Annotated in this window: 51 protein-coding genes and 1 other RNA gene (1 of these 52 running past the window's edge); 12 read left to right on the top strand and 40 right to left on the bottom strand. The window is 63.1% G+C overall.

Translation table 11 applies throughout. From position 1 onward, the window contains the following. Positions 1–81 precede the first annotated feature (81 nt). From NKJ46_RS16020 to mraZ, 21 genes are all read right to left on the bottom strand, one after another. Complete coding sequence (locus tag NKJ46_RS16020; protein ID WP_352665939.1) at positions 82–774, bottom strand: DUF2461 domain-containing protein; 693 nt, start codon at positions 772–774, stop codon at positions 82–84. Then, entirely contained in the window at positions 774–2981 is a 2208-nt protein-coding gene (gene ligA, locus NKJ46_RS16025) for an NAD-dependent DNA ligase LigA (protein WP_352665940.1), read from the bottom strand. The genes NKJ46_RS16020 and ligA overlap by 1 nt, the downstream gene beginning before the upstream one ends. 216 nt (positions 2982–3197) lie before the next feature. Then, entirely contained in the window at positions 3198–4871 is a 1674-nt protein-coding gene (gene recN, locus NKJ46_RS16030) for a DNA repair protein RecN (protein ID WP_352665941.1), read from the bottom strand. A gap of 13 nt (positions 4872–4884) precedes the next feature. Beyond that, on the bottom strand, positions 4885–5754 hold the full coding sequence (locus NKJ46_RS16035; RefSeq protein WP_254818981.1) for an outer membrane protein assembly factor BamD: 870 nt from the start codon (positions 5752–5754) through the stop codon (positions 4885–4887). 204 nt (positions 5755–5958) lie between these two features. Beyond that, on the bottom strand, positions 5959–6906 hold the full coding sequence (gene lpxC, locus NKJ46_RS16040; protein ID WP_352492693.1) for a UDP-3-O-acyl-N-acetylglucosamine deacetylase: 948 nt from the start codon (positions 6904–6906) through the stop codon (positions 5959–5961). Positions 6907–7185: 279 nt separating this feature from the next. After that, positions 7186–8856: a cell division protein FtsZ gene (gene ftsZ / locus NKJ46_RS16045; protein ID WP_352564490.1), complete on the bottom strand. Its 1671-nt coding sequence runs from the start codon at positions 8854–8856 to the stop codon at positions 7186–7188. A 67-nt stretch (positions 8857–8923) separates the two neighbouring features. Continuing rightward, positions 8924–10231 (bottom strand): cell division protein FtsA, encoded by a 1308-nt coding sequence (gene ftsA, locus NKJ46_RS16050; RefSeq protein WP_352564489.1) that lies wholly within the window; start codon positions 10229–10231, stop codon positions 8924–8926. Beyond that, positions 10228–11169 (bottom strand): cell division protein FtsQ/DivIB, encoded by a 942-nt coding sequence (locus NKJ46_RS16055; protein WP_352665942.1) that lies wholly within the window; start codon positions 11167–11169, stop codon positions 10228–10230. The genes ftsA and NKJ46_RS16055 overlap by 4 nt, the downstream gene beginning before the upstream one ends. Then, a complete protein-coding gene (locus NKJ46_RS16060; protein WP_352564487.1) occupies positions 11157–12083 on the bottom strand; it encodes a D-alanine--D-alanine ligase in 927 nt (308 codons plus the stop codon). The genes NKJ46_RS16055 and NKJ46_RS16060 overlap by 13 nt, the downstream gene beginning before the upstream one ends. A 314-nt stretch (positions 12084–12397) precedes the next feature. Then, the gene (gene murB, locus NKJ46_RS16065) at positions 12398–13363 is read right to left on the bottom strand and encodes a UDP-N-acetylmuramate dehydrogenase (protein ID WP_352564486.1); all 966 of its coding nucleotides are present in this window, start codon (positions 13361–13363) and stop codon (positions 12398–12400) included. Then, positions 13360–14766, bottom strand: coding sequence for a UDP-N-acetylmuramate--L-alanine ligase (murC, locus tag NKJ46_RS16070; protein WP_352564485.1), 1407 nt, complete (start codon positions 14764–14766; stop codon positions 13360–13362). Before murC ends, murB begins: the two co-directional genes overlap by 4 nt. After that, positions 14763–15890, bottom strand: a complete 1128-nt coding sequence (gene murG, locus NKJ46_RS16075; protein ID WP_352665943.1) for an undecaprenyldiphospho-muramoylpentapeptide beta-N-acetylglucosaminyltransferase — start codon at positions 15888–15890, stop codon at positions 14763–14765. The genes murC and murG overlap by 4 nt, the downstream gene beginning before the upstream one ends. 1 nt (position 15891) lies before the next feature. Beyond that, positions 15892–17043: a putative lipid II flippase FtsW gene (ftsW, locus tag NKJ46_RS16080; RefSeq protein WP_352456168.1), complete on the bottom strand. Its 1152-nt coding sequence runs from the start codon at positions 17041–17043 to the stop codon at positions 15892–15894. Continuing rightward, positions 17043–18443, bottom strand: a complete 1401-nt coding sequence (murD, locus tag NKJ46_RS16085) for a UDP-N-acetylmuramoyl-L-alanine--D-glutamate ligase (RefSeq protein WP_352564481.1) — start codon at positions 18441–18443, stop codon at positions 17043–17045. Before murD ends, ftsW begins: the two co-directional genes overlap by 1 nt. Before the next feature lie 8 nt (positions 18444–18451). Further along, positions 18452–19534, bottom strand: a complete 1083-nt coding sequence (gene mraY / locus NKJ46_RS16090; RefSeq protein WP_023676767.1) for a phospho-N-acetylmuramoyl-pentapeptide-transferase — start codon at positions 19532–19534, stop codon at positions 18452–18454. A 24-nt stretch (positions 19535–19558) separates the two neighbouring features. Then, positions 19559–20992 carry a UDP-N-acetylmuramoylalanyl-D-glutamyl-2,6-diaminopimelate--D-alanyl-D-alanine ligase gene (locus tag NKJ46_RS16095; protein WP_352564480.1) on the bottom strand — a complete coding sequence of 478 codons (1434 nt, stop codon included), beginning with the start codon at positions 20990–20992 and terminating at the stop codon, positions 19559–19561. Further along, a complete protein-coding gene (locus NKJ46_RS16100; protein ID WP_352665944.1) occupies positions 20989–22443 on the bottom strand; it encodes a UDP-N-acetylmuramoyl-L-alanyl-D-glutamate--2,6-diaminopimelate ligase in 1455 nt (484 codons plus the stop codon). The genes NKJ46_RS16095 and NKJ46_RS16100 overlap by 4 nt, the downstream gene beginning before the upstream one ends. 54 nt (positions 22444–22497) lie before the next feature. Then, entirely contained in the window at positions 22498–24243 is a 1746-nt protein-coding gene (locus tag NKJ46_RS16105; RefSeq protein ID WP_352564476.1) for a peptidoglycan D,D-transpeptidase FtsI family protein, read from the bottom strand. Next, positions 24240–24617, bottom strand: coding sequence for a cell division protein FtsL (ftsL, locus tag NKJ46_RS16110; RefSeq protein ID WP_292662860.1), 378 nt, complete (start codon positions 24615–24617; stop codon positions 24240–24242). The genes NKJ46_RS16105 and ftsL overlap by 4 nt, the downstream gene beginning before the upstream one ends. 4 nt (positions 24618–24621) lie before the next feature. Next, positions 24622–25653: a 16S rRNA (cytosine(1402)-N(4))-methyltransferase RsmH gene (gene rsmH, locus NKJ46_RS16115; protein WP_352564474.1), complete on the bottom strand. Its 1032-nt coding sequence runs from the start codon at positions 25651–25653 to the stop codon at positions 24622–24624. Next, a complete protein-coding gene (gene mraZ, locus NKJ46_RS16120) occupies positions 25650–26108 on the bottom strand; it encodes a division/cell wall cluster transcriptional repressor MraZ (protein ID WP_254818997.1) in 459 nt (152 codons plus the stop codon). Before mraZ ends, rsmH begins: the two co-directional genes overlap by 4 nt. Positions 26109–26515: 407 nt before the next feature. On the opposite strand from mraZ, the gene NKJ46_RS16125 reads away from it, so the two are divergent. Then, entirely contained in the window at positions 26516–27631 is a 1116-nt protein-coding gene (locus NKJ46_RS16125) for a cystathionine gamma-lyase (protein WP_352665945.1), read from the top strand. 8 nt (positions 27632–27639) lie between these two features. On the opposite strand, the gene NKJ46_RS16130 is transcribed toward NKJ46_RS16125, so the two are convergent. The 7 genes from NKJ46_RS16130 to NKJ46_RS16160 all read right to left on the bottom strand — a co-directional run bounded on the left by NKJ46_RS16130 (position 27640) and on the right by NKJ46_RS16160 (position 31699). Next, complete coding sequence (locus tag NKJ46_RS16130; protein ID WP_352665946.1) at positions 27640–27942, bottom strand: type II toxin-antitoxin system RelE/ParE family toxin; 303 nt, start codon at positions 27940–27942, stop codon at positions 27640–27642. Beyond that, the gene (locus NKJ46_RS16135) at positions 27939–28214 is read right to left on the bottom strand and encodes a type II toxin-antitoxin system ParD family antitoxin (RefSeq protein WP_352492709.1); all 276 of its coding nucleotides are present in this window, start codon (positions 28212–28214) and stop codon (positions 27939–27941) included. The genes NKJ46_RS16130 and NKJ46_RS16135 overlap by 4 nt, the downstream gene beginning before the upstream one ends. Positions 28215–28366: 152 nt before the next feature. Then, positions 28367–28765: RNase P RNA component class A (gene rnpB, locus NKJ46_RS16140), an RNA gene on the bottom strand. A 59-nt stretch (positions 28766–28824) separates the two neighbouring features. Further along, complete coding sequence (locus tag NKJ46_RS16145) at positions 28825–29568, bottom strand: lytic transglycosylase domain-containing protein (protein ID WP_352665947.1); 744 nt, start codon at positions 29566–29568, stop codon at positions 28825–28827. A gap of 185 nt (positions 29569–29753) precedes the next feature. After that, positions 29754–30521 (bottom strand): N-acetylmuramoyl-L-alanine amidase, encoded by a 768-nt coding sequence (locus tag NKJ46_RS16150; RefSeq protein WP_352665948.1) that lies wholly within the window; start codon positions 30519–30521, stop codon positions 29754–29756. Then, positions 30518–31237, bottom strand: a complete 720-nt coding sequence (locus tag NKJ46_RS16155) for a TerB family tellurite resistance protein (RefSeq protein ID WP_352453144.1) — start codon at positions 31235–31237, stop codon at positions 30518–30520. Before NKJ46_RS16155 ends, NKJ46_RS16150 begins: the two co-directional genes overlap by 4 nt. 255 nt (positions 31238–31492) lie before the next feature. Next, a complete protein-coding gene (locus tag NKJ46_RS16160; protein ID WP_023676780.1) occupies positions 31493–31699 on the bottom strand; it encodes a hypothetical protein in 207 nt (68 codons plus the stop codon). Positions 31700–31880: 181 nt separating this feature from the next. Here NKJ46_RS16160 and NKJ46_RS16165 point away from each other — a divergent pair, with 181 nt between their 5' ends. The 3 genes from NKJ46_RS16165 to NKJ46_RS16175 all read left to right on the top strand — a co-directional run bounded on the left by NKJ46_RS16165 (position 31881) and on the right by NKJ46_RS16175 (position 37883). Continuing rightward, entirely contained in the window at positions 31881–35762 is a 3882-nt protein-coding gene (locus NKJ46_RS16165) for a hydantoinase B/oxoprolinase family protein (RefSeq protein ID WP_352665949.1), read from the top strand. A gap of 160 nt (positions 35763–35922) precedes the next feature. Continuing rightward, positions 35923–37221, top strand: coding sequence for a BtaA family protein (locus NKJ46_RS16170; RefSeq protein WP_352564469.1), 1299 nt, complete (start codon positions 35923–35925; stop codon positions 37219–37221). Continuing rightward, positions 37218–37883, top strand: coding sequence for a class I SAM-dependent methyltransferase (locus NKJ46_RS16175; RefSeq protein WP_352564467.1), 666 nt, complete (start codon positions 37218–37220; stop codon positions 37881–37883). The genes NKJ46_RS16170 and NKJ46_RS16175 overlap by 4 nt, the downstream gene beginning before the upstream one ends. A gap of 209 nt (positions 37884–38092) precedes the next feature. Here the strand turns inward: NKJ46_RS16175 and NKJ46_RS16180 are convergent, their stop codons facing one another. Beyond that, positions 38093–39472, bottom strand: coding sequence for a serine hydrolase domain-containing protein (locus NKJ46_RS16180; protein WP_352564465.1), 1380 nt, complete (start codon positions 39470–39472; stop codon positions 38093–38095). Between the two features lie 431 nt (positions 39473–39903). On the opposite strand from NKJ46_RS16180, the gene NKJ46_RS16185 reads away from it, so the two are divergent. Together NKJ46_RS16185 and NKJ46_RS16190 are read left to right on the top strand one after the other, a co-directional pair. Further along, complete coding sequence (locus NKJ46_RS16185) at positions 39904–40701, top strand: glycoside hydrolase family 25 protein (protein ID WP_352564463.1); 798 nt, start codon at positions 39904–39906, stop codon at positions 40699–40701. Positions 40702–40781: 80 nt separating this feature from the next. Further along, a complete protein-coding gene (locus NKJ46_RS16190) occupies positions 40782–41954 on the top strand; it encodes a lytic murein transglycosylase (protein ID WP_352564461.1) in 1173 nt (390 codons plus the stop codon). 76 nt (positions 41955–42030) lie between these two features. Here NKJ46_RS16190 and NKJ46_RS16195 read toward each other — a convergent pair whose 3' ends face one another. Beyond that, entirely contained in the window at positions 42031–42924 is an 894-nt protein-coding gene (locus NKJ46_RS16195; protein ID WP_352564460.1) for a LysR family transcriptional regulator, read from the bottom strand. Between the two features lie 123 nt (positions 42925–43047). On the opposite strand from NKJ46_RS16195, the gene NKJ46_RS16200 reads away from it, so the two are divergent. Then, positions 43048–43779, top strand: coding sequence for an SDR family oxidoreductase (locus NKJ46_RS16200; protein WP_352564456.1), 732 nt, complete (start codon positions 43048–43050; stop codon positions 43777–43779). A 140-nt stretch (positions 43780–43919) separates the two neighbouring features. On the opposite strand, the gene NKJ46_RS16205 is transcribed toward NKJ46_RS16200, so the two are convergent. Next, positions 43920–45140, bottom strand: coding sequence for an alanine racemase (locus NKJ46_RS16205; protein ID WP_023721223.1), 1221 nt, complete (start codon positions 45138–45140; stop codon positions 43920–43922). 225 nt (positions 45141–45365) lie between these two features. Here NKJ46_RS16205 and NKJ46_RS16210 point away from each other — a divergent pair, with 225 nt between their 5' ends. Then, entirely contained in the window at positions 45366–46283 is a 918-nt protein-coding gene (locus NKJ46_RS16210; RefSeq protein ID WP_352564454.1) for a DMT family transporter, read from the top strand. 36 nt (positions 46284–46319) lie between these two features. Here NKJ46_RS16210 and NKJ46_RS16215 read toward each other — a convergent pair whose 3' ends face one another. From NKJ46_RS16215 to NKJ46_RS16230, 4 genes are all read right to left on the bottom strand, one after another. Continuing rightward, entirely contained in the window at positions 46320–47009 is a 690-nt protein-coding gene (locus tag NKJ46_RS16215) for an RES family NAD+ phosphorylase (RefSeq protein ID WP_352665950.1), read from the bottom strand. Beyond that, entirely contained in the window at positions 47010–47447 is a 438-nt protein-coding gene (locus NKJ46_RS16220) for an antitoxin Xre/MbcA/ParS toxin-binding domain-containing protein (RefSeq protein WP_352564452.1), read from the bottom strand. Between the two features lie 593 nt (positions 47448–48040). Next, positions 48041–48958 (bottom strand): methylenetetrahydrofolate reductase [NAD(P)H], encoded by a 918-nt coding sequence (metF, locus tag NKJ46_RS16225; RefSeq protein WP_352665951.1) that lies wholly within the window; start codon positions 48956–48958, stop codon positions 48041–48043. Beyond that, on the bottom strand, positions 48958–49980 hold the full coding sequence (locus NKJ46_RS16230; protein WP_352564449.1) for an ArsR/SmtB family transcription factor: 1023 nt from the start codon (positions 49978–49980) through the stop codon (positions 48958–48960). Before NKJ46_RS16230 ends, metF begins: the two co-directional genes overlap by 1 nt. A 142-nt stretch (positions 49981–50122) precedes the next feature. Here NKJ46_RS16230 and tsaA point away from each other — a divergent pair, with 142 nt between their 5' ends. Together tsaA and NKJ46_RS16240 are read left to right on the top strand one after the other, a co-directional pair. Continuing rightward, entirely contained in the window at positions 50123–50647 is a 525-nt protein-coding gene (gene tsaA / locus NKJ46_RS16235) for a tRNA (N6-threonylcarbamoyladenosine(37)-N6)-methyltransferase TrmO (RefSeq protein ID WP_352564447.1), read from the top strand. After that, positions 50644–50955, top strand: coding sequence for a DUF2293 domain-containing protein (locus NKJ46_RS16240; RefSeq protein ID WP_352564446.1), 312 nt, complete (start codon positions 50644–50646; stop codon positions 50953–50955). The genes tsaA and NKJ46_RS16240 overlap by 4 nt, the downstream gene beginning before the upstream one ends. A 301-nt stretch (positions 50956–51256) precedes the next feature. On the opposite strand, the gene NKJ46_RS16245 is transcribed toward NKJ46_RS16240, so the two are convergent. Further along, entirely contained in the window at positions 51257–51874 is a 618-nt protein-coding gene (locus tag NKJ46_RS16245; protein ID WP_352564444.1) for an MOSC domain-containing protein, read from the bottom strand. A gap of 207 nt (positions 51875–52081) precedes the next feature. On the opposite strand from NKJ46_RS16245, the gene NKJ46_RS16250 reads away from it, so the two are divergent. Beyond that, complete coding sequence (locus tag NKJ46_RS16250) at positions 52082–52648, top strand: methyltransferase family protein (RefSeq protein ID WP_352564443.1); 567 nt, start codon at positions 52082–52084, stop codon at positions 52646–52648. A gap of 68 nt (positions 52649–52716) precedes the next feature. On the opposite strand, the gene NKJ46_RS16255 is transcribed toward NKJ46_RS16250, so the two are convergent. From NKJ46_RS16255 to ettA, 4 genes are all read right to left on the bottom strand, one after another. Further along, on the bottom strand, positions 52717–53838 hold the full coding sequence (locus NKJ46_RS16255) for a beta-ketoacyl-ACP synthase III (protein ID WP_352564441.1): 1122 nt from the start codon (positions 53836–53838) through the stop codon (positions 52717–52719). A gap of 121 nt (positions 53839–53959) precedes the next feature. Beyond that, complete coding sequence (locus NKJ46_RS16260) at positions 53960–54295, bottom strand: hypothetical protein (RefSeq protein ID WP_352665952.1); 336 nt, start codon at positions 54293–54295, stop codon at positions 53960–53962. Between the two features lie 109 nt (positions 54296–54404). Next, positions 54405–55175, bottom strand: coding sequence for a trans-aconitate 2-methyltransferase (tam, locus tag NKJ46_RS16265; protein WP_352564437.1), 771 nt, complete (start codon positions 55173–55175; stop codon positions 54405–54407). A gap of 45 nt (positions 55176–55220) precedes the next feature. Beyond that, the gene (gene ettA / locus NKJ46_RS16270; protein WP_352453385.1) at positions 55221–56870 is read right to left on the bottom strand and encodes an energy-dependent translational throttle protein EttA; all 1650 of its coding nucleotides are present in this window, start codon (positions 56868–56870) and stop codon (positions 55221–55223) included. Positions 56871–57217: 347 nt separating this feature from the next. Between ettA and NKJ46_RS16275 the strand changes: the two genes are divergently transcribed. Next, positions 57218–57671, top strand: the 5' end (the start) of a protein-coding gene (locus tag NKJ46_RS16275) for a GGDEF domain-containing protein (protein ID WP_352665953.1). The gene runs 842 nt beyond the window's last position; the window shows 454 of its 1296 coding nt (coding positions 1–454); the start codon lies at positions 57218–57220; the stop codon falls past the right edge of the window.

Below are 57671 nucleotides of genomic sequence, written 5' to 3' on the forward strand. Positions count from 1 at the left end.
GAAACCGCCGGGCCTTGCCCGCGCAAAGTCACGATTTAGGCAATAAAATCAACAGTTTGACGTTTGTGGACGGAAACTAGACTAGCGCGGCGAAGCCTTGCCTTCGATCGCCCTGCCCCAGTCGAGCAGCGGTTTTGCCCGCATGACGAAGTCGACGAGTTCGTCGACCAATCCAGCTCCGTAGATATCCGCGAGCTCGATTGCGTGCCGGACGGCAAAATGCCGGTTGCGGATCGCGGCAGCGAGATCGGGCTCGGCGATATGCTCGAAGCCGCGCGGCGTGCGCTTCATGCAGCCGTCCGGATCAAGCTCGAGGCCGTTCTTCTTCAGCGCCGCGACGAGGCTGCGGAATTCAGCGGGCCGCTTCGCGATCGCGTTGCGCAGCGCCAGCAATAGCTCCGGTCCGGGCTGCCACCAGGCAATGGCGGCAAAGCAGCGCTCGAGCCCGATATGGACGTAAAACACGCCCTGTTCCATCTTGGTGCCGTCAGGCGAAAGGATCGCCGACAAATGCCGGTTATAAGGCCGTTTGTCCTTGGCGAAACGCACATCGCGATTAATCCGGAACAGCGACTTCTTGCGGTCGCCGCGCAGGCCGAGCCCCAATGCCGTGAAGCGCTCGGAGAGCGTCTCGACCAGATCGCCGAAGGGATCGCGCAGGTCGCGTTCGAAAAGGTCGCGGTTTTCCAAAAACCACTCCCGGCTCTGATGAAAATCGAGCGCCTTGAGGAAGGGAATGGCCTTTTGCCCAAAACCGTTGAACGCAGCCGCCATCACCCGCCCTTGCCGATCCGCTGCAGCCAGGTGTCCTCGTCGATCACCTCGATACCGAATTTGGTCGCGTCCTTCAGCTTGGAACCGGCGCCCGGCCCTGCCACCAGGAGATCGGTCTTCGCAGAAACCGAGCCGGCGACCTTCGCGCCGAGACGTTCGGCCATCGCCTTGGCCTCGGGGCGCGTCATCCTTTCCAGCGTGCCTGTAAACACGATGGTCTTGCCGGCGACCGCGCTATCGGCTGAGACGTTCACGATGTACGGCTTCGGGTGGACCTGTGTGAGCAGCGCTTCAAGCACGGCGTCGTTGCGTTCATTGCCGAAGAAATCACGAAGAGCGCCTATCACGGTATCGCCGATGCCGTTGATGGAAGGAAAAACGGTGTGTGGATCGGCTGCCGCTGCTGTCTCCTTGCCAATGCGGATCAACTCCTCGATGGTCGAGAAGGTTCGGGCCAGCACAGCGGCCGTCGTTTCGCCGATATGGCGGATGCCCAGCGCAAAGATGAAGCGATCGAGTTCCGGTTCGCGACGAGCGTCGATGGCAGCGAAGAGCTTGTCGAGGCCGTCGTAGTTGCGTTCCTCGACACTGCGTACATTCTTGCGCGTCTTGCCCGATGCGGCCTCACGCTGCCTGGCCTGCTCCTCCCGCCGCTCCGCCAGCGCCTTGGTGACGGCGGGACGGCGGTCCCGGAGAGTGAAGATATCGGCGGCTGTCTTGACCAACCCGGCATTGAAGAACAGGTCTATGTTTTCGGCGCCCAGGCCTTCGATATCCATGGCGCCGCGCGACACAAAGTGGCGCAATCCTTCCACGGCCTGCGCAGGGCAGATCAGTTCGCCGGTGCAACGTCGGCGGGAATCTTCCTTGCCGGTCTTTTCGTTGATTTCGCGCGTCGCGGGTGAACCGCAGATCGGACATTTGTGCGGGAATTCGTAGGGCATGGCATCTGGCGGACGCTTGTCGGCTACGACGCTCACGATCTGCGGAATGACGTCCCCTGCCCGCTGGATGACCACTGTGTCGCCGATACGCACGTCATAGCCGTCGCGGATCGGCTGGCCGTTGCTGTCCAGACCCTTGATGTAATCTTCGTTATGAAGCGTGACATTTTCGACCACGACGCCGCCGACCGTGACGGGCGCAAGCCGGGCAACGGGCGCCAGCGTACCGGTACGGCCGACCTGAATGTCGATCCTCAGCACGGTCGTCATCGCCTGTTCGGCCGGAAATTTGTGGGCGATGGCCCAGCGTGGTTCGCCGGTGACGAAGCCCCATCTGCGCTGCAATTCCAACTGGTCCACCTTGTAGACGACGCCGTCGATGTCGTAGCCCAGCGATGAACGCTGGGTCTCGATTAGGTGATAATGCGCGACCAGTTCCTCGACCGACTTTGCCCGGACCATCAGCGGACTGACCTTGAATCCCCACTCCGCGAATTTCTGCACGGAATCGTATTGGGTCGGAGCCGGATCCTTTGTGGTATAGCCCCAGGCGTAGGCAAAGAATTTGAGGTTGCGGCTGGCGGTAACGGACGGGTCCTTCTGACGGAGCGACCCGGCCGCCGTATTGCGCGGATTGACGTAATCCTGGCCGCCGATCGCCGCCGAACGTTGCTTCAGCGCCTCGAATTCCGCGTAGGTCATATAGACCTCACCGCGTATTTCGATGACCTCGGGCCAGTCCGATCCCTTCAAGGTTTTGGGAATATCGGCGATGGTCTTGAGATTGGCAGTGATGTCCTCGCCGACGGCGCCGTCGCCGCGCGTTGCCCCCTGTACGAACACACCGCCTTCATACCGTAGGGAGGCCGATAGCCCATCGATCTTCGGCTCAGCCGTGAAGGCAATGTTCAGACCCTTGTCGCGGTCAAAGAATCGCCGGCCCCGTTCTATGAAGTCCGCGACGTCCTGGTCGGTATAGGCCTTGGCGAGGCTGAGCATCGGCACCGCGTGGCGCACCTTGGCAAAACCTTCCGCCGGCGGCGCGCCGACCCTGCGTGAGGGCGAATCCTCGCGCACAAGATGCGGAAACCGCTGCTCGATGGCGAGATTGCGCCGGGTCAGCGCGTCATATTCCGCATCCGTGATTATCGGCGCGTCCTCGCCATGGTAGCGCCGGTCGTGCTCGGCGATCTCCTGCGCCAACCGCTTCAACTCGCTTGCCGCCTCGCTTTCGCTGAGCGAATCCACTGGTTTTTCGTCCATGCACTGCTCCCTCCACGGTGGCGCGACACAATAGAACAGGATTCTTTCACGAGGGAGAGACCAAACACGGAAAATCATTCCTGAACAGCAGGATGGCGCCAGACCCTGACTCAGGTCGCGAGCGCCGGAAACGAACTCGTCTAGAGCAATTCCAGGAAACCTGTGAAACGGTTTTCCGTCCGGAATTGCGCAGAAACGAAGAAAAGATGAACCGCTCTAGGCTGCCGCGGTGTTCTCCCGCAGCAGTCGCTCGGCCGCCGCGCGCGCCTCGTCGGTGATGGTGGCGCCGGCGAGCATGCGTGCGATCTCTTCCTGCCGCGCCGCCCGGTCCATCTCGGCGATGCCGGTCGAGACCCGGTCGGCCCCGCCCGACTTGGAGATCAGGAAATGCGTCGCCGCGCGCGCTGCCACTTGCGGCGCATGCGTGACCGAAAGCACCTGCACGCGTTTTGCCAGCCGTGCCAGCCGCTGGCCGATGGCATCGGCAACGGCACCGCCGACGCCGGTGTCGATTTCGTCGAAGACCAAAGTCGGCGCCGACCCGCGATCGGCCAGCGCGACCTTGAGCGCCAGCAGGAAGCGCGAAAGCTCGCCGCCGGAAGCGACCTTCATCATCGGGCCCGGCCTGGTGCCAGGATTGGTGCGCACCCAGAACTCGACCTGGTCGATGCCTTCTTCCATGCGGCTCTCGGCATCGCTTGCGATCTCGACGATGAACTCGGCCCGTTCGAGCTTCAGCGCCGGCAGTTCGGCCATTACCGCCTTGGTCAGCCCGACGGCCGCCGCATGGCGGAGCGACGACAGCTGGGCCGCCGTAATGTCATAGGCCTGACGCGCCGCTGCAGCCTGTTTCTCCAGCGCATGCAGGCGCTCCTCGCCGGCGTCGAGATCGGCAAGGTCGGCAGCCATGGTGTCACGCAATTGCGCCAGGTCATCGACGGCGACGCTGTGCTTGCGCGAGGCGGCACGCAGCGAAAACAGCCGCTCCTCGGTCTTCTCCAACCGCTGCGGATCATATTCTGTGGCGCGAAGTGCTGCTTCCACGCCCGACTGCGCTGCGTCGAGCGACAGCATCGCCTCGTCGAGCGATTTGACGACATCCTCGAGCAGCCCGGGCGCTTCGGTCACCTTGCGCTGCAGCCGCCTGAGCAGGCTGGCCAATTGCGGCAAGGGCGAGGACGGACCCGAGAGCACATCCTGCGCATCGTGGATTTCCGAGGCGATCTTTTCGGCTCGCATCATCGCGACGCGCAGTTCGGCCAGCTCCGTCTCTTCGCCCGGTTGCGGATCGAGCCTGGTCAATTCGGCGACCGCTGCACGCAGATAATCGGCCTCGCGGGCAGCTGCCTCGACTTTGGCCCGGTGTCGTGAAAATTCCTGCTCGCAGGTACGCCAACGCCGCCACGCCTCGCCGGTTGCCCGAGCAGGGCCGAGATGGCCGCCGAAACTGTCGAGCAACTCGCGATGGGCGCCGGGATCGACCAAAGCGCGCTCGTCATGCTGGCCGTGGATCTCGACCAGCGCACGGCCGATGTCGCGCATCAGCGTCACGCTGGACGGCTGGTCGTTGACGAACACACGCGTGCGGCCGTCCGCCGTCTGGACGCGGCGCAGGATGATGTCGCCGTCGTCCTCGATGGCATTATCGGCAAGCAGCATGCGAGCCGCGTGGTTGCGCGGCACGTCGAAGACGGCGATGATCTGGCCTTGTGCCGCGCCATGCCGCACCAGCGAAGCGTCGCCGCGGGCGCCAAGCGCCAGCGACAAAGCGTCGAGCAGGATGGATTTTCCGGCGCCGGTTTCGCCGGTAAGGACCGAAAGGCCGGACGAGAAGTCGATGTCCAGCTTCTCGATCAGAACGATATCGCGGATCGACAGCCTGGAGAGCATGGTGACGCGCCGCTCAGGCGCCGGTGATCAGCTTCCCGGCCTTGGAGATCCACGATCCGGCATTCTCGCGCGGCTCGAGCCCACCACTCTGCAGGAGCTTGTAGGAGTCCTTGTACCACTGGCTGTCGGGATAGTTGGTGCCGAGCACGGCCGCAGCGGTCTGCGCTTCCGACGTCAGCCCCATCGCATAGTAGCTCTCGGTAAGACGCGCCAGCGCCTCCTCGACATGGCGTGTGTTGGAATAGTTCTCCACGACGTTGCGGAACCGTTTGACGGCCGCGATGTATTCGCGGCGCTCGAGATAGTAGCGGCCGATCTGCATCTCCTTGCCGGCGAGCTGATCGTTGGCGAAGCGGATCTTCTCCTTGGCATCGTCGACATATTCGGAAGTCGGCCAGCGCGTCACCAGATCCTGCATCGTCTGCGCGGTAAGACGCGCTTCCTTCTGGTCCTGGGTGACGTCCTTGATCTGACGGTAGTAGCTCAGCCCGATAATATACTGGGCATAGGCTGCATCGTCGGTCGACGGGTAGAGGGTCAGGTAGCGCTTGGCCGAACCGATCGCCTCGTCGTAATTGCCCTGACGGTAGTCGGCAAAGGCACCCATCACCATCGATTTGCGGGCGAATTCGGAATATGGATGCTGGCGGTCGACGGCATCGAACTTGCGGCTTGCCTCCTGCAGGCGCCCGGCATTCAGATTGGCGAGACCCTGATTGTAGAGCACGTCGGCCGGCTCGGTCTGATCGACATAGGTCGACAGATCGACGTCCTTCTCGGACGACATGCAGGCCGACAGAAACAGCGATGGAACGACCACCGAAAGCGCCAGGAAAACAGCCCGCCGCAGCGCCTTCGATTGACCAACTCGCTTGAAAAACATGTTTGGATTCCGCCCTTTCGGCGTCATTTCAGTCGACGGCAGCAGCCATAAACCATAATTGCCTTGCCCGGCAACGCTATCCCCGGCCAATCGCACATTTTTGTGGCGGTTTGGCGCTACCTGGAAAGCTATGTAATTTGGCCGGCCGGTGATGCATCCATGCAACACAGCTTGACCGCAACGGGAGCCGTAAGACCTTAAGAATCAGATCATCCAGGGCGCATAGAGGGGTGCGTTGACGGCGCTCATCTCGGCGGTCCGGCCGCGCTCGCGGCGCGTCGTCTCGACGATTTCGAAAGCCGAACGGTCCGACAAGAGACGGCGCAGCGCAGCGGCGTTCAGCCTGTGGCCACCACGATAGGAGCGGAAGCAGCCGATGAACCGGGCACCGGCGAGCGCCAGGTCGCCCATCGCGTCCATCGTCTTGTGGCGCGCGAACTCGTTGGGATAGCGCACGCCTCCCATGTTGATCACGCGGTTGTCGTCGCCGATCACCAGGGAGTTTTCCAACGACGAGCCGAGCGCATAGCCGGCCGCCCACAGCCGCTCGACGTCCTTCATGAAACCGAAAGTGCGGGCACGCGCGACGTCGCGGCGGAAAATGTCGGCATTCATGTCGGATGCAAAAAGCTGGCGCCCGATCGCTGGGCTTTCGAAATCGATCTCGATCTCGAAGCGCGTGCCGTCATAGGGCCTGAACTCCGCCCAGCAAGCGCCGTTCTCGATGCGAACCGGCTTTACCACCCTGATGTAGCGACGCTTGACCGGCAGCGTTTCGATGCCTGCCTGGTCAATGGCCTCGACGAACATCACCGCGCTGCCGTCGAGAATAGGCACCTCATGGCCGTCGATTTCGATGACGAGATTGTCGATCCCAAGCCCGAAAAGCGTCGCCATCAGATGCTCCACCGTAGCAATGTGCTCACCTTGCGGATCGCCGAGCATGGTGGAGAGATCGGTGGCGCCGACCTCGGAAACGAGCGCGCGAAATTCGTGGCTTCCGCTCGCATTCGAAAGCTGGAAGACAACACCCGTATCGGCATCTGCCGGCAGGAAATGGACGGTGACCGGATTGCCACTGTGGACGCCGATGCCGGTCAGCGTCGCACGCGATTTAAGTGTCGTCTGATAGTCGTGCAAAACAATCCCCATAGCCCGTACTGCCTAGGTCCGCTTCATCTGCCCTGAGGGCGCGGCTCTTGATTGATCGGCAGGCAGGGCCACTTCCCCGAGACTCCCAGCAAACCGACTTTGGCCGGTGGCGAAGATAATGGTCCCGCAGGGAGACTCCAAATCACGGTTTCTTACTCGTTGTAACCGCGGCCCAGCGGAGGATTGCCCCATAAGTCCTTGTTTTAAAAGTGCTTTTAATATTAACAGGCGAACAGTTTCCTGCTCGCCTGTTAACAACTGTTACGAACCGTTAACAGATCAATTGGCCTGTCGGCGCAGGAAGGCGGGAATCTCCAACTGATCGTCTTCCTGGACAGCCCGGCTCTGCGGCGTCAGGCGGCCCTGCTCGTCCAGCTGGCCGCGGCGCGGCGCGTAAAGCTGCGGATCCTGGCTGGCAAGGCGGCGCACCTCCGCCGGCGCCTGGCGCAGTTTCGGTTCGCGCGGCTGCGCCGGCTGCAACCGTGCAGGCTCCTCTTCGCGGCGGGTCAACCCGTTGGTCAGGCGCTTGAGCAAGCCCATCGGGCCGCTGTTCTCGTGGTCAGCCGGCCGGGCCTTGGCTTCCACCTCAGCCTTCACCTGCGGTGGGAAATCCTCGACCCGCGGCATGCGCTGGGGTGCCGCGGCAACCGGCTGCGGCATTTCACGATGCGGAGCGGGCTGCATCGCTTGCTGAGCCACCGGCTGCATCATCGGCTGCGGCTGAGCGGGAGGCGCCTGGAAGATCTTGCTCTGCGGACGGAAGTCTTCCGCATGCGCGACCGGTGCCGGGCGGGCCTGTGCCATCGCTGCCGCATTCGCCTCGGCGAGTTGAATGGCCTCGGCGACCGGATCGGCAGCACGTGGTTCATAGATCGGTTGCTGGACAGGCGCCGGGCGCATTTCCGTGACCTGGGCCGCCGGGCGGCTGACCGGCTTCGGCGGAGCCGCGCGGATGGCGATCGGCGCGGCAGCGATTTCGGCCGCCGATTTGTCGATGCCGGTGGCGACCACCGATACGCGGATAACGCCTTCGAGTTCCTCGTCGAAGGTGGCGCCCAGAATGATGTTGGCGTCCTGGTCGACCTCTTCGCGAATGCGGGTTGCGGCCTCATCGACTTCGAACAGGGTCAGGTCGCGGCCGCCGGTGATCGAGATCAGCAGGCCCTTGGCGCCCTTCATCGAGGTCTCGTCGAGCAGCGGGTTGGCGATGGCGGCTTCAGCCGCGGCCATTGCGCGGCCCTCGCCCGAAGCCTCGCCGGTTCCCATCATCGCCTTGCCCATTTCGCGCATGACCGAGCGGACGTCGGCGAAGTCGAGATTGATCAGGCCTTCCTTGACCATCAGGTCGGTGATGCAGGCAACGCCCGAATAGAGCACCTGGTCGGCCATAGCGAAGGCATCGGCGAAGGTGGTCTTGTCATTGGCCAGCCGGAACAGGTTCTGGTTGGGAATGACGATCAGGGTATCGACGCATTTCTGCAGTTCCTCGATACCCATGTCGGCCGTCTTCATGCGGCGCTGGCCTTCGAAGTGGAACGGCTTGGTGACGACGCCGACGGTGAGGATGCCCTTTTCGCGGGCAGCGCGGGCAACGACGGGGGCCGCCCCGGTACCGGTGCCGCCGCCCATGCCGGCAGTGACGAAGCACATATGCGTGTTGGAGAGATGATCGATGATCTCGTCGATGCACTCTTCCGCCGCCGCGCGCCCGACTTCAGGCTGCGATCCGGCGCCGAGACCCTCGGTGACATGCGCGCCGAGCTGGATCAGCCGCTCGGCCTTCGACATCGTCAATGCCTGCGCGTCGGTGTTGGCCACCACGAACTCGACGCCGCGCAAGCCGGCGGTGATCATGTTGTTGACGGCATTGCCGCCGCCGCCGCCGACACCGAACACGGTGATGCGCGGCTTGAGCTCGGTAATGTCCGGCTTCTGCAGATTGATGGTCATTGTCTTGGTCCTTTGCCTTTCCCGCCGCTTCGCCGCCGCGGCCGCCTATGGGGCTGTCCCCGTCAAATTAAAAACTGTCTCTCAACCACTGACTCATTCGATGCAGTTTTCCGCCCGTTCCGGTCATCCGAAGACCGGAAATTCCCTTCGCCGGGCGGCTCTCGAAGCTCGCCATCTGCGGGTAGATCAGAAGCCCTACGGGCGTCGAAAAAGCCGGCCCCTTGGCCGCCTCGGGCAGGCCTGCCACGCCAAGCGGGCGTCCGATGCGCACATTGCGGCCGAGGATGCGGCGTGCTGCTTCGGGCAGGCCGGCAAGCTGGCTGGCGCCGCCGGTCAGCACCACACGCTTGCCAACCGCGTTGCCGTAGCCGGATTTGTTCAGCCGGTCGCGCAGCAATTCCAGCGTCTCGTCGATGCGGGCGCGGATGATGCGCGTCATCACCGAGCGCGGGATCTGCAACGGCACCTCGCCGTCCTCGCCGATCGGATGGATGGAAACCAGGTCGCGGTCGTCGGCACTGCCAGGCAGCGCCGAGCCATGCATCACCTTCAGCCTTTCGGCGGCATCGAGCGAGGTCGACAGGCCCTTGGCCATGTCCAGCGTGACGTGGTTGCCGCCGATCGCGATGGCGTCGCCATGGACGAACTTGCCTTCCGAAAACACCGAGATCGTCGTCGTGCCGCCGCCCATGTCGATGCAGGCCGCACCCATTTCGAGCTCGTCATCGACCAGCGCGGCTAGCCCGCTGGCATAGGGCGTCGCCACCATGCGCTCGACCGACAGGTGCGAGCGGTTGATGCAGAGCTCCAGATTGCGCAAGGGCGCTGCGTCGCCTGTCAGCACGTGCATGTCGACGCCAAGCTGGTCGCCAACCATGCCACGCGGATCCCGCACACCGCGCTCAGCATCCAGCGAAAAGGCAACGGGAAGCGAATGGATCACCTCGCGCTCGGCCCGCAGCGCCTGCTTGGCACCGGCGGCAAGCACGCGCTTGATGTCGGCCTCGTCGGCCTCATGGCCGCCGAGATTGATGGTGGCCGAAAAAGCCTCGCTCTTCAGCCGACCGGCAGTCATGTTGACGATCAGCGAATCGACCGTCAGTCCCGCCATGCGTTCGGCGGCGTCGACGGCCAGACGGATGGCGTGCTCGGCGCGGTCGAGATCGATGACGACGCCCGATTTCACGCCTTGCGATTTCTGGTGGCCGATGCCGATCACCTGGACGCGATGCGAGCGTCCGCGCAGCAGCTTGCCATCGTCGCGCGGCTTGAGTTTGGCCACCACGCAGCAGACCTTGCTGGAGCCGACATCCAGCACCGTCAGGATGCCGGACCGGCGCGACGAGGTATCGCTATTGCCGCCAAGCCAGCTCATATCTTCGTCTCCGGCTTGCGCTTCAGCATCTTGGGGTTTTCGTCGAGCGCGGCTTGGCGCTGCGTCGCCGCTTCCGGCGTCAACTGGACGACCAGACGATCGGACAGGCGCATGTCGACGGCGGCGATGTCGCGCGTCAAAAGCCCGTTCTCGTGGTCCATCCTGACCAGGTCGGCAATCGCCTGATCCTCACCGTCTTCGGGAAGCTTGATCGTGATGCCGTTTTCAAGCTTGAGATCCCAGCGCCGTTCGCCGATGCGGATATAGCCCTTGATCCGCGCGGCGAGCTCCGGATAATTCTTGATCTTGGCCAGGAAATCCGGCGCTTTGGCAGGTGCGCCGGTGCCGATGATCAGCGGCAGCAACATCTGCTTGCCGCCGGAGAACGGCGCAATGACGGTGCCGGATTTCTCGATGACCGAAAGCGCGCTGCCTTGCTGCCACAGCGCGAACGGCTCGCGCTCCTCGACGCGCACTTCCAGCGTATGCGGGTAGACCTTGCGCACCGCCGCGGCTTCGACCCAGGGCAGCGTGGTGATGCGTTCGCGCGCGGCTTCGGCATCGAAGCCGATCAGCGAGGTCCAGCCGTCGAGTTCCAGCCTGTCGAGAATATCGATCTCGGACGTTTCGCGGTTGCCGACGACCTTGACCTGGTCGACGGCAAAGCCGGTGCGGGCGGTGACACTCTGGACGATGGCGTCGGAATATCCGCCGAGATAGGCGCCATAGGCACTGCTCGAAACAAGCAGTGCCGCCGACAGCATGGCAGCGCAATAGGGCGGCGCTTCGAAGTCGCCTTCGCCGAGGCGCGCCAGCACGCGCACCGGCCGGCGGAGCAGGCGCGGCAGCACGAAATGGTCGAACGACAACGGCATGCCGAACAGCGCCGGCCCGGCCGCGCCCTTCCCCTTGCCCTGTCCCCACTTCAACGCAGACACGAAGCGTCCTCCACCATCCAACTCAACAAATCGCCGAACGAGTGTCCCGCTTGCGCGGCGATTTCCGGCACCAAAGACGTCGGCGTCATGCCCGGCTGGGTGTTGACCTCGAGCCAGACAATTTCGCCGTTTTCGGAGTGACGATCGTCATAACGGAAGTCCGACCGGGAAACGCCCCGACAGCCGATAGCTTGGTGAGCCTTGAGCGTCAGTGTCTGTATTTTTTGGTAAATATTCGGTGAAAGTTTTGCCGGGCATTCGTGTTTTGATCCTCCCGCGACGTATTTTGAATCGTAGTCGTAGAAGGAATGGCCGGTCGGGATGATCTCGCAGACACCGAGCGCCACATCGCCCATCACCGCGCAGGTCAATTCCCGTCCGTGCACATAACGCTCGACCATCACCGTATCGCCATATCTCCACTCGGACGAGCCGATGATCTGCGGTGGATGCGACTGGCCTTCATGGACGATGACGACACCGAAGCTCGACCCTTCGTTGACCGGCTTGACGACATAGGGCGGCTTCATCGGGTGCTTGTTCTGGATGGCGAAGCGATTGGCCACCTTCGATTCGGCCACCGGAATGCCGGCCGCCTTGGCGACCTTCTTGGCCTGCTCCTTGTTCATCGCGAGCGCCGAGGCAAGCACGCCGGAATGGGTGTACGGAATGGCGAGGTACTCAAGGATGCCCTGGATGGTGCCGTCCTCGCCGAAGGGGCCGTGCAGCGCATTGAAGACGACGTCAGGCTTGAGCGCGCCCAGCACCGAGCCGATGTCGCGCGAGACGTCGACGCGGGTGACCTGGTAGCCCTCTCCCTCGAGCGCATCGGCACAGGCTTTACCCGACGACAGGGACACGGGCCGCTCGGACGAGAATCCCCCCAGAAGGACGGCCACATGCTTGCTTGTCATTCCCCGTCATTTCCTCTCACAGCAGGCCTGCACCATCGTGCATGCCCCGAAAAGCATCGCGCGCACTCAAATGCGCCCGAGCAACTTCGCTCCCTTGTTTCCGCAACATTGAGTCCGAGTCTCCCGGCAGGTTGCCCCCCAGACGGAAACGCAAGTAACGCGTCGAAACGACTCAAATCAGGAAACGCTTCAGGGCAGAGAATCAGAGAGTTGATTCGCTGGCAAGTGCTTACGATTCCGATGGATTCACTTTCCGCAAAAACGGCAGCAAAATGTGAATTCATGAGCCCGAAAGGCAACGGCGGTCGGCTTGCCTAAAGCAACTGCCCGAGAAATTCCTGGACAGCATGGCCCGGCCGAAAATTGCCGATGCGCTTGATCTCCCACTGCAGCCGGATGCCCGATTTTTCGAGCACACGCGCGCGCACCGTCTCACCGAGATATTCAAGCTCGTAGCCTGTGGCCGTTCCGGTGTTGATCATGAAGTTGCAATGCATCGGCGACATCTGCGCCCCACCGACCATCAGGCCGCGGCAGCCGGCCTTGTCGATTTCCTTCCAGGCCGAGGTGCCCTCGGGATTCTTGAAGGTCGAGCCACCGGTCTTTTCGCGGATCGGCTGCACCGTCTCGCGATGGTTCTGGACAGCATCCATCGCGGCCTTGATCGCCGCCTTGTCCTCGGGAACGCCTTCGAGCAGCGCCGACGTGAAGATCAGCCCGGACGGCGCCGATGAATGGCGATAGGCATAGCCCATATCGGCATTGCTCAGCGTATGAACATTGCCCTTGCGGTCGAGTGCCCGCACCTCGACCACACGCTCGCGCGTCTCGACGCCATTGGCGCCGGCGTTCATCCTCAGCGCTCCGCCAACGGCGCCGGGAATGCCGTGGTAGAAATGAAAGCCACCGATGCCGGCCTCATAGGCGACGGCCGCAAGGCGCTTGTCGGGTGTCGCAGCGCCCGCCTTGATCGTGGTCGGCGCAATAACTTCGGTCTCACCAAAGCCTTTGGCCGAAAGCCGGATGACAAAGCCCGCAATGCCGCCGTCACGGACAAGCAGGTTCGAGCCGACGCCGACGACGGTCAGCGGAATTTCCTCCGGCACCGCCTTCAGGAACGTGGCAAGATCGTCCTCGTCGGCCGGCTGGAACAATGCGTCCGCGAGCCCGCCGGCTCGAAACCAGGTGATCTTGTCCATCTCGGCATTGGGCGTGATGCGGCCGCGCAGTCCGGCAAGCCGGTCGCCAAGCTTCTCGATCAACGCCTGGCCGCGCGTCATGTGATGGTCCCGCCGAGTTCCTTGGGCAGCGCATAGGCCCATTGGGTGATGTTGCCGGCGCCGAGGAAGACCACAAAATCGCCCGGCTTCGCCACCTCGCGCACGATCGGCGCAATCGCCGCCGGACCTTCGATGTAGCGTGCGTCGCGATGGCCGCCGGAGCGGATGCGCGACACCAGTGCGTCGGACGTAACGCCGTCGATCGGTTCCTCGCCGGCCGCATAGACAGGTGCCACCATTACCGTATCGGCGTCGTTGAAGCAGACGGAAAACTCGTCGAACAGATCGCGCAGCCGGGTGAAGCGATGCGGTTGGGTAACGGCGATGATGCGGCCCTTGGTAGCGCTGCGCGCAGCCTTCAGTACTGCCGTGATCTCGACCGGATGATGACCGTAATCATCGAACACATCGACACCGTTCCACGAACCGGTATGGGTGAAGCGCCGCTTGACGCCGGCGAAGGACGACAGACCCTTCTTGATTGCCTCAGCCGAAAGGCCGAGCTCGTGCGCGACGGCAATCGCCGCCGTCGCATTGGAGACATTGTGGCGCCCGGGCATCGGTAGCCGCAGACCTGATATCGTTATCTGGCCGTGCGTCTTGCGGTCGCGGATCACCACGTCGAATTCCGAAGTCGGGCCATCCATGCGATGATTGGTGAAGCGCACGTCGGCCTGCGCATTTTCGCCATAGGTGATGACGCGCCGGTCCTCGATGCGGCCGACCAGCGCCTGCACCTCAGGATGGTCGGTGCACATCACGCCAAAGCCGTAGAACGGCACATTCTCGACGAACTGGCGAAACGCCTCGCGCACTTTGTCGAAGGAGCCGTAATGGTCGAGATGCTCGGGGTCGATATTGGTGACGACGGCAATCTCGGCCGGCAGCTTGAGGAAGGTGCCGTCGCTCTCGTCGGCCTCGACCACCATCCATTCGCCGTCGCCCATGCGGGCATTGGTGCCATAGGCATTGATGATGCCGCCATTGATCACCGTCGGGTCGAGCCCGCCGGCATCGAGTAGCGTCGCCACCATCGAAGTCGTCGTCGTCTTGCCATGCGTGCCGCCGATCGCGACCGCCTGCCGGAAGCGCATCAGCTCGGCCAGCATTTCGGCGCGCCGCACGATCGGCAGCAACTTCTCTCTCGCCGCCTTCAGCTCCGGGTTTGATTTCTTGATTGCGGTGGAGACGACGACCACTTCGGCCTCGCCGAGGTTCTCGGCCTGGTGGCCGACGAAGCATTCGATGCCCTTGTCGCGCAGCCGCTGCACATTGGCGCTGTCGGCCTGATCGGATCCCTGCACCTTGTAGCCGAGATTGTGCAGCACCTCGGCGATGCCGCTCATGCCGATGCCGCCAATGCCGATGAAATGCACGAGGCCGATCGTCTGTGGCATCTTCATGCGTGCGTCTCCTTCCTGAATTCCGAAACGGATTTCCTGGACGCAATAGCCTCTGTCAGATCGGCGAGCAACCGCGCGGCATCCGGTTTACCGGACGATTTCGCCGCCGCAGCCATTGTCGCCGCCCTGCCTGGATCATCCATCAGCCCGCCGACAAGCGCAGCGATCCGCTCCACCGAAAGCGTGGATTGCGGATGCACCTCGGCGCCACCCGCTGCGGCAAGGGCCGCCGCATTCGCCGCCTGGTCGTGGTCGAGCGCGTGGGGATAAGGCACCAGCAGCGCCGGCCTGCCGATCACCGCGATTTCCGATACGGTCGACGCGCCGGAGCGCGACATCACCAGATGCGCCGCCGCGAGCCGCGCCGCCATGTCGGTGAAGAAGGGCGACACCTCGGCCTCGATGCCAAGCGCGGCATAGGCGGCTCTCACCCGCCCCACATCGTCGGCGCGGGCCTGCTGCGTGATCGCCAGTCGCCTACGCTGTGCATCGGAAAACCGGGCGATCGCCGCCGGCACCGCGTCGGAAAAGAACTGCGCGCCCTGGCTGCCTCCAAATACCAGAAACCGGAACGGCTCTTCGCCGGCCGAAGCAGCATAGGGTGTATTCGCGGCCTCCAATACTTGCGGCCTGACCGGATTGCCGGTGGTCACCGTCTTTGCGCCAGTGGCACTGATGTCTTCCGGCAGGAATCCGCCGGCAACGGCGTCGACGCGGCCGGCGAGCGCCCGGTTGGCGCGGCCCATGACCGCATTCTGCTCGTGGATCAGCGTCGGTACCTTGCGCCGGGTCGCCGCGTAAAGCGGCGGCAGTGTCGGATAGCCGCCGAAGCCGACCACGATGGCGGGCTTGATGCTGGCGATGACGGCGGATGCCTGCCTAACCCCACGCCAGATTTTCCAAAACGCGGCGAGCATAGCAAAGGGATTCTTCGAGCCCATCGTCGCCGACTGGATCGGATGGATGGCGGCCGCCGGGAACTGCCCGGCAAAGCGCTCGGCGCGGTCGTCCGTCGCCAGATGCACCGTCCAGCCGCGACTGGTCAGTTCATGTGCCAGCGCCTCGGCCGGGAACAGATGTCCGCCCGTTCCGCCTGCCGCCAGAAGGATAACCCCCTTCGCCATCTCACTCCGCCGGCATCGCACGCGGCGACGGCATGAAGCCCAGCTGCTTGCGCTTTTCCGGGCGCTTGCGCGTCAGCGCCAGCACCATGCCCATCGAGATGGCGATCGCGATCTGCGAAGAGCCGCCGTAGGAGATGAACGGCAGCGTCATGCCCTTGGCCGGCATCAGCTGCAGATTGACGGCCATGTTGATGACCGACTGCAGGCCGAAGACCGTAACCAGGCCGCCCACCGCGTAGCGGGTGAAATCGTCCTGCTCCCTGAGTGCCGTGTTGAGACCGCGCAGCACGATGAAGCCGAAGATGGACATGATGAAGAAACACATGATCAGCCCGAATTCCTCGCCGGCGACGGAGAAGACAAAATCGGCGTGGCTGTCGGGGATGACCCGCTTGACGGTACCCTCGCCCGGCCCGACGCCGAACCAGCCGCCATTGATCAGCGCCTCGCGGCCCATGTCGACCTGGAACGTGTCGCCCTCGCCGGTCATGAAGCGGTCGATGCGGCCGGCAACGTGCGGGAACACCGCATAGGCGGCGAACACGCCGCCGACCCCTGCAGCACCCAGCGCGACGATCCACAGCCACGGCAACCCGGCCATGAAGAACATCACCCCCCAGGTGCCGAGCACCAGCATGGTCTGCCCAAGGTCAGGCTGCGCCACCAGCAGCGAGATGACCAGCGCAAGCAGCAACATGGCGAACAGATTGCCCGGAATGTCGGGCTGGCGCTTGTGCTCGGCGAACAGCCAGGCGCAGATGATGACGAAGGCCGGTTTCAGGAACTCGGACGGCTGGATCGACAGGCCGGCAAGCGACACCCAGCGCCGCGCGCCCTTCACCTCGACGCCGATATAGAGCACCGCCACCATCAGAAACAGCATGATGCACAACATGACCAGCGCCATGCGCCGGATCTGCCTGGATTCAAGGAACGAGACGGCCAGCATTACCCCAAGCGCCGGAATGGTGAAGATGATCTGGCGTGTCGCGAAGTGGAAACTGTCTAGCCCGATGCGCTCGGCCACCGCCGGGCTTGCGGCGAAAGACAAAACGATGCCGAGCCCCATCAGCGACAGGAACGCCGCCAGGAACCAGCGATCGATCGTCCACCACCAGGTCGCCACAGGGCTTTTGTCGAGACGGCTTTGCATTATCGTGTCCCTCCGATGGGCTTCATGCCATCAATGGCGGTTGCGGCTTGCCTGAACGCCTCGCCGCGGACTTCGAAATTCTTGAACTGGTCGAAACTGGCGCAGGCCGGCGACAGCAGCACCACTGCCTCGCCGCTATTATCCCTGGCCGCATCGAGGGCGGCGTGTTCGACTGCCGCCGCCAACGTGCCTGATATCTCGTAGGGCACCGCTTCGCCCAGCGTCGCCGAAAAGGCCGGTGCGGCTTCGCCGATCAGATAGGCCTTGGCGATGCGCGGGAAGAAGCCGCGTAACGGCTCGATGCCGCCCTCTTTCGGCAGGCCGCCGGCAATCCAGTAGATACGCGCAAAGCTCGACAGCGCCGGTGCAGCGGCATCGGCATTGGTCGCCTTGGAATCGTTGACGAACAGCACATGCCCTTTGCGGCCGACCTGCTCCATGCGGTGCGCCAGCCCCGGGAAACTCTCCAGTCCGGATTGGATCTCGCCGAGTTCGAGCCCGACCTTGAGACAGGCGGCGGCGGCAGCCAGTGCATTCTGCGCATTGTGCTGGCCGCGCAACGAGCCGATGCCTTCGAGGAAGGCGACCCTGCTGTAGCGGCCGTGCACGGCTTCCATTAAATTCGTGCCGTCGGCGAAATAACCGTCGGTCAGCGGCAGGCGCTTGGAAATCCGAATGACCTGCCGGCCCGCACGCTCCAGCCGGTCGGCGATCTGGGCGCACCAGGAATCGTCGACACCGATGATTGCCGTCTCGCTGCCGGCCACCAGCCGCTCCTTGATCGAGGCGTAGTGCTGCATCGTGCCGTGGCGGTCGAGATGGTCCGGCGTCAGATTGAGCAGGACGCCGGCCGTCGGATTGATCGAAGGGGCAAGATCGATCTGGTAGGACGAGCACTCAACCACATAGTGCCGCTCGGGCTGCGGCGGATCCAGCGTCATCACTGCGCGGCCGATATTGCCGCCCATCTGCGTGTCGCGCCCAGCCGATTTGAGGATGTGCGCCGTCAGTGCCGTGGTCGTCGACTTGCCGTTGGTGCCGGTGATGGCAATGAAGGGTGCTGCCGGCGCCCGCGCCGTCCGCTCGCGGCAGAAAAGCTCGATGTCGCCGATGATCTCGACGCCCGAGCCCCGCGCGAGCTCGACGGTCCAGTGCGGCTTGGGATGCGTCAGCGGCACGCCGGGCGACAGCACGAAGGCGGAAAACCTTGCCCAGTCCGCGCCGCGCAGGTCCGCTGTCATGATGCCGACCGCACCGGCCTTGGCGACGCTGTCGGGATTGTCGTCCCAGGCCAGCACATCCGCGCCGCCCTCGATCAGTGCGCGCGCCGTGGCGATCCCCGAGCCACCGAGCCCGAAGAGCGAAACGCGCTTGCCTGAAAAGGATGCGGCGGGGATCAAGCGGCCTCCTATCTGAGCTTCAGGGTCGACAGGCCGACCAGCGCCAGGATGACGGCGATGATCCAGAAGCGGATCACCACCTGGCTTTCGGTCCAGCCGAGCTTTTCGAAATGATGGTGGATCGGCGCCATCAGGAAGACGCGCTTGCCGGTCATCTTGAAGTAGCCGACCTGGATGATGACCGAGAATATCTCGACGACGAACAGGCCGCCGACGATGACCAGCACGATCTCGTGCTTGGTCGCCACCGCGACCGTGCCGATCAGCCCGCCCAGCGCCAGCGAGCCGGTATCGCCCATGAAGATGGCCGCCGGCGGCGCATTGAACCAGAGGAAGCCAAGCCCGGCGCCGATCACCGCTCCAAGGACCACTGCAAGTTCACCGGTGCCGGGCACGAAATGGATCTGCAGATATTCGGCGAACACCGCATTGCCGGAGAGATAGGCGATGACGCCGAAGGACGCCGCCGCGATCATGATCGGCACGATCGCCAGTCCGTCGAGGCCGTCGGTCAGGTTCACCGCATTGCCGGCGCCGACGATGACGAAGCACGAGAACGGGATGAAGAACCAGCCGAGATTGACGAGAAACTCCTTGGCGAAAGGGAATGTCAACGATGACGAGAACGGCGCCTGGCCGTTGTGCATGATCACCCAGGCGGCGATGCCGGCGATGACGAATTCGAGCCCCAGCCGCGCCTTGCCGGAAAAGCCGAGATGCGACTGCTTGGTCACTTTGAGATAATCGTCGTAGAAGCCGATCGAGCCGAATCCCAGCGTCACCAGCAGCACCACCCAGACGTAGATGCTCGACAGGTTCGCCCACAGCAGCGACGAACCGACGATGCCGGACAGGATCATCAATCCGCCCATTGTCGGCGTTCCCGCCTTCTTGAAATGCGTCTGCGGCCCGTCGGCGCGGATCGGCTGGCCCTTGCCTTGCCGCAGCCTCAGCGAATTGATGATGGTCGGTCCGAAGATGAACACGATCAGCGCCGCTGTGATCAGCGCTCCGCCGGTGCGGAAAGTTATGTAGCGGAAGACGTTGAAGACCGAGATCTTGTCCGCAAATTCGACGAGCAGTGTTAGCATGCGCTTGCGTCCCCCGGACCGATCCTAGGTCTGTCTGCTGTTTGTGGCTTCCGCCGGAAACTTGCCGAGCAACGCCTCGACCAGCTTTGAAAAGCCTATGCCCTTCGACGATTTGATCATGACCACGTCGCCGGGCTTCAATTCCGATAGAAGAACCGGTTTCAGATCTTCCGCGCCGGCGCGGTACTCCGTCCTGATCTCGTCGGGCAAAACGTCGGCCAGCGCCCGCATTTCCGGGCCGCCGAGAAAAACCGTGCGCGTGTCGGTGCCGACGATCAGACCGGCAAGCGCGGCATGCAATTTCGCCGAATGGCTGCCGAGCTCGAGCATATCGCCGAGCACGGCAATGCGCCTGCCTTCGCCCGACACCGGCGTCGTGTTGAGCAGTGCCATTGCAGCGCTCATCGACGCCGGATTGGCGTTGTAGCTCTCGTCGATCAGCGTGATCGGCCCCCTGGGATGACGCAACACATAGCGCTTGCCGCGTCCGCGTTCGGGCGAAAGATCGGCCAGCGCCTGCGCAACCCTGGTGACGTCGGCGCCGACCAGATGCGCGGCGCCCAGTACGGCCAGCACATTCTGCACCATATGGCGGCCCGGCGCGCCGATCCTGGCGACAATCTCATGCCCGCCGATCTTGGCAGTGATAACCGAGTGATCGGCATTGAGCTCGCATTTGATCAGTTTGAAGGTCGCCCGGGCATTCTCGCCGAACCCGTAGACATGCTCGACACCGGCCTCTTTCGCCATCTTCTCCAGCAGCTTCCAGCGCGCATCGTCGCGGTTGAGAAGGGCGGCGCCACCGGGCTCCAGCCCTTCGAAAACCTCTGCCTTGGCCTTGGCGATCTCGTCCAGGTTGCGGAAGAAGCCAAGGTGAGCGGCTGCGATCAGTGTAACGATGGCGACATGCGGCCGGACCATCTTGACCAAAGGCCGGATCTCGTCCGGATGGTTCATGCCGATCTCGAAGACGGCATAGTCGCAATCCTGCGGCATGCGCGCCAGCGTCAGCGGCACACCCCAGTGATTGTTGAACGACTGCGCCGATGCATGCACCGTACCGACTGCGGACAGAGCATGGCGTAGCGCTTCCTTGGTGGTGGTCTTGCCCGCCGACCCGGTCACGGCAATCACCCTCGCCTTTGAGCGTGCGCGCGCGGCAACGCCGAGCTTTTCCAGAGCGACAAGCACGTCCTCCACGACGATCATCGGTGCTGTCAGCCGCCCCAGCGACGGCAGCTTGCCCTCGGCGACGACCAGCACGCCGGCGCCCGCCTTGATGGCGGCGGTGACGAAATCATGGCCGTCCATGGCCTCGCCCTTGATGGCGAAGAAAGCATCTCCCGGCTGCAGGCTGCGGCTGTCGATGGAAATGCCGGCGATGCCTTCAGGCATCGGACCGAGCGGCCGGCCATCCATGGCGGCAACCAGCGCCTCGGAGGTCCACAGATAGCTCACGCTGCTTGCTCCCTGAGCGCCGAGCGAACTTCCTCATGATCGGAAAAATGCAGCGTCTCGGTGCCGATGGTCTGGCCTTCCTCATGGCCCTTGCCGGCCACGATCAGCGTGTCGCCAGCGTGAAGCATCCCGACCGCCTCGTGGATGGCCTTGCGCCGGTCGCCGATCTCGATCGCACCCGGTGCGGCCGCGAGAATCGCGGCGCGGATCGTCTCGGGTACTTCCGAGCGGGGATTGTCGTCGGTGACGATGACGACGTCGGCCAGCCTTGTGGCGATCTCGCCCATGATCGGCCGCTTGCCCCGGTCCCGGTCGCCGCCGCAACCGAATACGACGATGACGCGGCCGGTGGTAAAGGGGCGAACCGAAGCCAGCACGTTTTCCAGCGCATCCGGCTTGTGCGCGTAGTCGACATAGACGGGGGCGCCGTTGGCGGCCGTCCCAACCAGGTCGAGCCGTCCCGGCGCGCCCTTCAATTTCTCCAGCGCCATCAACGCTTTGGCAACAAATGTTCCAGTCGAAATGGCGAGGCCGGCCGACACCAGCGCGTTGGCAATCTGGAAGTCGCCGGCCAGCGGCAAGTCGACTTCATGGAGAACGCCGTCCGCTTCGACCTCGGCGCGCTGGCGGTGGCGCTCGTGCTCGACCCGCTTCAGCCGCAGGAAATCGCCATGGCGTCCGACCGTCAGCACGTTCAGTCCCGCTGCATGCGCCGCCTTGATCGTCGGCTCCGACCACGGGTCGTCGGCAAAGATGATGGCCGGCGCGCCCTTCGGCAGCAGCGCGTCGAACAGACGCAATTTGGCGCGATGATAGTCCTCGACCGTCGGATGATAGTCCATATGGTCGCGGCCGAGATTGGTGAAGCCGCCGGCCGCAAGCTTGACGCCGTCGAGCCGGCGCTGGTCGAGGCCATGGCTAGACGCTTCCATCGAGGCGTGGGTGACGCCGGCCTCCGCCAACTCCTTGAGCAGCCTGTGCAGTGCCACCGGATCCGGCGTGGTCAGCGAGCCATATTCATTGCGGCCCGGCGCCACCACACCGGTCGTGCCGATCGAAGCGGCGACCAAACCCGCCTGCTCCCATATCTGTCGGGTGAATGCGGCGACGGAGGTCTTGCCGCTGGTTCCGGTCACCGCGACCATGGTTTGCGGTTGCTTGCCGAAATAACGGGCCGCACTCAGCGCAAGCGCAAGGCGCGGATCGTCTACGACAAGAACCGGAACTGGCAGCCCGGCGACCGCACTGCCCTTGCCGACCACGATCGCTGCAGCGCCGCGGCTCGCGGCCTCGGCTGCGTAGGCTGCGCCATCCGCCTTGGAGCCGGTGAGCGCGAAAAAGACGACGCCCCGTGTTACCTGGCGGGAATCCGACGAAATCCCTGTAACCTCCATGTCGAAGGAAGCTGTCCCCTCGACAGGCAGGATACCGGCTAGATTTTTCAGCTTCATCGAACCCCGTTCATTGCAACAAAATAGCGCGCAGTTGCCGGCGCGCCCCAAGAATCACTGATAGGAAACCAGCGTTGCACCATTTTCATGGCTGAAATCTGGCTTCACGCCAAGCATGGAAGCCGCACGTCGGATGATGTTTGCAGCCATGATGCCCGCGTTCGAGGCGGCCGTAGCACCCATGCCGGGCTTTTCCGGCTTCGGTTCGTCGGCGATCGTCAGCACTATGTATTGCGGATCGTCCATCGGGAAAGCCGCAACGAAGGCGTTGAAATTCTTTTCCTTCGAGTAGCGGCCGTTGACGACCTTCTCCGCCGTTCCCGTCTTGCCGCCCACCCGGTATCCTGGCACCCGTGCATTGCGGCCGGATCCCTTTTCGGCATTGAGCGCATAGAGATAGCGCATGCCCTCGACCGTCTTGTCGCTGACCACTTTCTTGGCCACCGCCATCGCCTGCTCCTGCGTGCGCGGCAGGAAGGTCGGGTCCATCAGATAGCCGCCATTCATCAGCGCGGCGCAGCCGACCGCTGTCTGCAGCGGCGTCGTCGACACGCCGTGGCCGAAGGCGATGGTGATCGAATTGACCTGCTTCCAGACCTTGGGCTCGGTCGGCCGGGCGACTTCCGGCAGTTCGGTCTGCATCTTCTCGAGGATTCCCAGGCGATGCAGGAATTCGCGGTGTCCGTCGATGCCAACCGCTTCGGCTTCCTTAGCCGAGCCGATGTTGGACGAGTAGATGAACACTTCCGGCACCGACAGCACCCGGCCCTTGCCATGGAAATCATGGATGGTCTGATGGCCGATCCTGATCGGGCGCGACGCGTCGAAACGGCTTTGCAGCGTTATCTTGCCGGAATCGAGCGCCATGGCGGTGGTGAAGCTCTTGAAGGTCGACCCCATTTCGTAGAGGCCAGCGGACATACGGTTGAGCCGGTCCTTGTCCTGCGCGTTATAGGGGTTGTTCGGATCGAAATCCGGAACCGAGGCCATCGCCAGCACCTCACCGGTCTTGACGTTGAGCACGACGGCGCCCGCGGCGATGGCGTGGTACTTTTCCATGCCGGTGGCGACCTCGTCGCGCACGATATGCTGGACGCGCAGGTCGATCGAGAGCTGCACCGGCTTCAAATCCTTGGCCACCGCCAGGCCCGACGCCTGAAGGTCGCTCAAACCCTGTTCGTCGATGTATTTCTCCATGCCGGAGATGCCCTGATTGTCGATGTTGGTGAGGCCGACAATGTAGGACGAGGTTTCGCCGGCCGGATAGAACCGGCGCTTCTCGGTGCGAAAGCCGAATCCGGGGATGCCGAGTTGCATGATGTCGGCCTGCTGCTTCGGCGTCAGTTGCCGCTGCAGCCAGACGAAGCCGGCGCCGCTCTTCAGCTTGTTATATGTCTGCTCGTAGTCGATCTCGGGAAGCACCGTCGACAGCTTTTCGATCGCCTCGTCGGCATCGACGATGCGGCGCGGCTCAGCAAACAGCGACGCCGTCTTGATGTCGGTCGCCAGCACTTCGCCGTTACGGTCGACGATGTCTGGTCGCGATGCGGTCACCCGGCTCTGTGGCCCGCCCGACAGGTCGGGATTCTGGAAACCCAGATAGACCAGCCGCCCGGCAATGGTCGAATAAATGCCGAAGAACACCGCCATCGTCATGACGATGCGGGTCCTGCCCTTGCCACCCGTCGCCTTGCGGGCGCCTTCGACCACGATCGATCCGCCTGCATTCGGCTTCGAACCGCGCTTCAGCAGCCTGACAATCTTTGGAAGTCTGGCGGCGATTGGAAATCCGGTGATCATTGGACGATACCTCCGGTCACCACGGGATCCTTGCCGCCCACATCGGCCATGCCGCCCAGCCGCTGCGATGAAAGGTCCTCGATGTTGACGGGTTTCGCCGGCAAATCGTCCAGCCCGACGATCTGGCGCGCATTGACCGGCTCCAGTCCGAGTTGCGATTTGTAGATTTCGGTGAGCTTCTGCAGGCGCGACGGCTGGGTAAGCAGGCTCCAGTCCGCCTTGAGCAGGTCGATCGTGTCCTCTTCATAACGGATCTGCGCCTGGATCTTGTGCACTGCCGCCAGTTGCTCCTCGGCCTCGCGCTTGGTCTTGTAGGTCAGGGCAGCCGCCGAAACCATGACGGCGATCAGGACTATGTCGCTGGTACGAAACACGTGCTCACCTCTCTCCCGGTCGATCGGCGCCGGGAAGCTTTGGGCCAGGCAGTTTTGGCAGGCCGAAAATCGAAAAATCGCCGGCACGCGCCGGCGCCTCTGTACGGATCGCAGCGCGCAGCCTTGCCGAGCGCGCCCGCGGATTTGCCGATATCTCGGCATCGCTAGGCGTCACGCCGCCGCCCTTCTTGGTGAAGGTGGCGGTGCGCACCTGCGCCTCGGGCAGATGCCGCGATCCGGTGGCTGAATCGGCTCGGTCGGCGATGAAGCGCTTGACGATGCGGTCCTCGAGGGAATGGAAGGTCACCACGGCAAGCCGGCCGCCCGGTTTCAGCACGCGCTCGGCGGCAAACAGTGCCTTGGCCAGTTCGCCGAGCTCGTCATTGACGAAGATGCGCAGCGCCTGGAAAACGCGGGTAGCCGGATGGATTTTGTCTTTCGGCGCGCGACCGATATGCGTCTCGATGGCATCGGCAAGGTCGAGCGTGCGCTCGAAGGGGCGTTTTTCGCGACGGCTCTCGATCATGCGCGCGATGCGCCCGGCATGGCGTTCCTCGCCGAGAAAACCGAAGATGCGGGCAAGATCGCCCACCTTGAAGGTGTTGACGACGTCGGCGGCGCTCAGGCCCGCCTGCGCCATGCGCATGTCGAGCGGTCCATCGGCCCGGAACGAAAAGCCGCGCTCCGGCTGGTCGATCTGCATGGAGGAGATGCCGATGTCGAGCACGACGCCATCGGCACTTTCAACCTGCTCGTCGAGCGTCGAGAACGGTGCCTGGACAAGCCTGAGCTTGCCGCCGGACTGCTGTTCAAGGGCCCGCCCCGCCGCGATCGCATCCGGATCGCGGTCGATGGCGACGACCGAGGCTCCGCTTGCCAGAATGGCCTTGGTGTAGCCGCCGGCACCGAACGTGCCGTCGACGATCACCTCGCCTTTTGTCGGCGCCAGCGCCTCCAGAACTTCGGCAAGGAGGACCGGAATGTGACGGGCTGGTCCGCCAACGGCATGAACTTCATCGCCGTCGCCCGCCATCATTCTGGCCGCTCCCCGGGCTTCGTCCCCTGCCGGAGCTGCAAAAGCCGGGCACGTGCTTCCGTCCCATAGGCGCTGAGCCGTCCCGGCTCCCAGATCTGAAAGAAATTGCCGCGGCCAACGAAGGCCACTTCCGCTGAAATGCCGGTATGCTCGCGAATGAAATCGCTCATCGTGATACGGCCGTCCTGGTCGAGCTTCAGAAACGTTCCATCGCCATGGCAGAAGAACGACATGTCGTCCGCCGTCTGCAGGAACGGGTCTTCCTGGGCGATACGCTGCTCGTACCGATCGAGCAGGTCGAGCCCACCGACATCCATCGCCGGGCGATCCAGGCAGCGTAGCGCATAAAGTTCCGAATAGCCGCGTTTCTGCACAACGGCACGGAAATGCGCCGGCACGGACACCCGTCCCTTCGCATCGATCCTGTTCACCGCGTTCGACAGAAACCGGTCCATTACGCGTTACGGCCGCTTGCGCCGCCGCACCCCTCTGCATCTTCCTGTCCGCGCCGCCCCGGCCCGGTCGACGTCCAAAACCCGCTTCATCATGACGGGCGAACGCAGGCAAACGCGCAGCCGCCGCGGCTGCCCGATTGGCGTACGCTTCACCCTGACACGGAACGAAGGCTTGAGTATCGGAATGGGATATCATGGGGTGTTATGGGCGTCAACGGGAACAGTCTTCAAAACGCGCCTGCCACGACTGGGGAGAGCAGCTTTGACGGCACTCCGGTCTTTATCCTCCATTAAGCCTAACGAAGCGTTTAGGGCCGTGTGGTCCAACCGGAGGCGGCTTGCTGCGGATCGCTGCCGCGCATAGCCTCGGGCATCTTCTTTTCCGGTCAGTAACGAGGTTTGAAACCATGTCCGAAACAGCCAAGTCGCGCGCCGCGGCACTTCCCCATCTGCGTCGCGGCAGGCTTGCCAAGGGCGAGCCGATCCCCTTGCCCCTGACGATGGCCGCCATCTTTCATGCGCCCGGCGACGCCACCGGCTTCGATCAATATGGCCGCTTCAGCAATCCGACCTGGGATGCGGTCGAGCACATGCTGGCGCATTTGGAAGACGCCCCATGCGTCGCCTTTCCCTCGGGGATGGCTGTCATCTCGGCGGTGTTTTTCGGCCTGCTCAAAGCCGGCGACCGTATCCTGCTGCCGTCCGACGGCTATCACACCACGAGAGCGCTGGCAGACCGTTTCCTGAAATCCTTCGGCGTCGCTTATGATGTCCGGCCAACATCGAGCTTCCTCGACGGCGGCTTTGACGGATATCGGCTTGCCTTCGTCGAAACGCCCGCCAACCCAGGGCTGGATATATGCGACATCGCAGCCGTCGCCGAAGCTGCGCACAAAGCCGGTGCGGTGCTTGTGGTAGACAACACGACGATGACGCCTTTCGGCCAGCGCCCGCTCGATCTCGGCGCCGATATCGTCATTGCCGCCGACACCAAGGCGCCAAATGGCCATTCCGATGTGCTGTTCGGCCATGTCGCCAGCCGCGACGCGGACATTATCTCGAGGGTGACCGACTGGCGCGAGACGTCAGGCGCCATCCCCGGGCCGTTCGAGGCATGGCTGGTGCATCGCGGCCTCGAAACGCTGGACGTGCGCTTCGACCGCATGTGCACCTCCGCCGAAATGATAGCGCGACGGCTGAAAAACCATCGCGCGATCAGCGGCTTGCGCTTTCCGGGACTGGAGAGTGACCCATCGCACAATCTTGCCCGCGCCCAGATGGAGCGCTTCGGCTTTCTGATCTCGTTCGTGCTCGCCTCGGAGGACAAGGCCGAGGATTTCATCAACAACTGCGCCTTGATGCAGGCAGCGACATCGTTCGGTGGCGTACACACCTCGGCCGAACGGCGATCAAAAAGGGGAGACGCCGTTGCGCCCGGCTTCGTTCGCCTGTCGGTCGGCTGCGAGCCGGTGGAAGAGCTTTGGCAGGCGATCGAGGCGTCGCTAGACGCAATCGGTGGCTGAATCGGCAATCACGAATTCAGATCGCCAGCGTCGATCTTGCGCCGGCCGTGCAGCACGCGAACGATTTCGATCGCCTCTTCCCTGACACGGTACAAAGTGAGGTATTCGCCGACGATCAGGTGACGGATGCCGGGCGCGATGTCTTCGCGCGGTGCACCTGAGAAGGGATAAGTGGCCAATTGCTGCCAGCGGGCTTCGACCCGATCGAGCAACCGATCCGCTGCAGCCTCGCTGTCTTGCGCAATGTAAAGCCAGATCGCGATCAAATCCTCTTCTGCATGTGCAGTTCGGATGATGGGCAGCAAATTCATGCCGCGCTGTCGGGTTTCAATCGTCTCCGCGCTTCGGCCTTTATTTCGTCGATCGACGCAAACCGCCCCGGCCCGCTGTCGATCCCCTCCTGCACCAGTCTGCGCAATTCCTCGACGGTGTAGCCGAGCAGGTCGCGCCGATCCTTCCATTGCCGCAGCGCGTCGCGGATCACCTCGCTTGCCGAGGCATATTCGCCGGCGGCGACCACGTCGTCGACCGCCGCCGCCAATTCCGGCGACAGCGTGATGCTGCGTTTGTCGACCTGTCCCATGACGCGCTCCTCAGTACTCCCGTCCAAATGGTACGATTAAATCGCACCATTTTCAAGGAATGCCGCGCTTGATTGCGGGTCGAAAAGTGAATCAACGGCTGCGCCCGAAGACGCAACCTGCTGATATCAGGAGATTTCCTTTTATCGGGGAAACTGCCAGCTGGCCTGTAAGCCGGGTTCTGTATGGCCCTCGCCCCTTACGGAACGAGAACGTGGCGGCCATTCATCTTGGGCGCATGTTGCCATACGCCTCACGCAACCTACCCGGACGGTGAGCCGGAAACAGCCCTCGAGGGTTTCCCCTCGCACCGCCCCTATTCGGTCTTGCTCCCGGTGGGGTTTACCGTGCCGCTCCTGTTGCCAGTCGCGCGGTGGGCTCTTACCCCACCCTTTCACCCTTGCCACGATTAAATCGTGGCGGTTTGCTTTCTGTGGCACTTTCCCTGGGGTCGCCCCCGCCGGCCATTAACCGGCACCGTGTCTCCATGGAGCCCGGACTTTCCTCACCCGCAGCCTTTCGGCTTCGCGGGTGCGGCCGCCCGGCCAGCTGGCAAGGCGTATAAAGGGGTTCGGAGCCGAAAACGCAAACGAAAAAGCAAGTTATCCCTTGTCAGGCGGGCGCTCCAAGTGCTGCCAGCTGCACCTTGACCTTGCCGCAATAGGCTGCGGATACCGGGTTCATCCGTGTGGCGGCGTGGCCGGCATTGTATTTCAGGATCGTGCCGCAGGTCGTGCCGCCGCCGAGATCCCGCGCCATGGCAAGGTACTTCATGCCGTATTTGATGTTGGTATCGGGATCATAGAGGCCCTGAACCGAACCGCTATAGCCCATCATCCTTGCCGTCGCCGGCTTGATCTGCATCAGGCCGATCTCGCCGGCGCTGCCGACCTGGTTCGGCTGGTAGTTGCTCTCGATCTTGATGACGGCATTGGCGAGCGACACCGGCACGCCATAGCTGGCGGCATAACGCGCAATGATCGCCGAATACTGTCCGCTGCCGCCGACAACCGCCACCTGGGGCGCTGGCCTGCTCTGCGGAGCGACCGACGCCGTTGCCATGCGGTCGATGCGTTTGCGGTTACGCTTCACATGCTGTTTGGCGATTGTCTTTCTCGCAGCGGTTGGCCTTTTGGCGGAGACTGGCTTTTTCGTCCTTACCGCGGCCGCTTTTTCCACTTTTGCGGTGGCGGTCTTCTCTACTTTTGCACCACCCTTCGGCATGGCGGTTTTGCCGGCTGCGGCACTGAAGCCCTGATCGGCCCGCTGGCTCAGCGGTGCGCTGTTCGCCGCACTGAAGGCAAAAGTCATTACGCCGGCAGCAATGGCTGCCGTTAAAACGGTCAATTTCTGCATGTGATCCTGTTCTGTTTGATCTGCACAAAGAACTTCGCGCAGATACCCTCAATCAACATCGGAACATCTGGGGGGATAGACGTCCGACAATCTGTACGGATCGCCTTTGACGACGGAATTGGCGCCAAAGAAGGCGACGCAAGTCACTTTGAGTAACAGATTGTAACTTTTAAGCTGGCAAAAGGTTATTTGAGAGAGGCTATCCTTACGGAAGCGAGCAGCCTTTCCAGCGTGCGGATCGTCGATCCATCAGCCATGCCGTCAACCAGGCGCTGCCGGAAATGCCGCTGAAATGCCTCGACCACGATTTCGGTCTGCCGGTCGAAAGCGCCGGTGATCTCGACGCGATAACCATAGAGCGCCAGCATCGACTGCAGCGCCTCGACCTCGGCGCCGGTATCGCCTGGCTTCAGCACCGCGCCGCGCCGGATCGGTGCTGCCGGCACAACATGGCCGATACCAGCGGCAAACAAGGCCTTCCATGGAAATTTCTCGCCCGGATCGACCTTGCGCCCCGGTGCCACGTCGGAATGGGCGAGCACCCGCTGCGCTGGAATGGAATGGCGCTCGACGATGCCGGCGCACAGGCCGATCACCGCGTCGATCTGCGGTTTTGGAAAGTTGCGATAGCCGAGCGTATGCCCCGGATTGACGATCTCGATGCCGATCGAACAGGAGTTGATGTCGCTCTGTCCGAGCCACGAGCTCTTGCCGGCATGCCAGGCGCGGTCGCTTTCCCTTACCATCTGAACAATGCGGCCGTCCTCATGGACCAGGTAGTGCGACGAGACCTCGCTTGCCGGATCGCACAACCATGCCTCGGCACCGGCGCCGGTCGCCATTCCGGTGTAGTGCAGCACGATCATGTCGGGTTCGAGAGTCCGGCGCCGTGGCCCGAAATTCGGCGATACCCTGACCTCGGCGCTCGGCTCGTCGGGCGGAAAGCCGCTCATGCGTGCCGCAGGCCTCGCTCGATCATTTCATAGGCCGCGTTGATCGCCGCCAGCCTGGTCGTCGCAATCTTGATGAATTCCTGCGGCAGGCCGCGTGCGATCAGCCGGTCAGGATGATTGTCGGAGACCAGCTTGCGGTAGCGCCTGCGGACCTCCTCGAACGGTTTCCCACGCTCGATGCCGAGCACAACATAAGGATCGGCGGCACCCAGATCGACATGCCGGGCCAGGATGCTCTGGTAATGCGCCTCATCGATGCGGAAGATCTCGGCGATGCGATGCAGGAATTGGCCCTCGCGCTCATGCACCAGCCCGTCGGCCTTGGCGATGTGGAACAGCCCGTCGAGTATGTCCTCGAGCATCAGGCAGTTCGAATGGCCCGAACCGCAAAGCTGCGCCATCCGCTCGGCATAGGTCTCGAAACCTGCAATGTCGCGTTTGGCCAAATCGTAGAGCCGCGCCACATTGCGCCTCTGTTCCTTCGGCACCTCGAATATTTCCTGGAAGGCGCGCACCTCGTCTTGCGTGACGATGCCGTCTGCCTTGGCCATCTTGGCCGACAGGGCGATCATCGCCACCGAGAAGGCGACGCGCCGGCGCAGATCGGCATCGCCGGAGAAAACCGTGCGCACGGCCTCGACCACTTCGGCGACGCCTGACGACGCTGAAGATGAAACGCGTGTGACGAAGTCGCCGAGGCGGTCCCAAATCGACATGGGGCTTCATAGGGCCAACCACCCATCGCTATCAAGCCAAGACAGTGCCGCAGGGGCTGGCCCAATCGATTTGGCGGAATGCCTGAGGCGACTGCCGTCAGTGCTTACCCATGGAAATCGGCAGATGGAAGCCGCTGCGCGCAAACCCGCGTCGTCGCACGCGGTCACAATGCGCGGGTATCGCAAGCAGCAGAAAGGCCGGCGTATGAGGCCGGCCTTCCTTGGCTGTCACATTGACTACTGCGACTACTGCGACTACTGCGCCGGGGCAGCCGGCGCAGGCGCCGGAGCCGGAGCCGGCTCGGCAGGCTTGTTTGCGTCAGGGGCAGCCGGCTTCATCGTCTGGTCGGATGCCGGCGGATTGGTGCTCTGCGTCGTGGTGTTGTCGGTGCCGCTGTTGCTGCAGGCGGCAAGGCCAAGCAGCGCAAGCGCCGACACCGACGCAAGAATGAGTTTCTTCATGACATCTCTCCTCTAATCACGCCTCCGTTACCGGCGGCGGTCGAGAACACAATGCGTAAGCTGCGCATGAGTTTCGTAACGTTGCATTTCTGCCTGTAACATATTCCAATCACTTGACGATTGCCGGTCAGGGCCTCGCGGGCTAACAGATCGAACAGGGAAAATCCCGGGAGCCGCTGCCATGACCGCAAAATGGGATTTCTGGATCGACCGCGGCGGTACCTTCACCGACGTCATCGGCCGTGACCCGGAAGGCGGGCTGCATCCCAGGAAACTCCTTTCGGAAAATCCCGGAGCCTATGCCGATGCTGCCATCCAGGGCATTCGCGAACTGCTCGGTGTCCAACCCGGCGCTCCAATCCCCTCCGCTCTGATCGGCGATGTAAAAATGGGCACCACGGTTGCCACCAATGCGCTTCTCGAGCGCAAGGGCGACCGTGTGCTGCTGCTCATCACCAAAGGGTTCCGCGATGCGCTGAGGATTGCCTATCAGGCCAGGCCCGATATCTTTGCCAAGCAGATCATCCTTCCCGAACAGCTCTATGAGCGTGTCGTCGAAATCGACGAAAGGGTTCGCGCCGACGGCAGTGTCGAGCGCCTGCTCGACATTGCTTCGGTACGCCCGGCTATTGAGCAGGCCAAGGCGGACGGCATCGATGCGGTCGCGATCGTCTTCATGCATGCCTGGAAACATCCCGAGCACGAAAAGGCGGTCGCCAAAGTCTGTCGAAAGCTCGGATTCTCGCAGGTCTCGGTCAGTCACGAGGTCTCGCCGCTGATCAAGCTGGTCGGCCGCGGCGACACCACGGTGGTCGACGCCTATCTGTCGCCGATCCTGGCAAGGTATGTGCAGAAGGTGGCGGACGAACTGGGTGCCGCGCCAATCTCCCCCCTTGTAGGGGAGATGTCGGCGAAGCCAACAGAGGGGGGCACTGTCCCGCCAACATCTCAGTCTGTCACGCCCCCCTCTGCCCTGCCGGGCATCTCCCCCACAAGGGGGGAGATTGGCCAATCCCCTCGCCTCATGTTCATGATGTCGTCGGGCGGCCTCACCGCCGCCGACATGTTCCAGGGGAAGGATGCGCTGTTGTCCGGCCCCGCTGGCGGAGTCGTCGGCATGGTCGAGACGGCAAAACTCGCCGGTTTCGGCAAGGTCATCGGCTTCGACATGGGCGGCACCTCCACCGATGTCGCCCATTACGATGGCGAATACGAGCGCGCCTTCGACACCGAGGTCGCCGGCGTGCGCATCCGCGCGCCGATGATGCGCATCCACACCGTCGCCGCTGGCGGCGGCTCGATCCTGCATTATGAAGCCGGCCGCTTCCGCGCCGGGCCGGATTCGGCCGGCGCCAACCCCGGCCCGGCCGCCTACCGGCGCGGCGGTCCACTGGCCGTCACCGACGCCAATGTCATGCTGGGCAAACTGCAGCCCGAGTTCTTCCCGGCCATTTTTGGACCGGGCCAGGACGAACCGCTCGACGTGCAGACGGTTCGCGAAAAATTCACCGCGCTTGCCGCCGAGATCGGCGACGGCCGCTCGCCGGAAACCGTCGCCGAAGGGTTCGTCACCATCGCGGTCGAAAACATGGCCAACGCCATCAAGAAGATTTCGGTGCAGCGCGGCTACGATGTCACCGAATACCTCCTGAACTGTTTCGGCGGCGCCGGCGGCCAGCACGCTTGCCTGGTCGCCGATGCGCTCGGCATGGAGGCGGTGCTGATCCATCCGTTCTCCGGCCTGCTGTCGGCATACGGCATCGGCCTGTCCTCGGTGTTTGCGTCACGCCAGCAGGCGCTGCTGAAGCCGCTGGTGGAGGACTCCGGGGCGGCGATCGATGAACTCATCGCAACGCTGCGCAAAGCCGTCATCGACGAACTCGCCGCGCAAGGCATCAGCGAAGACGCGGTCGCCTCGAAACCGGTGCTGCAGATCCGCTACGACGGCACCGATACCGCGCTGCCCGTGAACTTCGGGCACGGCTCGATCGCGCAGGCCAAGGCGGACTTCGAACTGGCGCACAAGGCGCAGTTCGGCTTCGTCTACGACGACAAGCCGATGATCGTCGAATCGGTCGGCGTCGAAGGTACCGATACCGGCGGCACCGGCCGCGACGAAAGCGATTCAGTTGTTGAAGACGTGGCCGCAAGTTCTTCCGGGACCCGGAAAATCTTCGTCGACGGCGTCTGGCGCGACGCCGGCATCTTCCCTCGCGAAACACTGAAGCCCGGTAACAAAATCGCCGGCCCCGCTTTGATCATCGAGCCGAACCAGACCATTGTCGTCGAGCCGGGCTGGCAGGCCGAGATCACCGCCAAGGACCACGTATTGATGCGGCGCGTCGAGAAGAAGCGCCGGCACGCCGCACTCGGCACCGAAGCCGATCCGGTGATGCTGGAGGTCTTCAATAACCTGTTCATGTCGATCGCCGAACAGATGGGCGTAACGCTGCAAAACACCGCCTATTCCGTCAACATCAAGGAGCGGCTCGATTTCTCCTGCGCCGTTTTCGACCGGAATGGCGCGCTGGTCGCCAACGCGCCGCATATGCCGGTGCATCTCGGCTCCATGGACCGCTCGGTGGAGACCATCATCCGGCTCAATTCCGGCGACATTCACCCCGGAGACGTCTTTGCCCTCAACGCCCCTTACAATGGCGGCACGCATCTGCCTGATATTACGGTAGTGACGCCGGTGTTTGAGGAAGAGCGCCCAATCTCCCCCCTTGTGGGGGAGATGTCGGCGAAGCCGACAGAGGGGGGCGCTGTCCCGCCGACCTCTCATTCTGTCGCGCCCCCCTCTGCCCTGCCGGGCATCTCCCCCACAAGGGGGGAGATCGGCCTATCACCGAAGATCCTCTTCTACGTAGCCTCGCGTGGCCACCATGCCGACATCGGCGGCACCGCGCCCGGCTCGATGACGCCGCTTGCCACCACCGTCGACGAAGAAGGCGTGCTGTTCGATAATTTCCGCATCGTCGATCGCGGCCGGTTCCGCGAGAAGGACCTCGCGACGCTGCTCACCGACCATCCCTATCCGGCGCGCAATCCGCACCAGAACATCGCCGACCTCAAGGCGCAGATCGCCGCGAACGAAAAGGGTGTCGCCGAGCTGCGCAAGATGGTCGCGCATTTCGGCCTTGGCGTCGTCGAAGCCTATATGGGCCATGTCCAGGACAATGCCGCCGAAAGTGTGCGCCGTGTGCTAGAGCGGCTGCCCGACAGTTCCGAATACGAATATCCGACCGACACCGGCCAAATGATCAAGGTGAAGATATCGGTCGACCGGCGGAAGCGCCAAGCGACCGTCGACTTCACCGGCACGTCGCCGGTAATGAAGAACAATTTCAACGCACCCGAGCCGGTCGCCCGTGCCGCGGTGCTCTATGCCTTCCGCGTCATGGTCGAAGACAACACCCCGATGAATGCCGGCTGCCTGCGGCCGATCAACATCATCATTCCCGACGCCTCGATGCTGAAGCCCGCCTATCCCGCGGCAGTCGTCGCCGGCAATGTCGAGACCTCGCAGCACGTCACCAACGCGCTATTCGGCGCCATGAGGGCGATGGCCAATGCGCAAGGCACGATGAACAATCTCACCTTCGGCAACAAGCAGTACCAGTATTACGAGACGATCTGCTCCGGCTCGCCGGCCGGCCGGATGAATGACGGCCGCGGTTTTGCCGGCACCTCCGGCGTCCACACCCATATGACCAATTCGCGCCTGACAGATCCCGAAGTGCTGGAACTGCGTTTCCCGGTACTGCTCGAGGATTTCCATATCCGCGAGGGCTCCGGCGGCAAAGGCAAATGGAATGCCGGCGACGGCACCAAGCGCACCGTCCGCTTCCTCGAAAAGATGGAATGCGCGATCCTGTCCTCGCATCGCAACCGCCCGCCGCAAGGCCTCGACGGCGGCGGCCACGGCGAGGCCGGTTCGACCAAGGTCCGCCGCAAGGATGGCCGCGTCGAAATCCTGAAGGCCTGCGACCAGACGGTACTCGACGCCGGCGAGGCGGTCATCGTGACAACGCCGACCCCAGGTGGATTTGGCCGCCCTTAGCGGAGGCATCCAGAATTCGCTCCGGCGAGTCAGGTGGTGTGGTTCTCGAGAACCGAAGCGGAGCGGACATTTGGGTCCGTGAGCATCGGAAGCGCAGACAACCGCATCAGATGACCGCCGGAGTAGAATTCTCGATGCCTCCGGCTGTCACCGGCCTGTCATGACCCTGCGCTACCCGCTTGCGGCAAAGCAAACGGGGAATCGCCTTGCCATGACGGACATTTCTGGAGAACTGGTTTTTCGCCGCGGCAAGGAGGTCGGCAAGGCCGTCTACCAGAACCGCCCGTTGTCGAAGGCTGGTATCTCCGAACGCTTGTTCGCCTTCCTGTTCTCCGGCCTCGTCTATCCGCAGATCTGGGAAGACCCCGAAATCGACATGGACGCGATGCAGCTCGGCGAGGGCCACCGCATCGTCACCATTGCCTCCGGCGGCTGCAACATCCTCGCCTATCTCACCCGGTCGCCGGAAAGGATCGATGCCGTCGACCTCAACGCTGCCCACATCGCGCTGAACCGGATGAAGCTCGAAGCCGTGCGTCACCTGCCGTCGCAGGGCGACCTTTTCCGTTTCTTCGGCGCGGCTGAGACCGGGCACAATTCGCAGGCCTACGACCGCTTCATCGCGCCGCATCTCGATCCGGTCAGCCGCCATTATTGGGAGCGGCGCAACTGGCGCGGCTGTCGCCGCATCGCTGTCTTCGACCGCAATTTCTACCAGACCGGCCTGCTTGGCCTGTTCATCGCCATGGGCCACCGCACCGCAAAGTTCTTCGGCGTCGACCCGGCCGGCATCATGGACGCCAAGAGCATCGCCGATCAACGCCGTTTCTTCGACGAGGAGCTGGCGCCGGTCTTCGAAAAGCGGCTGCTGAAATGGGCGACATCGCGAAAGGCTTCGCTGTTCGGCCTCGGAATTCCGCCGGCCCAGTACGATTCGCTGATCACCTCGGGCGACGGCACCATGGCCAGCGTGCTGAAGGCCCGGTTGGAAAAACTCGCCTGCGATTTCCCCCTGAAGATCAATTATTTTGCCTGGCAGGCCTTTGCCCGCCGCTATCCCAACCCGGGCGAGGCCGCCCTGCCCGCCTATCTCGAAAAACGCAACTACAAGACCATCCGCGACAATGTCGATCGCGTCGCCATCCATCACGCCAATCTGATCGAGTTCCTTGCCGGCAAGGATGCCGGTTCGGTCGACCGCTTCGTCCTGCTCGATGCACAGGACTGGATGACCGACGACCAGCTCAACGGGTTGTGGGCCGAGATCACCCGAACCGCCTCCACCGGCGCCCGCGTCATCTTCCGCACCGCAGCGGAACCCAGCCTGCTGCCCGGCCGCGTCTCGAATTCGCTGCTTGACCAATGGCGCTACGAGAACGACGCCTCGCGCGAGTTTTCGGCGCGCGACCGCTCGGCCATCTATGGCGGCTTCCACCTCTATGTGAAGCGGGCCGCATGAGCACGACCGACTTGCCGGCCAGCCATGCCGAGCTGATGGACGGCGTCTATCGCTGGCAGCGTCATGTCTACGACCTGACCCGCAAATACTATCTGCTCGGCCGCGACCGGCTTATCGACGGACTGGATGTGCCGGCCGGCGGGACCGTGCTCGAGCTCGGCTGCGGCACCGGCCGCAACATCATCCTCGCCGCCCGCCGCTATCTCGGCGCGCGCTTCTTCGGCCTCGATATTTCGGCCGAGATGCTGGAGACGGCCACCGCCGCCCTTGCCCGCGAAGGCCTCTCCGGCCGCGTCACGCTGGCGCGCGGCGATGCCACGGATTTCGACGCAAAGGCGCTGTTCGGCGTCGAAAGTTTCGACCGCGTCTTTGTCTCTTATTCGCTGTCGATGATCCCTGGCTGGGAAAAGACGATATCCGCGGCTCTTGCTGCCCTGTCACCGGGCGGCTCGCTGCATGTCGTCGATTTTGGCCAGCAGGAAGCCCTGCCCGGCTGGTTCCGCACGCTGTTGCGCGGCTGGCTGAAAAAATTCCACGTCGAGCCGCGTCAATCGCTGCGCGCGGTTCTGGATTCGGAATCTGCAAGAACCGACGCAAGCTTCCGTTTCCAAACGCTCTATCGCGGCTATGCCTGGCTCGCCGTGATCGGCCCAGGTCGATAGCCAGGATGTGTTGAGATTCAGGTCAGGCCGAGTCGAAAACGGTGGGGTCCGAGAACCGGAGCGGAGCGTACTTTTGGGTACGCGAGCACCGGCCTACGCCGGCCGTAGCCTTAACTGCCACGACCGCTCATGAGTGCTTTGGCCGGCGAAGGCCGGAAGCGCAGGAAACCGCCGTTTGCAGGCCGGCATCACCTGAATATCGCTACAGCCTAGTGCAGCGCCTTGACCAGCGCCGCTACCATCGCCTGCGGCCGGTAGCCGAGCCTGGCCGGCGTCAGGCCGAGCCGCACCACAACCAGCTGCTCCGAGGGGACGATCGCGGCCGTTTGTCCGTCATGCCCCTCCATCCAGTAGGCGTCCTTGGGCAGGCCGGCGGCAATGCCGGCGCCGGGGTTTTCCTCGTCGCCCGGCCCTTCGATCCATAATTGCCCCTTGCCATAGACCTTCGAGGCAGTTGCCGGTTCCCGCATCCAGTCGACGAAGCCGGCGGGCAGGATCTCCTTGCCGTTCCAGACGCCGCCCTGCAGCAGGAACTGGCCGAAGCGCGCCCAGTCGCGTGCCGTGGCATAGAGGTAGGACGAGCCGACGAAGGTGCCGTGCTCGTCGGCCTCAAGCACTGCACTGTGCATGCCGAGCGGATCGAACAGCGCGGTCCTCGGCCAGGCCAGCGCCTTGTCCTTGTCGCCGATGGCGTCCTGCCACAATCGGGACAGCATCACCGCCGTGCCACTCGAATAGGAAAACACCTTGCCAACCTCGCCGGTCAGCGGCTTGGACCCGGCAAAGCCCGCCATGTCCGGTTCGAGATAGAGCATGCGCGTTACGTCGGCGACGTCGCCATAATCCTCGTTGAATTCCAGCCCGCTCGACATCGCCATCATGTCGGCGAGGCTGATCACGGCGCGGCCATCTCCCTTCCAGGGACCGAACAGGCCCTGGTTGGTCATCGCCAGCTTGCCCTCCTTCACCAGCGTGCCGACGATCGCCGCATTCACCGTCTTGGTCATCGACCAGCCCAATAGCGGCGTCTTTTCGGAAAAGCCTTCGCCATAGCGCTCTGCAACGATGCGGCCGTTCTTGACCACCACCACCGCCCGCATGCCGGCACCGGTCATTGCTGGATCGTCGAGGATCTTCGCGACCTCTGGATCCTGCGAGGCACCGACATCGTCGCCTTCCGGCCAGATCGCATCGGGCAGCGGCGCCGGCGTCGGTGCAGCTCCGGCGACAGCCTCGGCGGCGGCAATACCGCCGTCGGGAACCGAGGCGCAGCCGAGCCCGTCGCGCGCAACCGCGACACTCTTGCCGAGCACACCGAACAGGCCCGCCGAAACCGTTCCCTTCTCCTTGTCGACCGACACCCTCATCAGCTTCAGCAGCGGATGACCCGGCGCCTGCACATCGACGGCAAGCACATCGTCGGCGTCCCGCCCGGCGATGAAGACGTTCGAGCAGACGATCTTGGCCGCGTAACCGGAACCGACGCGGATCAGTTCCGGCGGGGCGAAATACAGCCAGGCGGCGAGTATCGCGGCGGCCAGCACAGCCAGGCCGAGCAGCCATTTGACGAACTTCAAAAGGATCTGCATTTTGAGTTCCCTCGGCGCGCTCGATCTATGTCATCGATTTGCCGCCATTGTTTCGGCAAAATCGCGGCTCTTGTCGAGCGCCGTCAACCGAATATCAACCATGATCGGCGATCACAGGTGTATGTCACCCAAAAGCATGCCCTTGGGCCTGACCCGAGGGTGCGCAGCGGTTCTGGGACAACGACATGCACAGACAAAAGAACTAAGCGCGTCGAAACGATGCGCTTAGGACAGACCGGGCGATCCTGTGGGGTGACCGTCCGGCGGGGCTTGAATGCATGCGTCCCAAAACTGCGCAACGGTTTGGGAATGCATGAAACGAAGATCAAGGCGCATCGCGTAAGTCGGTTTCAGACACGCCGCGCCCGGTCGAGGGGCCACCCGCGGAAAGACCCATCAGCGGCCGGCTGAAACCGGCTCAGGAAGTAGCGATGCGCCGTTTCGCGGTCCTCATCACGCTGATGTTGCTTGGTGCCTGCTCGACGGTCGAGGATCTGACGCCATCGCTGTCGTCGTCCAGCGCCGCGATGGTTGCGGTACGCGCGCCGCGTTTTGCCGATTCCGACCCGCATGAATGGGACAGCGGCGCACCGTGGAGCTATGCCGTCCACGGCACCGACGTCTCCAAATACCAGACCTCGATCGACTGGCCGGCGGCCAGGGCCAGCGGCATCTCCTTCGCTTTCATCAAGGCAACCGAAGGCGGAGACCGGTTCGATGAAGCTTTCAACGAGCATTGGAGCCGCACCAAGGCGTCGGGCATTCCCCGCGCCGCCTATCATTTCTTCTACTTTTGCACGCCGGCCGCTACCCAGGCGCGCTGGTTCATCCAGAACGTGCCCAAAGACAGCTCGGCCATGCCGCCGGTTCTCGACATGGAATGGAACCCGAAATCGCCGACCTGCAAGCTGCGGCCCGATGCCGCCACGGTACGCAGCGAGATGAGCACATTCCTCGAAATCGTCGAAAAACACTACGGCAAGAAGCCGATCATCTACACGTCGGTGGACTTCTTCGAAGATAATGGTTTATCGGGCTTCCGCAATTACCCCTACTGGCTGCGCTCCGTGGCCGGGCACCCGCGCCAGAAATACGGCAGTCATCCCTTCACCTTCTGGCAGTATACCGGAACGGGTGTCGTGCCGGGCATGGCCGGAAACGCCGACATCAGCGTCTTCAACGGCTCCGAAGCCGCCTGGAAGAAGTGGTTGCGGCAGAACACCCGTTGACACCGGGCCTGTCGCCTGCTTTTCGACACAGCCAATGACGAATGCCTGCAACCGCCGGTAATCTTCTTGGAAGGATAGCGATGCGATTGCGCTTTGGACTTCTCGCGGCGCTGCTCCTGAGCGCCGTGCCGGCCGCGGCAGAGCAATGCGGCGGCGATTTCGAGGCATGGAAGCAGGGTGTGGCGGCGGAGGCCAGGGCGGCTGGCGTCGGCGCTGCCGGCCTTGATGCGCTGGAAAACGCCACCCTCGATGAGAAGGCATTGGCACGCGACCGCGCCCAAGGCGTCTTCACCCAGACCTTCATCGAATTCTCGAACCGCATGATCTCGTCGCATCGGCTGAAGCAAGGTGCGGCCAACCTGCAAAAATATGCCGAGGTCTTTGCCCGCGCCGATCGCCAATTCGGCGTGCAGGCGCCGGTCATCGCCGCTTTCTGGGCCCTGGAAACCGATTTTGGCGCCGTGCAAGGCGATTTTCATACGCTGAACGCGCTGGTGAGCCTCTCGCATGACTGCCGCCGCCCGCAGCTGTTCCGGCCGCAGATCGTGCCGCTGCTGATGTTGATCGATCGCGGCGTGGTGCCGGCCGACGTGACCGGTGCCTGGGCCGGCGAGATCGGCCAGACGCAGATGCTGCCTTCCGACTATCTCGGCCACGGCGTCGACGGCGACGGCGATGGCCTGGTCGACCTGCGCGGCAGCGCGCCGGATGTGATCATGAGCACGGCCAGCAAGATCCAGTCGCGCGGCTGGAAGCGCGATCAGCCCTGGATCGAGGAAGTCCGCGTGCCCGACGATTTGCCGTGGGAGCAGACGGGACGCACCAACAAGCTGCCGTTGACGCAGTGGGCGCAGTGGGGCGTTACCAGGCCCGACGGTACGCCGCTTCTCGACAACCGCATGAAGGCCGGCCTGGCATTGCCTATGGGTCGCAAGGGGCCAGCCTTCCTGACCTACGACAATTTCGACGTCTATCTCGAGTGGAACCAGTCCTTCACCTATGCCCTGACCGCGGCAAATCTTGCCGCCCGGCTGGGGGGCGCGCCGCGCTTCGATCCGCGCAACCCCGAACCCGGCCTCAACGGCGACCAGATGAAGGCGCTGCAGACCAAGCTCGAGGCGAAAGGCTATGATGTCGGTACCGTCGACGGCATACTGGGCACCAACACCCGCGAAGCTATCCGCAAGGAGCAGATGCGGCTGGGCCTGCCGGTCGACGGCTGGCCGACGCCGGAGCTGCTGGCCAGACTGTGAGGGTGGTGAATGGTGAAAAGGAATAGCACCGGAGCCGCACTGGGCACCAGAGCTACTACTATTCACTATTCACTATTCACCGCCTCGCCAGCAGGAAATCGATGAACGCTCGCAGCGGCGCCGGAACCTGGCGGGAACTCGCGTGATAGAGATAAAAACCCGGAAATCTCGGCGACCAGGCTTCGAGAAAACGAATGAGCTTTCCCGCTTCGATCCACGGCCGGACCTGATATTCCAGCATGTACGCCACGCCGACCCCATCCAGAACCGCCCCGATCATCAGTTCCGTATCGTTGATCGTCAGGCCGCCGCTGACGGCCACTTCCAAGGCACGTTGGCCCCGGGCGAACTCCCATCGATAAAGATTGCCGCCGCTCGGCCACTGGAAATTGATGCACTGGTGCTGATGCAGGTCCGCGGGGTGACGCGGCATCGGGTGATGCTCCAGATAGCTCGGCGCCGCCACTGCGGCCATCTCGAGTTCCTCGCTGAGCTTCACCGCCACCATGTCCTTGTGCAGCCGCTCACCCAGTCTGATCCCGGCATCGAAGCGGCCCTCGACGATGTCGGTGAGCATGTCGTCGACAATGATTGTGAGGGTGATATCGGGATAGGCGCGGCGGAAATCGCCGAGGATGGGCGCGATGAAACGCATGGCGGCGATGCGCGGAACATTGATGCGCAGCGAGCCTGCCGGCCGGCCGCGTGATGCATGAGCGTCGGCTACGGCCCCTTCCAGTTCGCCGAACGCCGGTGCGATGCGGGCAAACAGCTTCTCGCCCTCAGCGGTCGGCGACATGCTGCGCGTGGTGCGGTTCAGCAGGCGGACACCGAGACGCTCTTCCAGCCCGCGTATCGTCTGGCTGAGCGCTGGAGGCGAAATCCTGAGCTTGGCCGCGGCACGGACGAAGGTTCCCTCTTCGATGATTGCTGCAAATGCCGTGAGTTCGGAAAACTCGCTTCCTCGCATTATGTACCTCAGGCTTAACAAGTCAGTTAGATAATAGGCTATTCTCTTAGCAATAGCATGCCTCTAGCTTTCCCTGGAACGCCGCTCGATCGAGGCGGCCGTCATCAGACGGAAGGAGAAGCCATGCATCGTCCACTCGAAGGCAAAACCGCACTTGTGACCGGCAGTTCACGCGGCATCGGACGCGCCATCGCGGAGGGGCTCGCGGCCAAGGGTGCTGCCGTGGTCGTCAACTATGTCGGCAACGAGAAGGCAGCCAGGGAGGTCGTTGCCGCCATTGAAGGGAATGGCGGAAAAGCCGTCGCCATCCAGGCGGACGTCTCCAGTCTCCCCGACATTCGCAGGCTGTTCGAGGAGACCGAAAGGCAGATGGGGCCGATTGACATCGTCGTCGCCAATGTCGGCGTCGCCGTCATAAAGCCGCTCGTCGATGCCACCGAAGCGGACTTCGATCACGTCTTCGGCGCCAATGCCAAGGGCACCTTCTTCACGCTTCAGGAGGCGGCGCGCCGCGTTCGCGACGGTGGCCGTATCATTGCCGTCTCCACCGGTGGAACCAGGATGTTCTTCACGCAGACGGCGCTTTATCTCGGCAGCAAGGGAGCCGTCGAGCAGTTCGTCCGCGTCCTCTCGCGCGAACTCGGTCCGCGCGCCGTTACCGTGAATGCGCTTTCACCAGGCTTCACCGACACTGACCTGCTCCCCGAACGGGACCGCGCCGTGGCCGCCGGCATGTCGCCCTTCGGCCGGATCGGAGCACCACGCGACGTCGCCGATGTCGCGGTTTTCCTGGCTTCCGACGAAGCTCGCTGGCTTACCGGCGAGAACATCCAGGCCGGCGGCGGCGTGGCCTGACTACGGGGGGTGAATGGTGAATGGTGAATGGTGAATGGTGAATGGTGAATGGTGAATGGTGAATGGTGACAATTCACCGAAGCGGACGGAACGCAAGAACTACTTCCAATCACTATTCACTATTCACCATTCACCATCAACTAATCCGCCATCGTCTCCAGGCTGGCAAACCCCTGCGGCGCATCGCCTTCGTCGAATGGCGTCGCCACCTCGACGAAAGTATCGGGATAGAAGCCGTTGAACCGTGTTCGGAGCGACAGCGAATAGGCGCCGATATGGCCGATCTCGATCCAATCGCCGGTATCGACGGTTTCGGGCAACCAGAACGGCCGCGACAATATATCGACGGAATCGCAGGTCGCGCCGCAGACCTTGAACGGCACGATGGTCTTGTCCTCGCCATTGCGCGAGCGGATCGCCGGATCGGGGATGAAGCGAGCCGGCAGCGTGATCTTGCCGGTCCATGAATCCGACAGCGACGCCCAGATGCCGTCATTGATGTAGAGCCTTTTGCCCTTGCGCAGCAGCACACGCACAATCAGCGACAGGCAGCGCGCCACGATCACCCGGCCGGGCTCGGCCACCAGCGGCATCTGGTCGAACTGGTACTCCTGGAGGTCGCCCGACAGCCGCGACATGATCTGGCCGAGCGACGGCATCTCCGGCTTGCGGCTGTTCGGATCATGACCGTATTCGGCCGGAAAGCCGCCGCCGACATCGAGCCCGGCAATGTCGAAGCCGACGCGGTTGCGCACCCAGTCGGCGGAGGCCAGCGCCCGCTCATAGGTGTCGGGATCCTCGATCTGGCTGCCGACGTGAAAGCATAGGCCGACCTTGTAGCCCGTCCGGTTCAGCCGTTCGGCGAGTTCGACCGCATTGGCCGGTCCGGCGCCGAACTTCTTCGACAGCTCGTAGGCCGCCGAGCCTTTCGTCTGGATGCGCACGAACACGGTGATCGCGCCCGGATCGATGTCGAGCGCCCGCACCACCCTGGTCAGCTTGGTGATCTCGTCTTCATGGTCGAGCGAAATGACGCGGATGGCGTATTTTTCCAGCGCCAGCCTGATGTCCGACTGCGCCTTGACCGGGTGCATGTAGAGCATCTCGGCGTCGGGCGAGACGGCGCGCACGGCGGCGAATTCGCCGGGCGAGGCCACATCGAAGGCGCTGACGCCGGCCTCGACCAGGGCGTTGAGCACGATCTGTTCGCCATTGGTCTTGACCGCATAGGCGGTCTTGCCGGGAAACATGCCCATGAACTGTTTGGCGTCCGCCTTCAGCACCTGCGGGCGGAAGCAATAGATCGGATCGTCCGGGCGAAGCGCCAGCGCTGCCTCGCGGGCATTTTCGAATCGCTGCATGGACGAATCCCTTGACTGAGGCTGCGCACAATTAATCGAAGCTAGCGGCTAATGAAAACAATTCTATGTCTCGCCGCCCCGGCTTCGCGGCGCTACGCCGTTCTGTACCGCCGGTTATGGGCGAGCCAGGCCATCGCTCAGGTTTTGGGTGGCCCTTGCGGCCGGATCGGATATGGCGTGAACAGATGCCTGACGAGCAAGGCATCTCGTCTGGGAGGACGACCAATGGCGATAGCTGCCACCAACACTGTGCGCGGTCCGATGGTGCTCAAAGACTGGGCGCAGCTTCTGCTGCTCGGCGCCATCTGGGGCGGTTCGTTCTTCTTTGCCCGCATTGCGGTGGCGGAACTTCCGCCGCTGGTGCTGGTGCTGTTCCGCGTCACCATCGCGGCCGCGGCACTGCAGCTCTATCTTGCGGTCCGCGGCCCGTCGTTTCGCCTCGCCTTGCCGCATGCCGGCCTGTTCTTCCTGCTGGCGTTCGCCAACAACGTCATCCCTTTCTCGCTGATCTTTGCCGGCCAGACCGAGCTTGGCGCCGGTGTCGCCTCGGTGCTCAATTCGACGACGCCGTTCTGGACGCTGATCCTCGCCAACGCCCTGACCAGTGATGAAAAGCTGTCGTGGAACAAGCTCGCCGGCATCGCCCTCGGTATCGCGGGAACGGCGGTGATGATCGGTCCCGGCCTTGTCGCCGGGCTCGGCGGCCCGGTCTGGGCGAAATTCGCGCTCATCGGTGCCTCGGTCTCCTATGCGGTTGCGCTGATGATTGCCCGCCGCTTCAAGGGTGTCCCGTCACCGGTCATTGCCACCGGCCAATTGACTTGCTCGACCATCATCATGATCCCGGTCGTTTTGTTCACCTATGATGCCGCCAATCTGTTTTCGGCCTCGCCGCCGGTCTGGGCGGCGGTGCTGGCGCTGGCGCTGCTGTCGACGGCTTTCGCCTATATCCTCTATTTCAACCTTGTCGCCTCGGCCGGCGCCACCAACGCCTCGCTGGTCACGCTGATCGTGCCGGCCAGTGCCATCCTGCTCGGCTTCCTGTTCCTCGGCGAGCGGCTCGAACTGTTCGAACTCGGCGGCATGGCGCTGATCGCGCTCGGCCTCGTCACCATCGACGGTCGCCTGTTCGGGCGGCGTTAGAGATGGCACAGCGAAGTTGTCGCTTCCGATCGTGCGCTATATGGGCGTGATCGCGGGAACAGATGAACCCTGCCATTCCAGACGCCAGATACCGCCTTGCCGGAGATTCTGAACGAGATCGGGAAGGAAGGCGGCAAGGCAGGTCCCGCCAACATGTCTCACGGAAGGATACACAAGACCGGTCGCGGCGTCTTGCTTGCGGAGTTGTTTCGCCAGCGCCTGACCGGCCGGATAGGCTAAGGCGGTATCCGGATCGAGCACCGGGTCCTTGCTGAACTCAGCACCGCGCAGATCGTGAAACGAGCCTATGAAGTCGGCAACGAGCTCCGCGTAGTCGGTGACGTTTTCGAACCGTTCGATCGCGGCAAGCTCTCGCGTCAGATGAAACGAGACCTCGCCGAGCGCAGTTTCCGCATCGAACGCACAGTACCAAGCGCCCCTGGCATCATCGTTGAAACGATTGCCGCCCGGACGGGTGTAAGCGAACGCCGCATTGATGAAGGTGTAGCCTGGCCTCCCGAACACCAGTTCGCGCGGATCGAGGTCGGGCAATCCCCCTTGCTGCGCCTGAAGGCGGCCGCTGGTGGCTCCTTCGAGCTCCGCAAGGTCTTCCAAATCTCCATGATTCCTGGCCAACGGCATCAGGACCGGTTCCTTGAGCCTGCCTGTCGAAATCAGCCGGATCGTGTCGCGCTGGGAAATGTCAGCGCGCGGCGGGATCTGCATTCAAAGTCCACCGCGCAAGGCGTCGATGTGTTGGCGAACCTGCAGCAGTTTCGGAATGCCGCCCTCGATCATCACGTCCAGGGGGCGCCGGCCACCATAAAGAGGCCCTTTGTTCGGTAACCGCACCCATTCATCGGCAAGCGCTTCGGAAAACAGAAGCCGCAGTCCTTTGAAGATGCCGATCAGGGCGCTGATGCGTGTCAGCGAATCCTGGGAGAGAACGCCCTCCCATTCGCCCTTCTTCATGCGGAACCAGGTTCTCTCCGACACGTCGCCGATCAAGGCACAGATCTCGGTGCTGGTCAGATGCCAGATGTCTGCGAGCCTGACGATGCCGGCAACAGCAGCTGGCGTGATCCGCGCCCGTGCCGAGGCATCCGCCAGATTTGCCGGCAAAGCCTGATTTGCAGGATCGCGAACAGCATAAGCGACACTCATTCCGACCTCCAACACTTGGCAGGCAATATAGTGCCAATTGGCAGCATATTCAAGTCCGGGCTATCCTCACACCGCGCTGCTGGTTGCCCTTCGCGTCATGTAGCGTCCAGCATCCGGCTGGACGTGCAAAGGACGTTTCGAATCTTCGTTCGTTCCGAAATCGATTCCGATTTCTGGCGCGGTAGCGCTGCCATTCTCGTTGCTGCCTCGGCTTTGCCACAAATTATTCACAGGTCCCGAGCCGGCTTTTGACAAAGAGTTTCAATGCCTAACGGCAAACGGCAGGTCGCAAATTCCACAATCTCGTCGCATTGCAGCAAAGTTTCTGCTTGCCTGTGGCACAAATGACCCTAGACTCTCGCCATAGCTCTTTAAGAGGAGGCTATGACATGGGACTGACGAGGCCGATCAACGCATTGATGATTTGTGCTGCGTTTGCATTCATCGGCGCCCTCATTATGGGCGTCCTTCCATAAGGCCGCTGAGCGGGGGAAGACCAGCACCGAATACTCCAAATCATTGAAAAGGCCGGGCATTTTGCCCGGCCTTTTGCATTCCCCGATCTTTGGCATTTCAAAAAGGAGCTTGCCGCTTTACGCCGCGGCGGATCCCGCCGCCTCGACGTCGTGCGACCTGATGCCGATCATGTGGCAGATGGCAAAGACCAGATCGGCCCGGTTCATCGTGTAGAAGTGGAAATCGCCGACGCCGCGCTCGACAAGGTCCAGCACCTGCTCGGCCGCCACGGCAGACGCCACCAGCGCATGCGTTTGCGGGTCGTTTTGCAGCCCATCGAAGCGCTCGGCCAGCCATGCCGGCACCAAGGCTCCGCACCGTGCCGAGAAGTTGGCGACCTGGGTGAAATTGTGCACCGGCAATATGCCCGGCACGATCGGTATGTAGATGCCGGCCCGCCGTGCCCGCTCGACATAGCGTTCATAGAGATCGTTGTCGAAGAAGAACTGGGTGATCGCCCGCGTCGCTCCGTTGTCGGCCTTGCGCTTCAGCATGTCGAAGTCGGTGGCGAAATCCGGGCTTTCCGGATGTTTTTCCGGATAGGCCGAGACTGATATGTCGAAATCGCCGGCGCCCTTCAGCGCATCGACCAGTTCGGCGCCATTGGCATAGCCTTCCGGATGCGGCCGGTAGGCCGCGCCGACGCCCTCGGCCGGATCGCCGCGCAGGGCGACGAAACGCTTGACGCCCATGTCGGCGAACTCCCGGATCACCGCATCGACCTCGTGGCGCGCCGCATCGACGCAGGTCATGTGCGCCGCCGGCGTCAGCGTCGTTTCATTGAGGATGCGCTTGACGGTACGGGCCGTGCGCTCGCGGGTCGAACCACCGGCGCCATAGGTGACCGAGACGAATTTCGGCCTGAGCGGCTCCAGCCGGGTGACCGTGTCCCACAGCCTTGCTTCCATGTCGTCGTTTTTCGGCGGAAAGAACTCGAACGAAACCCTGACCTTGTCGCCGATGTCGGGGCGGCGGGAGAAGCGGAACTGGTTCATCAGGCGGTTTCCCCTATCGGATACGCATTGGCCGGTTGTCTGTCGTTGGAAGGCTCGGCAATCAGCATGCGCCGATCGCGGCCGAGCCAGAGTTTGACGGTGAGCTTGGCCTCGTTGCCGCCGCGCGGCTCGAATTCCTGGCTGTCCTCGAGGTCGAGGCCGGCCTCGGAAAACCAGTCGCCAATTTGCCGGTCGGAAAAGCCGAGGCGCATATGCGCGTGCTCCTCGCGCAAGAACTCCAGCGTGTGCGGCGCGAAATCGACGATCACCAGCCGGCCGGCCGGGCGCAACAGCCGCGCCGCCTCGCGGATGGCGCGGGCGGGATCGTCGAGATAGTGCAGCACCTGATGGATGGTAACGAGGTCGAAGGCGTCGCGCTCGACCGGCGGCGCAAAAATGTCGCCCTGGCGCACCTGCGCATTCGAAACGCCCGCCTTGTCGAGATTGGCGCGCGCCACAGTCAGCATCTCGCGCGACATGTCGATGCCGACGCCGCGCCGATAGAGCGGCGAAAAGATCTCGAGCAGCCGTCCGGTGCCGGTGCCGAGATCGAGCATCGACTGGAACGGCCGCTTGCCGACGACTTTGATGAGGGCTGCCTCGACCGCGCGGTCCGGCACATGCAGCGAGCGGATATGGTCCCAGCTTGCGGCGTTTACCGAGAAATATTCGGCAGCCCGGTCCTGCCGCTTGCGCTTGACCGCGGCCAGCCGTTCGAGATCACGCTCGACCTGCGGATCGGCGCCGCGGATGCCGGAAACCAGCCTCAGCACGAAATCGCGCGAGGAGTCGGAATCCGATAGCCGGAAGAACGCCCACGAGCCCTCCTGGTAGCGGCCGATCAGCCCTGCCTCCAGCAGCAATTTCAAATGGCGCGAGACGCGCGGCTGCGATTGGCCGAGGATTTCGGTGAGATCGGACACCGTCAGATCGCCGCGCGACAGCAGCGCCAATATGCGCAGCCGGCTGGATTCGGCAGCCGCCTTCAATGTATCTACCATCGTGTCGAGAGCGACATGCATGCGAGCATTCTCTTTGAAAAGATATAAACATATGTTTATGTCGGTTTTGATAGGCTTGCAAGCGCTATGTCGCTTCCGGACAAGAAAATGACGCATGCGTCGCGGACCGCGCAAGCCCGCAAGCATGATCGAGGCGAGACCCATGTTCGAAACGCGCAGCGGCGAAAAGCTTCTGGAAACCGACCCGGCAACGATGCCGCCGGATGGCCACATCGTCTTCATCGGCCGCATCGCTTCGCCTTGGATTACGCGGGAGACCTGCCCCAAAAACATGAAGGCCGCGCGGGAGACGGGACAGCCGGCGGCTCTCACGATCGATCCGCTCTATCGGGACGGCCTGCTTGGGCTGGAACGCGCCAGCCACGTCATCATCCTGTCCTGGCTGCACCATGCGCCGCGGCAACTGATTGTCCAGAAACCCCGCCATGCCACGGAGCCGAAAGGCGTCTTTTCGCTGCGCTCCCCTGCCCGGCCGAACCCAATTGGGCTGCATGTCGCCAAGCTCGTTACACTCGACATCGACATCGGCCGCGTCGAGCTTGACGCCATCGACGTGCTCGACGGCACGCCGGTCATCGACATCAAGCCCTATTTCGCCTCGACCGATGCCTTCGCCGAGGCGACCATGGCTGGGCGGAACGAGACGTCCAGATCGGACGAGCGGTGAGCGCCCCGACCGGCCGCCGCCGCGCCATCGCCAAGGCGCTGACAGCGCTTCTGCCGCTGGCGCCCTATGCCGACATGGAAAAGATCCGTGCCGATGCCGGCGCCGTGCACATGAAGAGCTTGCCGCCGAGCATTGCCGTGTGGCTGGCGACGATTGCGCATATTCGTCACGCCCACACCGACTACGAAAAGCTGCTCGCCGACGGCTATGACCGCGATTCCGCGCGCTTCTTCGTCATCGAACAAACCAACATCGCGCTGACCCGCTGGCGTGCCACCCGTCTGCTCGACGATGAGGATGAGGCGTAGAGGACGGCAAGCAGACGCGTCGAGTTCTGCGGCGCCCCCTCTGTCCCGCCGACGTCAGGTCGGCAACAAAAAACCCGCCTCGGGAGGCGGGTCGTTGGAGCCAATTAGCACCATACCCAAATTAGTAGCATAGCTGCCGGCACAAAGCAAGAACAAAGTTGCTCGCCTTCAGCATTGAATCGCGACTTCGTTTCAGCATGGGTTTTGAGAGGTCCAGGGACAGTGCCCCTCTGCCCTGCAGGATATAGGGGTACGAAGGAACGCGGCTCGACTGGCAACACCGCCTTGCCTGGACTCACCTTCAGGCCCGGTAAATCCACTGCTCGGGCACGCGCACCGATATCTCCTCGCCGGCCGTGATCGTGCCGGGCTTCTCGACCCAGGCGACGAGCCCGCGCAAGCGCTTTGCCGCCTTCGGGAACAGCAGCGCGCCGGCCTCGTGGTCGGCCATCCCGGCCTTTTCGGCGACTGATCGGCCGGCGATCCGGCAAGGCCCGTTCTGCGCGTCGATCTTGACGGTCGCGCCGCCTTTGAAGAACAGCAGCGAGCCGGATGGCAGCATCGAGAGGTGCGGCAGGCCTTCGATCAGGAGATTGGCGCCGATCCATTCAGGCTTGATCTCGGTAATGCCCATCCGTTCGGCAACGATTGCCAGTTCGTCCGCCGCGACGATCGACAATTGCCGTTCGTTGCGCATCTCGGTGCCGCGCGGATACCAGGGTTCCCGCCCGCCGGAGCGCCGCGTCGTGCCGGCGTGGAAATCGCCTTCGATACCGTCGAAGCCGAGCTGCAGCGTATCCACCGCTCGTGTCTCAAAACGATCGAATGATGCGAGATAGAGCGCCGCCACCCTGGCGGCGAGTTTTCGCGCCGGCACGATCTCGACTGGATTTTCGGTTGCGGGAAACAGATCCGGCATTGGTCTCATTCCTAGCGACGGGATGCAATTAGCCGAAGTCGATTTATAGGGTCCAGTCGAAAGCGTTGATGCTCCAATCAAGACGGCTGATACGGGTCGGCACCACCAGCGTCCTGGTTGAATCGAGCCCTTGCACAAGCGTGCCGCATTGCTGCCGCGCTGCATCGGTTGATAATATCGGTCAGGTTAAGCCTGCGGAGGTTTATCGTGCATCCCGCATCGGCAATCGCGCAGCTCTGGCTGCTCTGGGTCGTCTCATGGGCCGCGGCCGCCTTCTGGGCCGACCGGGCAGAAAAACGCGCCGGCTTCGAGGCCGAACTGCCCTACCGGGCCGTGCTGGTGGTCGGCACGATCCTGCTCTTCATCCCGGCGCACGGTTACGCCGGCCCGCTGAGGCTTTGGACGCCGAACCTTGCCGAAGCGTGGATCTGCGTCGCGCTGATTGCCGCCGGCCTGGCATTTGCCTGGTGGGCGCGGCTGCATCTCGGCCGCCTGTGGTCGGGCACGGTCACCGCCAAGGCAGAGCACCGCGTCATCGACAGCGGCCCCTACCGGCTGGTCCGCCACCCGATCTACACCGGGCTGCTTCTGGCAATCCTCGCCACCATGGCGGCGAAAGGCACCCTCTGGGGCATCGCTGGCGCCGCCCTTCTCACCGCCGGCATCATCATGAAGGCAAGGCTGGAGGAGCGTTTTCTGCGCAGCGAACTGGGTAGCGCTTACGACGACTATGCCAGGCGCGTTCCGATGCTGGTTCCGTTCGCGCCGAGCTAATGCATGTCGCCCAAAAGCATGCCCTCGGGCTTGAACCGAGGGCGCACAGCGGTTTTGGGACAACGAGTCTAAAGCATGCGCAACAGCGCGCCCCCGATCGAGTAGCCGGCGCCGAAGGCGCAGAGCAGGCCATAGTCGCCGGCCTTCATATCGGCATGGTTCTCCGACAGGGCGACGATTGCGCCGGCGGCGGCGGTGTTGCCGAGGCGCTCCAGCACCATCGGCGCGCGGTCATGATCGACGTCATGGCCGAACGACAGTTTCAGGATCATGGCGTTCATCCGCGCATTGGCCTGATGCAGCCAGAAGCGCCGGATCGCTTGCGGCGTCAGCCCGTGCTCGGCCAGGAATTCGACGATGAACTTGTGGCCGGCGACCGTGACTTCCTTGAACACCTTGTTGCCGATCTGCTTGATCAGATTGCCTTCCAGATCGATCATGTACGGATCGTCCTGGGTGGCGCGGGTGTAATAACCGAGATTGGTGCGGATGCTGTTCGACATCTGCGTCCAGGCGCGCGTGTCGAGCACCTCGAAGCGCCCCGGCCGCTTCTCGCCTTGCGCGAGCCCCTCGACGATCATCGACACGGAAGCGTCGCCGAAGATGAAATGCGTCTGCCGGTCGCGAAAATTGAGATGGCCGGTGATGATCTCCGGCGTCGTCACCAGCACGCGTTTATGCGCCCCTGCCCGCACCAGGTTGACGGCGATGTGCAATGCCGCCGCCGCCGACGAGCAGCCAAGCCCCATATCGAAGCCGGCGCCTTTCGTCCCCATCGCCTGCTGCATTTCGATGGCGATCGCCGGATAGGGCCGCTGATGGTGCGAGGCGGAGCAGATCACCAGGTCTATATCCCCGGGCTTCAGCCCGGCATGATCGAGCGCCTTGCTGGCCGAGGCGATGCCGAACTCGGCCTCCAGCGACAGCGCATCGTCGGGCCGCGCCGGGAAGCGCGGCGCCATGCGGTTCGGGTCGAGGATGCCCTCCCGTTCGATGACATGGCGGGTCTGGACGCCCGAGGCATGGACGATGAAGGCACTGTCCGATTTCTGCAGCAGCGGCTCGCCCGATACCTCGCGGCGGACGTTCTCCATGTCCACCCAGCTGTTGAAGCTGGCGACGAGTTCCTCATTGGTGATCGAAGCTTCGGGGATCTCAACGCCGATGCCGCTGATGATGACGCGATGCATTTCCAGTTCGTCCCGTGCGCAGGCGTTGCGGCTTCATGTCGACGCCGCAAAAAGCTCGGCGCAACCTCTTTTGCACCTAGCCAGTTTATGCCGGCTTAAATCAAGTCCCTGGAAACAGTCTTTACCAGGCGCAGAGCTTGGTATTGGTCTGCGGGTTGTTCCAGCAGGCACCGTCATCGCGGCTCCGCACGAATTGCCCGGGCAGCGGCACGTTGCGGCGGCCGAGATTGACATAGCCATAGGCAAAACCCGGCCCGTCGATCTCCAGGACGTAAGTCGGATAGCCCGGCGCCGAGCTGCGAAAGCTGCCGGCATCGTCCAGCGCCCGGTAGCTGCAGGAGAAATAGCCGTCATCGCTGGTGAAGCAGCGCGCTCGCTTGGCCTGCGCCGATATCGAAAAGGCAAGCATAGCGGCCGCACAAATACTGCCGCCGAAAACCATCTTTTTCAGTGTCATCATCCACCCCCCATGGCCCATGAAGGGCCGTGCCCCAGTGAGATGCGCATGACGGCGAAAGCCGGTCAAGCACCCGCTGCTGGCTGTTTTTGGGTGTAGCTAAGAGCTTCTAAGCAGAACGCCGCGCCACGATGAAGAGACGGGGAAAGCGCAGCAATACCTTGCCGCTTGCCGTTTTCGGATAGGCTTCGCTGATCCTGGCCGTGTAGCGCGTCAGGAAAAGGAGCCGCTCGTTTTCGTCGAGCGGATCGAGGAACGGCTTCAGCCCCGTCGACTTCACCCACTCGACGATCGCCTCGGCATCGGCCAGCGGATGATTGTAGATCGTGTGCCAGATATCGAGCCGATCCGAGAATGGCGACAAAAGGTCGTAGTAGAACGCGACCGGCGGCAGCGGCGCGCGGGCCGCGCGCTCGAGCTTTTCGACAAACGGCATCTCGGCCGCGGTCTCCCGCATCAGCCGGTGCGAAGGCTCGGCCATGTTGTCCGGCATCTGCACGGCAAGCGCGCCGCCAGGCGCCAAAAATCCCATCAGCCGCTGGAAGACCGCCGGATGCTCCGGCAGCCACTGAAACACCGCATTGGCAAAGATCACGTCGACTGGTTCGGCCGGCTGCCACGCCGCCGCATCCGCCAGCGCAAAGCTGACGCCGGGCAGGCGCGCCTTGGCCTTCTCGATCATGTCGGGCGAGGTATCGAAGCCGCTGATCTGCGCCTGCGGCCAGCGCTCGACCAGCAATTCGGTCGAATTGCCCGGCCCGCAGCCAATGTCCACGACCCTGCGCGGTGCCGGCACCTGCACCTGCGCAACGAGATCGCGCGCCGGGCGGGTGCGCTCATCCTCGAATTTCAGGTAGAGGGCGGCGGACCAGTCGGCCATCTTGGTTCCTCAGATCATTTGAGAATTCGCCGCCCTGTAAATGTCTTACCGCGTCAGCCGCTTATACGTCATGCGGTGCGGGTTGACCGCTTCCGGGCCGAGACGGCGGATCTTGTCCTGCTCGTAATCCTCGAAATTGCCTTCGAACCATTCGACATGGCTGTCGCCCTCGAAGGCGAGGATGTGCGTCGCCAGACGATCGAGGAACATGCGATCGTGCGAGATGATGACGGCGCAGCCGGCGAAACTCTCGAGCGCGTCTTCAAGTGCGGCCAGCGTTTCGGTATCGAGATCGTTGGTCGGTTCGTCGAGCAGCAGCACGTTGCCGCCGGTCTTCAGCATCTTGGCCAGATGCACGCGGTTGCGCTGACCGCCGGAGAGATTGCCGACCTTTTGCTGCTGGTCGCCGCCGCGGAAATTGAACGACGCGCAATAGGCGCGGGTGTTGGCTTCGAACTTGCCGAGCTTGACCACTTCGGCGCCGCCCGAGATCTCTTCCCAGACGGTCTTGGTCGGGTCGAGTGCGTCGCGGCTCTGGTCGACATAACCAAGCTTGACCGTCTCGCCGACGCGGATGGTGCCGGCATCGGGCTTTTCCTGGCCGGTGATCATGCGGAACAGCGTCGTCTTGCCGGCGCCGTTCGGGCCGATGACGCCGACGATGCCGCCGGGCGGCAGCTTGAATTCGAGATCGTCGATCAAAAGCGTGTCGCCAAAGCCCTTCGACAGGCCCTCGACCTCGATCACCACATTGCCGAGCCGCTCGCCGTGCGGAATGACGATCTGCGTGTCGCTCGGACGCCGCTTGTCGGCTGCATCCAGCAGATCCTGGAACGCCTGGATACGGGCTTTCGACTTGGTCTGCCTAGCCTTAGGGCTCGACTGGATCCACTCGCGCTCGCGGCCGATCGCCCGCTGGCGTGCATCGTCCTCGCGGCCCTCCTGCTTGAGCCGCTTGGCCTTGGCTTCGAGATATTTGGTGTAGTTGCCTTCGTACGGGATTCCGCGGCCACGATCGAGCTCGAGGATCCAGCCGGTGACGTTGTCGAGGAAGTAGCGATCGTGGGTGATGATCATCACCGCGCCCGGATAGGCGCGCAGATGCTTTTCCAGCCACGCCGTCGTCTCGGCGTCGAGATGGTTGGTCGGCTCGTCGAGCAGCAGAAGGTCAGGCTGGCGCAGCAGCAGCTGGCACAGCGCGACGCGACGGCGCTCGCCGCCCGACAGCTTGGTGACGTCGGCCTCCTTGGGCGGGCAGCCGAGTGCCTCCATCGCCATCTCGACCTGCTGTTCGAGATCCCAGAGGTTGAGCCGGTCCATCTCGTCCTGCAGCTTGGCCGACTCGTCCGCCGTCTCGTCGGAATAGTTCATCATCAATTCGTTGTAGCGCTCGATGATGGCGGTCTTGGCGGCGACGCCTTCCATGACGTTCTCGAACACGTTCTTGTTCGGATCGAGCGCCGGCTCCTGCGCCAGGTAACCGACGGTAGCACCCTCGGCCAGCCAGGCCTCGCCGCTCCACTCCTTGTCGATGCCGGCCATGATCTTGAGGATCGTCGACTTGCCGGCGCCGTTGGGGCCGAGGATGCCGATCTTGGCGTCCGGGTAGAAGGACAGATGAATGTTCTCGAGCACCTTCTTGGTGCCGTAGGCCTTGTTGAGGCCGGCCATGTGATAGATGAACTGGCGTGCCACGCGCGCTTTCCCTGAAAAGTCGACTGATGTCGGATTTGAATGGAAGTTGGGCGCTATGTAAGCGATGCGGCCCCGAACGGCAAACAGTTTTGGCCCTAGAGCAATTCCAGGAAAAGTGTGAAACGGTTTTCCGTCCGGAATTGCGTCAAAAACAAAAAGATGGGGCGGTTCAGCGTTTCAGTGAAACGATGAACCGCCCCCAGGCGGATTTGGTCGCACCCGCAAACGCTTAGCCGCTTCATTTCGTGCCGGCGCCCGGGCGAAAGCTCCGGTTAACCATTCCGCGTCAAAACAGTGTTGGATGGGAAATCGCTGGCAGCCGCGATTTCGGGGAGAGAGATCGGGCCGTGCTGAACAGTTTCCTGCTTTTTGCCGAAGCGGTTCTCTATTTCGGCATCATGGTCACGCTTTTTCGGTTCAGGGGCCGCATCGGCCTCGGCGTCTTTGTTTGCGCCCTTGGCGTCATGCATTTCCTGGAAACCTATCTCGCCAGCGTCTTCTACGTCGCGCTACCGTTCGGCATGGTATCGCCGGGTTCGGCCGTGCTGTTTTCCGGCAAGCTGGTCATGCTTCTCCTGCTCTACATCAAGGAGGACGCGGCAACCGTCCGCCAGCCGATCTACGGCCTGCTGCTCGGCAATACCCTGATGATCGGGCTCGTGCTGATCCTGCGCCTGCACGACATCGCACCGCTGCCCGACGGCAAGCTTCCCGACATCGGCTTTATCGACGAGATGGGCTGGCTGATGGTGTGGGGCACGACGCTGCTGTTCGTCGACGCCATCCTGATTATCCTGCTCT

The sequence above is a fragment of the Mesorhizobium sp. M0166 genome (genome assembly GCF_040322255.1).
Lineage (GTDB): Bacteria > Pseudomonadota > Alphaproteobacteria > Rhizobiales > Rhizobiaceae > Mesorhizobium.

Excerpts from the sequence above, each read along its gene's own strand:
- NKJ46_RS16020 (WP_352665939.1), bottom strand. The coding sequence starts at position 774 with ATGGCGGCTGCGTTCAACGGTTTTGGGCAAAAGGCCATTCCCTTCCTC.
- ligA (WP_352665940.1), bottom strand. The coding sequence starts at position 2,981 with ATGGACGAAAAACCAGTGGATTCGCTCAGCGAAAGCGAGGCGGCAAGC.
- recN (WP_352665941.1), bottom strand. The coding sequence starts at position 4,871 with ATGCTCTCCAGGCTGTCGATCCGCGATATCGTTCTGATCGAGAAGCTG.
- NKJ46_RS16035 (WP_254818981.1), bottom strand. The coding sequence starts at position 5,754 with ATGTTTTTCAAGCGAGTTGGTCAATCGAAGGCGCTGCGGCGGGCTGTT.
- lpxC (WP_352492693.1), bottom strand. The coding sequence starts at position 6,906 with ATGGGGATTGTTTTGCACGACTATCAGACGACACTTAAATCGCGTGCG.
- ftsZ (WP_352564490.1), bottom strand. The coding sequence starts at position 8,856 with ATGACCATCAATCTGCAGAAGCCGGACATTACCGAGCTCAAGCCGCGC.
- ftsA (WP_352564489.1), bottom strand. The coding sequence starts at position 10,231 with ATGAGCTGGCTTGGCGGCAATAGCGATACCTCGTCGCGCCGGTCCGGC.
- NKJ46_RS16060 (WP_352564487.1), bottom strand. The coding sequence starts at position 12,083 with ATGACAAGCAAGCATGTGGCCGTCCTTCTGGGGGGATTCTCGTCCGAG.
- murB (WP_352564486.1), bottom strand. The coding sequence starts at position 13,363 with ATGACGCGCGGCCAGGCGTTGATCGAGAAGCTTGGCGACCGGCTTGCC.
- murC (WP_352564485.1), bottom strand. The coding sequence starts at position 14,766 with ATGAAGATGCCACAGACGATCGGCCTCGTGCATTTCATCGGCATTGGC.
- murG (WP_352665943.1), bottom strand. The coding sequence starts at position 15,890 with ATGGCGAAGGGGGTTATCCTTCTGGCGGCAGGCGGAACGGGCGGACAT.
- ftsW (WP_352456168.1), bottom strand. The coding sequence starts at position 17,043 with ATGCAAAGCCGTCTCGACAAAAGCCCTGTGGCGACCTGGTGGTGGACG.
- mraY (WP_023676767.1), bottom strand. The coding sequence starts at position 19,534 with ATGCTAACACTGCTCGTCGAATTTGCGGACAAGATCTCGGTCTTCAAC.
- NKJ46_RS16100 (WP_352665944.1), bottom strand. The coding sequence starts at position 22,443 with ATGAAGCTGAAAAATCTAGCCGGTATCCTGCCTGTCGAGGGGACAGCT.
- NKJ46_RS16105 (WP_352564476.1), bottom strand. The coding sequence starts at position 24,243 with ATGATCACCGGATTTCCAATCGCCGCCAGACTTCCAAAGATTGTCAGG.
- rsmH (WP_352564474.1), bottom strand. The coding sequence starts at position 25,653 with ATGATGGCGGGCGACGGCGATGAAGTTCATGCCGTTGGCGGACCAGCC.
- mraZ (WP_254818997.1), bottom strand. The coding sequence starts at position 26,108 with ATGGACCGGTTTCTGTCGAACGCGGTGAACAGGATCGATGCGAAGGGA.
- NKJ46_RS16125 (WP_352665945.1), top strand. The coding sequence starts at position 26,516 with ATGTCCGAAACAGCCAAGTCGCGCGCCGCGGCACTTCCCCATCTGCGT.
- NKJ46_RS16130 (WP_352665946.1), bottom strand. The coding sequence starts at position 27,942 with ATGAATTTGCTGCCCATCATCCGAACTGCACATGCAGAAGAGGATTTG.
- NKJ46_RS16135 (WP_352492709.1), bottom strand. The coding sequence starts at position 28,214 with ATGGGACAGGTCGACAAACGCAGCATCACGCTGTCGCCGGAATTGGCG.
- NKJ46_RS16145 (WP_352665947.1), bottom strand. The coding sequence starts at position 29,568 with ATGCAGAAATTGACCGTTTTAACGGCAGCCATTGCTGCCGGCGTAATG.
- NKJ46_RS16150 (WP_352665948.1), bottom strand. The coding sequence starts at position 30,521 with ATGAGCGGCTTTCCGCCCGACGAGCCGAGCGCCGAGGTCAGGGTATCG.
- NKJ46_RS16155 (WP_352453144.1), bottom strand. The coding sequence starts at position 31,237 with ATGTCGATTTGGGACCGCCTCGGCGACTTCGTCACACGCGTTTCATCT.
- NKJ46_RS16160 (WP_023676780.1), bottom strand. The coding sequence starts at position 31,699 with ATGAAGAAACTCATTCTTGCGTCGGTGTCGGCGCTTGCGCTGCTTGGC.
- NKJ46_RS16165 (WP_352665949.1), top strand. The coding sequence starts at position 31,881 with ATGACCGCAAAATGGGATTTCTGGATCGACCGCGGCGGTACCTTCACC.
- NKJ46_RS16170 (WP_352564469.1), top strand. The coding sequence starts at position 35,923 with ATGACCCTGCGCTACCCGCTTGCGGCAAAGCAAACGGGGAATCGCCTT.
- NKJ46_RS16175 (WP_352564467.1), top strand. The coding sequence starts at position 37,218 with ATGAGCACGACCGACTTGCCGGCCAGCCATGCCGAGCTGATGGACGGC.
- NKJ46_RS16180 (WP_352564465.1), bottom strand. The coding sequence starts at position 39,472 with ATGCAGATCCTTTTGAAGTTCGTCAAATGGCTGCTCGGCCTGGCTGTG.
- NKJ46_RS16185 (WP_352564463.1), top strand. The coding sequence starts at position 39,904 with ATGCGCCGTTTCGCGGTCCTCATCACGCTGATGTTGCTTGGTGCCTGC.
- NKJ46_RS16190 (WP_352564461.1), top strand. The coding sequence starts at position 40,782 with ATGCGATTGCGCTTTGGACTTCTCGCGGCGCTGCTCCTGAGCGCCGTG.
- NKJ46_RS16195 (WP_352564460.1), bottom strand. The coding sequence starts at position 42,924 with ATGCGAGGAAGCGAGTTTTCCGAACTCACGGCATTTGCAGCAATCATC.
- NKJ46_RS16200 (WP_352564456.1), top strand. The coding sequence starts at position 43,048 with ATGCATCGTCCACTCGAAGGCAAAACCGCACTTGTGACCGGCAGTTCA.
- NKJ46_RS16205 (WP_023721223.1), bottom strand. The coding sequence starts at position 45,140 with ATGCAGCGATTCGAAAATGCCCGCGAGGCAGCGCTGGCGCTTCGCCCG.
- NKJ46_RS16210 (WP_352564454.1), top strand. The coding sequence starts at position 45,366 with ATGGCGATAGCTGCCACCAACACTGTGCGCGGTCCGATGGTGCTCAAA.
- NKJ46_RS16215 (WP_352665950.1), bottom strand. The coding sequence starts at position 47,009 with ATGCAGATCCCGCCGCGCGCTGACATTTCCCAGCGCGACACGATCCGG.
- NKJ46_RS16220 (WP_352564452.1), bottom strand. The coding sequence starts at position 47,447 with ATGAGTGTCGCTTATGCTGTTCGCGATCCTGCAAATCAGGCTTTGCCG.
- metF (WP_352665951.1), bottom strand. The coding sequence starts at position 48,958 with ATGAACCAGTTCCGCTTCTCCCGCCGCCCCGACATCGGCGACAAGGTC.
- NKJ46_RS16230 (WP_352564449.1), bottom strand. The coding sequence starts at position 49,980 with ATGCATGTCGCTCTCGACACGATGGTAGATACATTGAAGGCGGCTGCC.
- tsaA (WP_352564447.1), top strand. The coding sequence starts at position 50,123 with ATGTTCGAAACGCGCAGCGGCGAAAAGCTTCTGGAAACCGACCCGGCA.
- NKJ46_RS16245 (WP_352564444.1), bottom strand. The coding sequence starts at position 51,874 with ATGCCGGATCTGTTTCCCGCAACCGAAAATCCAGTCGAGATCGTGCCG.
- NKJ46_RS16255 (WP_352564441.1), bottom strand. The coding sequence starts at position 53,838 with ATGCATCGCGTCATCATCAGCGGCATCGGCGTTGAGATCCCCGAAGCT.
- NKJ46_RS16260 (WP_352665952.1), bottom strand. The coding sequence starts at position 54,295 with ATGACACTGAAAAAGATGGTTTTCGGCGGCAGTATTTGTGCGGCCGCT.
- tam (WP_352564437.1), bottom strand. The coding sequence starts at position 55,175 with ATGGCCGACTGGTCCGCCGCCCTCTACCTGAAATTCGAGGATGAGCGC.